Source organism: Clavibacter michiganensis, assembly GCF_002151125.1.
In the GTDB taxonomy this organism is placed as follows: domain Bacteria; phylum Actinomycetota; class Actinomycetes; order Actinomycetales; family Microbacteriaceae; genus Clavibacter; species Clavibacter michiganensis_C.
Genome location: NZ_MDJZ01000002.1, coordinates 1 through 56,706, shown reverse-complemented (window position 1 = coordinate 56,706; position 56,706 = coordinate 1). Strand labels below are relative to the sequence as shown.

Sequence of the window (56,706 nt, the reverse complement as noted above, 5' to 3'; positions counted from 1 at the left end):
GGGCGCGGGCGTCTCCTGGCACTTCGTCGGCCAGCTGCAGGGCAAGAAGGCCCGGCAGGTGAGGCGCTACGCCTCGGTGATCCACTCCGTCGACCGCCCGTCCCTCGTGGACGCGCTGGCCTCCGACGAGCAGGAGACGCGCGTGTTCCTGCAGGTCAACCTCACGGACGACGAGGGGCGCGGCGGCGTCCCGCCCGCGGAGGCCGAGGCCCTCGCGGAGCACGCGGCGGGCGCCGCCGGGATCCGCGTCCTCGGCGTCATGGCGGTCGCGCCCGACGACGGCGAGCCCCGCCGCGCGTTCGCGCGCCTCCGCGGCATCTCCGACGACATCCGCCGCATCATCCCCGAGGCCGGCTCCATCTCCGCCGGCATGTCCGGCGACCTGCGCGAGGCGCTCCTCGAGGGCGCGACACACCTTCGGATCGGGTCGGCAATCACGGGAAAGCGACCCGGCGGCCCTTAATGTCGACAGTGCGGTCCGGTCGGAGGCCGACCCGGAAAGAGGAATGATGGCCAACCCACTTCGCAAGACCATGGTGTACCTGGGACTCGCCGACGAGGAGCTCGACTACCAGCAGGGGCAGCAGCCCGCGCAGCAGCAGCAGTCGCCCGTTCAGGCCGTCCCGACGCCCGCCCCCGCTCCCCAGCAGCAGGCGAAGCGCGCACCCGTGACCCCCCTGCACAAGCCCTCGACCACCACAAGGAATGCGGCGCCGGCTGAAATGAACGAGATCCTCACCGTCCACCCCAAGGCCTACAAGGACGCCCAGGTCATCGCCGAGAACTTCCGCGAGGGCGTGCCGGTCATCATCAACCTCTCGCAGATGACGGACGACGACGCGCGTCGCCTCATCGACTTCGCCAGCGGCCTGTCCATCGGCCTCTACGGCAAGATCGAGCGCGTCACGGCCAAGGTGTTCCTCCTGTCCCCGTCTCACGTCGCCGTGTCCGGCGAGCAGTCGGCCACCGAGGCCGAGGTCGAGGCCTCCTTCTTCGGACGCTGATCCACCGAGCCCCCGAGATGGCGGGCGTCGACGGGACCTCCCATCGGCGCCCGCCATACTTGTGTCCGTGATCATCGTCAACATCGTCGCCACCGTCCTGTGGTTCGCCCTCCTGGCGTTCATCATCTGCATGTGGGGCCGGTTCGTCCTCGACCTGGTGCAGTCGCTGTCCCGGCAGTGGCGTCCGCGCGGCGCGATGCTCATCGTCGCCGAGGCCTCGTACACGGTCACGGATCCGCCCATCGGGTTCGTCCGCCGCCTCATCCCGCCGCTGCGCCTCGGTCCCGTCGCGCTCGACTTCGGCTGGATGATCACCATGCTCGTCGCGATCATCCTGTTCAACGTCGCCAGCGGCTTCATGCGCTGAGGTCCCGACCCCGCGTCCGCCGATCCGTGCCGCGGTCCCCGGACCGACGCGTTCCGCTGATAGCGTTGGGTCGCACGTTGTCCCGAATCCCCGTCCGCTCGTGCGGACCCCGCTCTACGCACAAAAGAGGTGGCAGGCCATGGCTCTCACTCCTGAAGACGTCGTCAACAAGCGTTTCCAGCCGACCAAGTTCCGCGAGGGATACGACCAGGACGAGGTCGACGACTTCCTCGACGAGGTGGTCGTCGAGCTGCGACGCCTCCACCAGGAGAACGAGGAGCTGCGCCAGCGCCTCGGTTCGGGCGATGCCGCCCCCGCCGCGACCACGGCCATCGACACCCCCGCTCCCGCGCCCGCCGCGGTCGAGCAGCCCGCGGTCGTCGCCGAGCCCGAGCCCACCCCCGAGCCCGAGCCGGCACCGGCCCCCGTCGTCGCCCCGGCGCCCGCCGCCGCCGACGAGGACGACGAGACCTCCAGCACGAGCAGCCTGCTGAAGCTCGCCCGCAAGCTCCACGAGGAGCACGTCCGCGAGGGCGTCGAGAAGCGCGACGCGCTCGTCGCCGAGGCGCACGCCACGGCCGCGCGCATCGCCGCAGAGGCAGAGGCCGAGCAGCGCTCGAAGACCGCCGTCCTGGAGAAGGAGCGCCAGGTCCTCGAGGGGCGCATCGACGAGCTCCGCACGTTCGAGCGCGAGTACCGCACCAAGCTCAAGGGCTACATCGAGGGCCAGCTCCGCGAGCTGGACGCCGCCGGTTCCAGCGAGGCGCCCGCCACCGCCTCGTTCGGCAACTAGCACAGCACCCCGCGCGCCCGACGGCGGCGTGGGACCCCGGCTCGAGCGAGCCACGGGTCCCGCGTCGCCGTCGTCGTTCGCGCAGCCCGCACGGCCGCCGCACGACCCAGCACCGCACCGGAAGAGGTCACCCGATGGAGCACCGCACGATCCCCGTCCCCGACGGGCTCGACGGGCAGCGCGTCGACGCGGGCCTCGCCCGCCTCCTCGGCTTCTCCCGCAGCTTCGCGGCCGAGGTCGCGGAGTCCGGCGGCGTGACGCAGGACGGGCGCGACGCCGGCAAGTCCGACCGGCTCGTCGGGGGATCCATGCTCGCCGTCACCTGGCAGCCCCGACAGGAGCCCTCCGTCGTGCCGCTCGCGGTGCCGGACCTCGGCATCGTCCACGACGACGACGACATCGTCGTGGTCGACAAGCCCGTCGGCGTCGCGGCCCACCCGAGCGTCGGCTGGACCGGACCCACCGTCCTCGGCGCGCTGGCCGCCGCCGGATTCCGCCTCAGCACCTCGGGAGCCGAGGAGCGGAAGGGCATCGTCCACCGGCTGGACGCCGGCACGAGCGGCCTGATGGTGGTGGCCAAGACCGAGCGCGCCTACGCGGAGCTCAAGCGGCAGTTCCACGACCGCGAGGTCGAGAAGGTCTACCACGCCGTCGTCCAGGGGCATCCGGATCCGCTCGCCGGCACCATCGACGCGCCCATCGGCCGCCACCCCCGCAGCGACTGGAAGTTCGCGGTCACCGCCGACGGCAAGCCGTCCGTCACGCACTACGAGACGCTCGAGGCCTTCCGGCGCGCGGCGCTGCTCGAGGTGCACCTGGAGACCGGTCGCACGCACCAGATCCGCGTGCACATGGCCGCACAGCGCCACCCCTGCGTCGGCGACGCGATGTACGGCGCCGATCCCACCATCTCCGCCCAGCTGGAGCTGCATCGGCAGTGGCTGCACGCGATGCGGCTCGAGATCACGCACCCCGCCACGGGCGATCGCACGTCGTTCTCGAGCACCTACCCGGCGGACCTGCAGCACGCGCTCGACGTGCTGCGGGACTGACGCGCGACACGCCCGAGGGGCCTCCCGGAGCCTGCCTATGATGGCCACACCGCCGATCGACCAGTAGAAGAGACCCGTGCCCCGCAACGACTCGTTCGTCCACCTCCACGTCCACAGCGAGTACTCGATGCTCGACGGTGCGGCCCGCGTCGGCCCGCTCGTCCAGGCCGCCGCGGAGCAGAGGATGCCCGCCGTCGCCATCACCGACCACGGCAACGTGTTCGGTGCGTTCGACTTCTGGAAGCAGGCGAAGGCCGCGGGCGTCAAGCCGATCATCGGCACCGAGGCGTACATCACGCCGGGCACGCACCGCGCCGACCGCACCCGCGTCCGCTGGGGCGACGGCGGCCGGGACGACGTCTCCGGGTCCGGCGCCTACACGCACCTCACGATGCTCGCCGAGACGACCGAGGGCATGCACAACCTGTTCCGCCTCTCGTCGCGCGCGTCGCTCGAGGGCTACTACTTCAAGCCCCGCATGGACCGGGAGCTCCTCAGCACCTACGCCAAGGGCCTCATCGCCACCACCGGCTGCCCGTCGGGCGAGGTCCAGACGCGCCTCCGCCTCGGCCAGTACGACGAGGCCGTCAAGGCCGCGAGCGACTACCGCGACATCTTCGGGGCCGGGAACTACTTCTGCGAGATCATGGACCACGGCCTCGGCATCGAGCGCCGGATCATGAGCGACCTCCTCCGCCTCGCGAAGGACCTCGACCTCCCGCTGGTCGCCACGAACGACCTGCACTACACGCACGAGCACGACGCGACGAGCCACGCGGCGCTCCTGTGCGTGCAGTCCGGCACCACGCTCGACGACCCGAACCGCTTCAAGTTCGACGCCGACGAGTTCTACCTGAAGACCGCGCAGCAGATGCGCCACCTCTTCCGCGACCACGAGGAGGCGTGCGACAACACGCTCCTCATCGCCGAGCGGTGCGACGTCCAGTTCAACGAGTCCGCCAACTACATGCCGCGCTACCCGGTGCCCGAGGGCGAGAGCGAGCAGACCTGGTTCGTCAAGGAGGTCGAGCGCGGCCTCGTCCGGCGCTACCCGCGCGGCTTCTCCGACGACGTGCGCAAGCGCGCCGACTACGAGGTCGGCGTCATCGCGCAGATGGGCTTCCCGGGGTACTTCCTCGTCGTCGCCGACTTCATCAACTGGTCCAAGGAGAACGGGATCCGCGTGGGTCCCGGCCGCGGATCCGGCGCCGGGTCGATGGTCGCGTACGCGATGGGCATCACCGACCTCGATCCGCTGGAGCACGGCCTCCTGTTCGAGCGGTTCCTCAACCCCGACCGCGTCTCCATGCCCGACTTCGACGTCGACTTCGACGACCGTCGCCGCGGCGAGGTCATCCGGTACGTGACCGACAAGTACGGCGACGAGCGCGTCGCGCAGATCGTCACGTACGGCACCATCAAGGCCAAGCAGGCGCTCAAGGACTCCAGCCGCGTGCTGGGCTACCCGTTCTCCATGGGCGACAAGCTCACCAAGGCCATGCCGCCCGCGATCATGGGCAAGGACATCCCGCTGTCCGGGATCCTCGACACCGACCACCCGCGCTACCGCGAGGCGGGGGACTTCCGCGAGGTGCTCGCGATGGACCCCGAGGCGCAGAAGGTGTTCGAGACGGCGCAGGGCATCGAGAACCTCAAGCGCCAGTGGGGCGTGCACGCGGCCGGCGTCATCATGTCGAGCGAGCCGCTCATCGACATCATCCCGATCATGAAGCGGGAGCAGGACGGCCAGATCGTCACGCAGTTCGACTACCCGGCGTGCGAGTCGCTCGGCCTGATCAAGATGGACTTCCTGGGTCTGCGGAACCTCACGATCATCGACGACGCGCTGAACAACATCGAGTCGAACCGCGGCGAGAAGCTGGTGCTCGAGGACCTGGGGCTCGACGACCAGGGCGCGTACGACCTGCTGGCCCGCGGCGACACGCTCGGCGTCTTCCAGCTCGACGGCGGTCCCATGCGCTCGCTCCTGCGCATGATGAAGCCGGACAACTTCGAGGACATCTCGGCCGTCATCGCGCTCTACCGGCCCGGCCCCATGGGCGCGAACTCGCACACGAACTACGCGCTGCGCAAGAACGGGCTGCAGGAGATCACCCCCATCCACCCGGAGCTCGAGGAGCCGCTGCGCGAGGTGCTCGGCACCACGCACGGCCTCATCGTGTACCAGGAGCAGGTGATGTCGGTCGCGCAGAAGCTCGCCGGCTTCACCCTGGCGCAGGCCGACCTCCTCCGCCGCGCGATGGGCAAGAAGAAGAAGTCGGAGCTGGACAAGCAGTTCGAGGGCTTCTCGCAGGGCATGAAGGACAACGGCTACTCGATGGCCGCGGTCAAGGCGCTCTGGGACATCCTGCTGCCGTTCTCCGACTACGCGTTCAACAAGGCGCACTCCGCGGCGTACGGCGTCGTGTCGTACTGGACCGCGTACCTCAAGGCGCACTACCCGGCCGAGTACATGGCCGCGCTCCTCACGAGCGTCGGCGACTCCAAGGACAAGATGGCGCTCTACCTCAACGAGTGCCGCCGCATGGGCATCAAGGTGCTCCCGCCGGACGTCAACGAGTCCATCGGGTTCTTCGCGGCGGCCGGCGCCGACATCCGCTTCGGCCTGGGTGCGGTGCGGAACGTCGGCGCGAACGTGGTCGAGGCGCTCCGCGGCGCGCGCACCGAGCAGGGCGCGTTCGAGTCGTTCGACGACTTCCTCAAGAAGGTGCCGCTGCCGGTGGCGAACAAGCGCACGGTCGAGTCGCTCATCAAGGCCGGGGCGTTCGACTCGCTGGGCGACACCCGGCGTGCGCTCCTCGAGGTGCACGAGGGCATGATCGACGCCTCCGTCAGCGACAAGCGCGCGGCCATGAACGGGCAGGTCGGCTTCGACTTCGACAGCCTCTGGGACGAGCCGCAGCACGCGCGCAAGGTGCCCGAGCGGCCCGAGTGGGCGAAGCGCGACAAGCTCGCGTTCGAGCGGGAGATGCTGGGCCTCTACGTGTCCGACCATCCGCTCGCCGGGCTCGAGATCCCGCTGGCGAAGCTCGCCTCGACGGGCATCGCCGAGCTGCTGGCGACGGACGCCTCGATGGACGGGGAGACGGTCACCCTGGCCGGCCTCCTCACCAGCGTGCAGCACCGCACGGCGCGGAACTCGGGCAACCAGTACGGCATGGTGCAGCTCGAGGACTTCGGCGGCGAGATCACCTGCATGTTCATGGGCAAGGCGTACCAGGAGTTCGCGCCGGCCCTGCAGGGCGACACCGTCGTGGTGATCCGCGGCCGGGTGTCCACGCGCGACGACGGCATGAACATCCACGCGTTCTCGATGTTCCAGCCCGACCTCGGGCAGAGCCTCGGCTCGGGCCCGCTGCTCATCAGCCTCGCCGAGAACCGCGCCACGACCGAGACGGTCATGGGGCTCAACGACGTGCTGATCCGCCACTCGGGCGACACCGAGGTGCGGCTGCAGCTCATCAAGGGCGACAGCGGCCGCGTGTTCGAGATCCCGTACCCGGTGACGGTGAGCGCGGATCTCTACGGCGAGCTCAAGTCCCTGCTCGGCCCGAACTGCCTGGGCTGATCCGGGTGGCCGGCTCCCGGTCGGCCCGGCGTCAGGCCTCGGGCCCCGGCCGGAGGTAGCGGCGCGCGTGGTAGACGAGGGGCTCGTCGTCGAGGCCGGGGCCGCCGTCCTCTATCCGCACCACCACCACGATCGCGTCGTGGACGGGGACCCGCTCGACGATCCGGGCCACCAGGAGCGCCGTCCCGCCCGCGAGCACGGGCAGGCCGTGCGGCCCGGGGGACCAGTGGTCGCCCGCGAATCGCTCGGACGCCGGCCCGCTCAGCCGCTCGGCCAGGTGCCGGTCGCGGGCGCCGAGCACGTGGACGGCCACGTGGTCGGCCGCCGCGATGGCCTCGGCGCTGGAGGCGGTGCGGGCCAGGCTGAAGCTGGCGAGCGGCGGATCCGCCGACACCGAGGCGAGCGACGTGGCCGTGAACCCGACGGGCGAGCCCTGGGCGTCCCGGGTCGTGACGACCGCGACGCCCGCGGCGTGGCGACGGAACGCGGCGCGGAAGGCGGCCTGGCCGGGGGCATCGGCGAGCGTGGTGGCGGGGTGCGCGTCCATGCCTCGAGACGCTAGCGGCCGGATCGCGCGGGCGCCCGCTCGGTAGACTTCCGGAGTCATGATGCGCATCCAGGACCTCCGCGGCACCACGCCCAGCACCGCCGACCTGCTCGACCTCCTCCCGCGTCCGGTCACCGACGTCGCCGTCGCGCTGGACGTCGCGCGCGAGCTCGTCGAGGACGTGCGCACCCGCGGGAGCGCCGCCCTGCTCGACCAGGCGGAGCGGCTCGACAGGGTGCGCCCGGAGTCGCTGCGCGTCCCGGCGGACGCGATCGCCGCGGCCGTGGACGGGCTCGACCCGGCCGTCCGCGCCGCGCTCGAGGAGGCCATCCGCCGCGTCCGCCTGGGCTCGGCCGCGCAGGTCCCGCCGGAGACCACCACCACCGTGGTGCCGGGCGGCACCATCGTCCAGCGCTGGCAGCCGGTCCGCCGCGTCGGCCTCTACGTCCCCGGCGGCAAGGCGGTCTACCCGTCGAGCGTCGTGATGAACGTCGTGGCTGCGCAGGTCGCGGGCGTGTCGAGCATCGCGCTCGCCTCGCCCGCGCAGGCCGCGCACGGCGGATCCGTGCACCCCGTCATCCTCGGCGCCGCCGGCCTCCTCGGCGTCGACGAGGTCTACGCCATGGGCGGCGCGGGAGCGATCGGCGCCTTCGCGCACGGCGTCCCCGACCTCGGCCTCGAGCCCGTCGACGTCGTCACCGGGCCCGGCAACATCTACGTCGCCGCCGCCAAGCGCGTGGTCCGCGGCGTCACCGGCATCGACTCCGAGGCCGGCACGACCGAGATCCTCGTCATCGCGGACGCCCACGCCGACGCCCGACTCGTCGCCGCCGACCTCGTCAGCCAGGCGGAGCACGACGAGATGGCCGCGTCGGTCCTCGTCACCGACTCGCCCGACCTCGCCCGCGCGGTCGACGCCGAGGTCGAGGCGCTGGCCGCGACGACCGGCCACGCGGTCCGCGTCGGCCAGGCGCTCACCGGCCCCCAGTCGGCGATCCTCGTGGTCGACGACCTCGCGACCGCCTGCCGCTACAGCGACGCCTACGGCCCGGAGCACCTCTCCGTGCAGACCGCCGACCCGGATGCCCTCCTCGCGCACCTGCACAGCGCCGGCGCGATCTTCCTGGGGCCGCACTCGCCGGTCAGCCTCGGCGACTACCTCGCCGGATCCAACCATGTGCTCCCCACGGGCGGCCAGGCGCGCTTCGGCTCGGGCCTCGGCGCCTACACGTTCCTCCGCCCGCAGCAGGTCGTGCGCTACGACGCGGCCGCGCTGCGCGAGGCCGAGCCGATGATCGTCGCGCTCAGCCGGGCCGAGGACCTGCCCGCGCACGGCGACGCGGTGACGGCCCGCCTCACCAGCTGACGTATCCTGGGCACACGATGTTCTGCCCCTTCTGCCGCCACCCCGACTCCCGCGTCGTCGACTCCCGCACGAGCGACGACGGCCTGTCGATCCGCCGGCGCCGGCAGTGCCCCGAGTGCGGCCGCCGCTTCAGCACCACGGAGACCGCGAGCCTCAGCGTGATCAAGCGCAACGGCGTCGTCGAGCCGTTCAGCCGCGAGAAGATCGTCACGGGCGTCCGCAAGGCCTGCCAGGGCCGTCCGGTCACGGACACGGATCTCGCCGTCCTCGCGCAGCGCGTGGAGGAGGCGATCCGGGCCACGGGCGCGTCGCAGATCGAGGCGAACGACATCGGCCTGTCGATCCTGCCGCCGCTCCGCGAGCTGGACGAGGTCGCGTACCTCCGCTTCGCCAGCGTCTACCAGGGCTTCGACTCGCTCGACGACTTCGAGTCGGCCATCGCGCAGCTGCGCGTGGCGCACGCCGCGGCCTCCGACGCCGACGCGCTCTGACCCCCCGCGCGACGCACGCGCGGGCCGCCGACGGGTGCCCGTCCAGGCGCTAGCCTGGTGCCGATGTATCCCCTCCTCTTCCGCACGGTCCTGTCGCGCATGGACCCGGAGGACGCCCACCACCTCGCGTCCACGGCCATCTCCCTCCTCCCGCCGTCCGGCCTCGGCTGGATCGCCCGGCGGCTGACCGCACCGGATCCGTCGCTCGCGGTCGACGCCCTCGGCCTCCGCTTCCCGTCGCCCTTCGGCGTCGCGGCGGGCTTCGACAAGGACGCCGAGGCCGCGCTCGGCCTCGGCCAGCTCGGCTTCGGCCACGTGGAGGTCGGCACCGTCACCGCCGAGGCGCAGCCCGGCAACCCGCGTCCGCGTCTCTTCCGCCTCATCGAGGACCGCGCCGTCATCAACCGGATGGGCTTCAACAACGGGGGAGCGGCCGCCCTCGCCGACCGGCTCCGCCGCCTGCGGATCCGGAGCGACCGGCCTGTCATCGGCGTCAACATGGGCAAGACCCGGGCGGTCGCCGTCGAGGACGCGGTGGCCGACTACGTGCGGACGACGCGCCTCGTCGCCCCCGTCGCCGACTACCTGGCGGTCAACGTCAGCTCGCCGAACACCCCGGGGCTCCGCGGCCTGCAGGAGATCGAGCTCCTGCGGCCGCTGCTGACGAGCATCCGCGACGCAGCCGCCGGCGTTCCCGTCCTCGTGAAGATCGCGCCCGACCTGCAGGACGCCGAGGTCGAGCGGATCGCCGGGCTCGCGACCGAGCTGGGCCTCGCCGGGGTCATCGCCACGAACACCACGCTCTCCCGGGAGGGGCTCCGCACCGGGGCGAGCGTCGTCGACGCGGCCGGCGCGGGCGGGCTCTCCGGTGCGCCGCTGGCGGCGCGGTCGCTCGAGGTCCTCGGGATCCTGCGTCGGGCGCTGCCGGAGGACGCCTGCGTCATCTCGGTCGGCGGCGTCGACACGGCCGCGGACGTCCAGGCGCGCCTCGACGCCGGCGCCACCCTCGTGCAGGGCTACACGGCGTTCCTCTACCGCGGTCCGCTCTGGGCCCGCTCGATCAACGCCGGCCTCGCCCGCATCCGACGGGGCTGACCCTCGGAGCTGCGGCCGCCGCCGAGCCCACGGCCGGTCAGGCGCTGAAGGTGACCTTCTCGCGCCGCTTCACCTGCGGCTTGGGCAGGCGCATGGGGCGCATCTGGATGGTGCGCATGCCGGTGTACCAGCGGATCCCGCGCTCGACGCGGTCGGCGCCGACGCGCGCGACGATGGCGGCACGGACACGGCGACCGGTGAAGTACGCGTCGATGATCGCCGCGATGACGAACACGTAGATCGACAGCAGCGGGATGGCCGACAGGTTCGGCAGCACGAAGGTGAGGACCACGACGACGCCCATCACGGGCAGGAGCAGCTCGCCGACGCTCCAGCGGGCGTCCACGACGTCGCGGGCGAAGCGCTTCTGCGGGCCCTTGTCCCGGACGGGCAGGTAGCGCTCGTCGCCCGCGGCCATGCCGGCGTTGGCCCGAGCGCGCGCCTCACGCGCCTTCTCCTTGGCCTGCTGCGCCGCGAGCTTGCGGTCCTGGGGCACGAGCGGGCGGAGGTTCGCGGCCTCCCGCTCCCGACGGGTCGGGGTGGGGCCCTTCTTCCCGTCGGCCGTGCGGCCGTCGACGGGCGCCGTGGCGCTCGTCTCGGAGGGGGTCTCTGCGGGGGTGTGCTGCTTCGCCACGTCTCTCGTCCTTGCCTGGAGTGAATCTAAGATTACCTGCATGACGCCTCCCGACACCTCCGCAGACGCCGAGACCGCACCGGACCGGGAGGCCGTCGACCGGCTCGCCGCGGCCGTCGCCGGAGGGCTGCCCACCACGATCGCCGACCTCTCGGCGCTGGTCCGCATCCCCTCCGTGTCCTGGCCGGCCTTCGACCCGACGCACGTGGCCGCCAGCGCCGACGCCGTCGCGGGCCTCCTCGCCGGGCTCGGCGTGTTCGACGACGTCTCCGTCCACCGCGCCACCACGCCGTCGGGCGACGACGGGCAGCCCGCGGTCCTCGCGACGCGCGCCCCCCGGAACGGCAAGCCGACCGTCCTCCTGTACGCCCACCACGACGTGCAGCCCCCCGGAGCCGACGAGCACTGGGAGACCCCGCCCTTCGAGCCGACGCTCCGCGGCGACCGCCTGCACGGGCGCGGCGCCTCCGACGACAAGGCCGGCATCATGACCCACGTCGCGGCGATCCGCGCGCTCGTCGAGGCGGAGGGCGAGGACCTCGACCTCGGCCTCGCGGTCTTCATCGAGGGGGAGGAGGAGGCCGGATCCCGTTCCTTCTCCGACTTCCTCGCGACGCACCACGACGCCCTCGCGGCCGACGTCATCGTCGTCGCCGACAGCGACAACTGGGACGTCGACACCCCCTCCATCACCGTCGCCCTCCGCGGCAACGTCACGTTCCGCCTCTCGGTGCGCACGCTCGACCACGCGTCGCACTCCGGCATGTTCGGCGGCGCCGTCCCCGACGCCATGATGGCGGCCGTCCGCCTGCTCGACTCCTTCTGGGACGAGCAGGGGTCCGTCGCGGTCGCCGGACTCGCCTCCACCGAGATGGAGACGCCGGCCTACGACGACGCCCGGCTCGCCGAGGAGGCGGCGCTCCTGCCCGGCGTCTCGCCCGTGGGCACGGGGCCCATCCTCACCCGCCTGTGGGCCCAGCCGTCCATCACGGTCACGGGGATCGACGCGCCCTCCGTCGCCAACGCGAGCAACACCCTGCTGCCCGAGGTCTCCGTCCGCATCAGCGCGCGCATCGCCCCCGGCCAGACCGCGGCCGACGCGTACCGCGCCCTCGAGGCGCACGTGCAGGGGCACCGCCCCTACGGCGCGCACGTCGAGATCAGCGACGTCGACCAGGGCGATCCCTTCCTCGTCGACACGACGGGGTGGGCCATGGCCGAGGCGACGGCCGCGATGACGGCCGGCTGGGGTCGCGCGCCCGTGCAGGCCGGGATCGGCGGATCCATTCCCTTCATCGCCGACCTCGTCGAGGCCTTCCCGTCCGCGCAGATCCTGGTCACCGGGGTCGAGGACCCCGACACCCGCGCCCACAGCCCGAACGAGTCGCAGCACCTGGGCGTCCTCGAGCGCGCGATCCTCAGCGAGGCCGTCCTCCTGTCGCGGATCGCCCGCCGCGCCTGACCGTCGCCCGTCCGTCGCCGGGCCGCCGGGATCGGACGGCGCGGGCGGGAACACGCGGGTGACTCCCGCGGTTGCACGACGTAGACTCCACCGGAGTCGCCCGACCGCAGATCCCACCACCCGAGGAGTGCTCATGACCGACACCACGCTGACCGAGACCGCCCAGGCGGCCCACCGCGTCGGACTCACGGACACCGCGGCGAGCAAGGTCAAGAGCCTGCTCCAGCAGGAGGGCCGCGAGGACCTCCGCCTCCGCGTCGCCGTCCAGCCCGGGGGCTGCTCCGGTCTCATCTACCAGCTCTACTTCGACGAGCGCGAGCTCGACGGCGACGCCACGGTCGACTTCGACGGCGTCGAGGTCATCGTCGACAAGATGAGCGTCCCCTACCTCGACGGCGCGACCATCGACTTCGAGGACACCATCCAGAAGCAGGGCTTCACCATCGACAACCCGAACGCGGGCGGCTCGTGCGCGTGCGGTGACTCGTTCCACTGACACACGGAACGGTAAGCGGATCTGAGCCCGGAAACCCGGGCCGGTGACAGGGAGTCGTCCTTCGGGCGGCTCCCTGTCGCGTAGTGTGGAACCCGTCACATCCGGTTCTTCGAAGGGTCTGCACGTGCGCTTCACTCGCCGTCAACGTTGGCTGACGATCCCCGTCGCCATAGGCATCTCGGTACTCCTCGCGGGGTGCACGCAGCAGCAGCTCCAGGGCTTCCTCCCCACCGAGCCCGGCACGACGAACCACGTCGACTCGGTCATCGGCCTCTGGGTCACCGCCTGGATCGTCCTCCTCGCGGTGGGCGTCCTCACGTGGGGCCTCACCATCTGGGCCGCGGTCGTCTACCGCCGCCGCAAGGGCCAGACCGGCCTCCCGGTGCAGATGCGCTACAACATGCCGATCGAGATCTTCTACACGATCGTGCCGCTGATCCTCGTGCTCGGGTTCTTCGCGTTCACCGCCAAGGACCAGGCCGCCATCGAGGCGCGCTTCGACCAGCCCGAGGTCAAGGTCCAGGTCTTCGGCAAGCAGTGGGCATGGGACTTCAACTACCTCGGCGGCGAGACCGAGGCCGGCCAGGCCATCGAGGGCGGCGCCTACGAGCAGGGAGTCCAGGCGGTCGACGACCCGGACGGACCCCAGGGCTCCATCGACGAGGACAAGCTCCCCACGCTCTACCTGCCGGTCAACACCAAGGTCGAGCTCGAGCTCAACACCCGTGACACGCTGCACTCCTTCTGGGTCGTGGACTTCCTCTACAAGAAGGACCTCATCTCCGGCAAGACGAACTACATGACGTTCATCCCGGAGAAGGAGGGGACGTTCCTGGGGAAGTGCGCCGAGCTCTGCGGCGAGTACCACTCCCTGATGCTCTTCCAGGTGAAGGTCGTCTCCATCGACGAGTACAACGCCTACATCGAGAGCCAGAAGGCGGCCGGGTTCGCGGGAGACCTCGGCACCGACTACGACCGCCTGCAGAACCTCCCCGGCACCGACGTGCCGGCCACCACCGAGTCGTCCGAAGAGTAGGGCAGCAGAAACGTGACATCGACCCTCAACCGTCCCACCGCGATCCCCGCGGGTCAGGCGAAGGTCCTCGACGGCTCCGGCAAGGCCGAGCGTCGTGGCAACGTCGTGGTCAACTGGATCACCTCCACCGACCACAAGACGATCGGGTACCTGTACCTGATCACCTCGTTCCTCTACTTCTGCCTCGGCGGCGTGATGGCCCTCGTCATCCGCGCCCAGCTCTTCGAGCCGGGTCTGCACGTGGTGGAGACGAAGGAGCAGTACAACCAGCTCTTCACGATGCACGGCACGATCATGCTGCTCATGTTCGCGACGCCGCTCTTCGCCGGCTTCGCCAACGTGCTCATGCCGCTGCAGATCGGCGCACCCGACGTCGCGTTCCCGCGGCTCAACGCCTTCGCGTACTGGCTGTTCAACTTCGGCTCGCTCATCGCGGTCGCCGGCTTCCTCACCCCCGCGGGTGCGGCCTCGTTCGGATGGTTCGCGTACGCGCCGCTGTCGAGCACGACGTTCTCGCCGGGGTTGGGAGGGAATCTCTGGGTGATGGGCCTCGCGCTCAGCGGATTCGGCACCATCCTCGGCGCGGTCAACTTCGTGACGACCATCATCACGATGCGCGCCCCCGGCATGACCATGTTCCGCATGCCGATCTTCACGTGGAACATCCTCGTGACGTCGATCCTCGTGCTGATGGCGTTCCCGGTCCTCGCGGCCGCGCTCTTCGGCCTCGGAGCCGACCGCATCTTCGACGCGCACATCTACGACCCGGCCAACGGCGGCGCCATCCTGTGGCAGCACCTGTTCTGGTTCTTCGGACACCCCGAGGTGTACATCATCGCGCTGCCGTTCTTCGGCATCGTCTCGGAGGTCTTCCCGGTCTTCAGCCGCAAGCCGATCTTCGGGTACAAGACGCTCGTGTACGCGACCATCTCCATCGCGGCCCTCTCAGTCACGGTATGGGCGCACCACATGTACGTCACGGGCTCCGTCCTGCTGCCGTTCTTCTCGCTCATGACCATGCTCATCGCGGTCCCCACCGGCGTGAAGATCTTCAACTGGATCGGCACGATGTGGCGCGGCTCGGTCACCTTCGAGACCCCCATGCTCTGGGCCATCGGCTTCCTCATCACGTTCACCTTCGGTGGCCTGACCGGCGTCATCCTCGCGTCGCCCCCGCTCGACTTCCACGTGTCCGACACGTACTTCGTCGTCGCGCACTTCCACTACGTGGTGTTCGGCACCGTGGTCTTCGCGATGTTCTCCGGCTTCTACTTCTGGTGGCCCAAGTGGACCGGCACGATGCTCAACGAGCGTCTCGGCAAGGTGCACTTCTGGCTCCTGTTCGTCGGCTTCCACACCACGTTCCTCATCCAGCACTGGCTGGGCGTCATGGGCATGCCGCGTCGGTACGCGACCTACCAGCCCGAGGACGACTTCACCTGGATGAACCAGCTGTCCACGATCGGCGCCGGCATCCTCGCGCTGTCGATGATCCCGTTCTTCCTGAACGTCTGGATCACCGCTCGTACGGCGCCGCGCGTGACCGTGAACGACCCGTGGGGCTACGGCCGCTCGCTCGAGTGGGCGACCTCCTGCCCGCCGCCGCGGCACAACTTCACGTCCATCCCGCGGATCCGGTCGGAGGCCCCGGCCTTCGACCTCAACCACCCCGAGGCGGGCATCCCCGTGGGAATCGGTCCGGCGAAGGACGCTCCCGATGCCGCGACCTACGACATCTCCAGCGACAAGGTGAAGTGACGTGCGCGCCAATAGGAACCTCTTCTACGTCCTCGCGGTCTTCTTCGTCATCGCGGCGGCCGCCTACACGATCTGGCACCTCATCGACCAGAACACGGTCGAGTGGGTCGGTACTCTGGCCATCGCCCTCTCGGGCGCCCTGGCCGCCTTCATCGGCTTCTTCGTCGCGCGTCTCTACGCTGCGCAGAACGGCGAGCTCCCCGAGGACCGGAGCGACGCCAACGTCGACGACGGGGACCCGGAGCTCGGCTTCTTCAGCCCGTGGAGCTGGTGGCCCGTGATCCTCGCGGCAGGCGCCGCATCGGTGTTCCTCGGCCTCGCCGTGGGCATCTGGATCGCGATCATCGGCGGCGGGCTCGCGATCATCGCGCTCGTGGGGTGGACCTACGAGTACTACCGCGGCTACTTCGCGCGCTGATCCGATGGTCGACATCCGGCACGCCCAGGCATCGGACGGGGACGCGGTCTTCGCCCTCTGCCAGCAGCTCGACATGATCAACGCCCCCGCCACCCGAGACGACTTCGACGTCACGTTCTCCCACATCCTGCGTGCGAACAAGGACGTGGGACGCGACGTGCTGCTGGTCGCGGAGGACGCGGGCACGGTCGTGGGGTACGCCTACCTCGTCGTGAGCCGCCTCCTCTACGCCGGCGGTCTCAGCGCCCACCTCGAGGAGCTCGTGGTCGACGGGGAGGCACGCAGCGGCGGGACGGGTTCCGCCCTCGTGCGGGCCGTGGAGCGCCTCTGCGGCGACCGCGGCGTCGGGCAGATCACCATGAGCACGCGCCGTGCGGGCGAGTTCTACAAGCGCCTCGGTTACGAGCGCACCGCCGAGTTCTACAAGAAGCTCCTACGTTGAGCCTCTGACCACGCGACACGACTACGCCCGGATCCGCCTTGCGGACCCGGGCGTCTCGCGTTCGGCGGCCGGTACTCGTGCCTTTGCGACGAGGAGCGGGACCAGGACGAGGACCGTGTCCGAGGCCGTGAACGGCCGTCGCTGCGCAGGCGCGGCCCGCGTCTGCGCAGCGCGTCCTCCCGTGTCAGGACGCGCGGCCTAGGACGAGTCGCGGGCCTCACGGCGACGGAGCACGTGCACCATGACGTCGAGCGTGACGACCTGACATACCTCCCGCGCCGGGATGGACGCAAGGCCGGCATCGGCGGCGGAGGGCGGCTGCTGTCCGGTGGCCCGCTCCGGGGCGTGGTGGGCCGACGGCCCCATCCCGAGGAGGAGATCCACCTCCGCGCCGGTCAGCTCCAGAGGGGCGTTCACCCGCGTCTCCGACTCCACCTCGAAGAGGCCGTCGGCGGATGCGAGGATCCGCTCGCGCTTGTCGGGCTGGACGCCCACCGCGCGGCCGTCCGCCCGGAGCTCGGCGAGATGGTCAGTGCCCGCCGCGACGATCGCGACACGGCCGTACGGGGCGAGTACGCGGTGGAACTCGGTCATGTTGCGCGGGGCGAAGACGTCGAGGAGGAGATCCGCGGATGCGTCACGCAGGGGGAGGCCTGACCAGGTGTCGGCCACGACCCCGTCGACGTCGTGACGGCCCCGTACTGCCGCGCTGACGGCCGCGGGGGCGAGGTCTGCCGCGAGCCCCACCGCACCGGGCATCCGGTCGAGCAGCTCGTGGAGGTAGAAGCCGGTGCCGCATCCGGCGTCGACGATGCGGGGTCCGACGAGCGTGCCCTCAAGCGCCGGGTCGACGTCGTGCGCGGGCTCCGCGCCCAGGACGGCGGCGGCCAGCGCATCGACGATGGGCGCGTAGTGCCCCAGGGCGAGGAAGCGGGCCCGTGCGTCCAGCATAGGGACGCTGTCGCCGCTGACGCGGGTCGCTGGGGGCAGCAGGGAGACGTACCCCCTCTTGTTCGCGTCCATCGAGTGACCGCGCGCGCAACGCAGCGAGAGCGGGGGAGCGGGGTGCAGATCCTCGGCGCAGGTGGGGCATCGGAGCCAGCCGGCGAGGCGGGCGAGATCCATGGGCACTCCTCTGCGTGCGTCGTCGTCGGTGCGGGGGAGGGTAGACGCAGGAGAGCCGGTCCAGCTTCGCCGGACCGGCTCTCGGGTGCTGCGCCTCAGCGCGAACGGGTGGTGCTAGTGGTGGTCGCCGTGGCTGCGCTCGACGTCCTTCGTGGTGACCGGGGAGATCCGGTCCTCGAAGAACCACTTCGAGAGCGCCGCGCGAGCCCGCTGGTTGACCGTGATGCGTCCACGGCTGTCCGGGCGGATCATGAGCGGCTTGTAGTCGTCGTAGCTGACCAGGCGCCAGCGCTCGTACTCGTCGAGCTGCTCGTGCACCTCGATGAACTCGCCGCCGGGCAGCTTCACGATGCGGCCCGACTCGACGCCGTGGAGGGCGATCTCGCGGTCCTTCTTCATGAGCGCCAGGCAGATGCGCTTCGCGACCTGGTAGGCGATGACCGGTCCGAGGATCAGCAGGGCCTGCAGCGTGTGGATGACGCCCTCCATCGACACCTTGAAGTGGGTGGCGATCAGGTCGGAGCTCGCGGCGGACCAGAGGACCGCGTAGAACGTGACGCCGGCGGCACCGATGGCGGTGCGCGTGGGAGCGTTGCGCGGGCGGTCGAGGATGTGGTGCTCGCGCTTGTCGCCCGTGATCCACGCCTCGATGAAGGGGTAGAACGCGACCAGCGCGATGAACCCGCCCAGGATGACGAGCGGCAGGATGATGTTGAACGAAAATGTGTGGTCGAACAGCACGAACTCGAGTCCCGGCGGCACGAGGCGCAGGGCGCCGTCCGCGAAGCCGATGTACCAGTCGGGCTGGGTACCGGCGGACACCGGCGAGGGGTCGTACGGGCCGTAGTTCCAGATCGGGTTGATCGTGAAGAACGAGGCCATCACGACGATCACGCCGAAGACGACGAAGAAGAACCCGCCCGCCTTGGCCGCGAAGGTCGGCAGGACCGGCACGCCGACGACGTTCTCGTTCGTCCGGCCGGGGCCGGCGAACTGGGTGTGCTTGTGGACGACCACGAACAGCAGGTGCAGCGCGAGGAACGCCACGAGGATCGCCGGCAGCAGCAGGATGTGCAGCGTGTAGAGCCTCGGGATGATCGCGGTGCCCGGGAACTCGCCGCCGAAGAGGAGGAACGAGATCCAGGTGCCGACCACCGGGATGCCCTTGACCATGCCGTCGATGATGCGCAGGCCGTTGCCGGAGAGGAGGTCGTCGGGGAGCGAGTAGCCGGTGAAGCCCTCGGCCATCGCGAGGATGAAGAGCACGAAGCCGATGAACCAGTTGAGCTCGCGCGGCTTGCGGAAGGCACCCGTGAAGTAGATGCGCAGCATGTGCAGGCCGATGGACGCCACGAACAGCAGAGCCGCCCAGTGGTGGATCTGCCGCATGAGCAGTCCGCCGCGGATGTCGAACGAGATGTCGAGGGAGGAGGACATGGCGACCGACATCTCGACGCCCTTGAGGGGCGCGTACGAGCCCTCGTAGTGGGTCTCGGCCATCGACGGGTCGAAGAAGAAGGTCAGCCAGGAACCCGTCAGCAGGATGACGACGAAGCTGTAGAGCGCCACTTCGCCGAGCATGAAGGACCAGTGGTCCGGGAAGATCTTCCGCCCGAACTCCTTGACGGCGACGCTGACGCTGGTGCGCTCGTCGAGGTAGGTCGCGGCGGCGGCGGTGAAGCCGCCCCCGCTCTTGGCGGCGGGCGCGGTGGCGCCCGTCGTGGTCGGATCAGCTGTTGTAGTCACCACGACGCTCCCAGAAACTCGCCCCTACGGGCTCGGTGAAATCACTCTGTGCAATGAGGTAGCCCTCGTCGTTGACGGCGATGGGCAGCTGCGGCAGGGGCCGCTTGGCCGGTCCGAAGATGACCTCGCAGTGGTTGGTCACGTCGAACTGGGACTGGTGGCAGGGGCAGAGCAGGTGGTGGGTCTGCTGCTCGTAGAGGGCCACCGGGCACCCCACGTGCGTGCAGACCTTCGAGTAGGCGACGATCCCGTCGTACGACCAGCCCTTGCGTTCCGGCGTCTCGATGAGGTCCTCGGGACGCAGGCGCATGAGGAGCACCGCGGCCTTGGCCTTCTCCTCGAGCTTGCCCTCCTCGAGCTCCATGAGGGAGGCGGGGATGACGTGGAACGCGGAGCCGATCGTGACGTCGGACGCCTTGATGGGTGTGCCGGAGGGATCGCGGGTGAGCACCTCGCCCTCCTTCCACAGCGTGTGGCTGAGGGCGGAGGCGGGCTCCTCGGCGCTTCCCGGGTACAGGTCGCGGAACAGGATCACGGCCGGGAGGGGGAAGGCGACGAGGGCGCCGATGAGGCTGTTGCGGATGAGTGACCGACGACCGAAGCCGGACTCCTCGTTGGCCTGCGCGAAGACCTCGACGGCGCGGGCCTTCGTGGCGGGCGAGCCGCCCTGCGGGTGCCGCTCGTCGATCAGCTCGTGGTCGCTCATGAGCGCCTTCGACCAGTGGATCGCGCCGATGCCGAGGCTCAGCAGCGCGAGGGCGATGCCGACGCCGAGGAACAGGTTGTTGAGCCGGACGCTGCCCGGGTCGTCCGCGTAGATCGGGAAGCCGAAGTACGCGCCGATGGCGAAGACGCTGCCCACGATCGACAGGTAGAACCACGTGTAGACGACGCGCTCGGCGGTCTGCGCCTTCTTGGGGTCCTTGTCGGTGACGCGGAGTCGGTGCTCCGGGAAGCCGGGGTTCTGGAAGGCGTCGCGGGTGGCGACGGCGGTGCCGCCGGGGAGCACGACGTCGCGGCCTGCGGCCTCGAGCTCGCCGGCGTCGTAGCCCGCGGGGACGACGCCCGACTCGTCCTTATCGTCGTGTGCCATGTGCGTGCCTCTCTTGGATTCTGATGCGGGTCATCGATGCGGGCGTCAGTTGGACCGGGCCGTGAGCCACACGGTCAGGGCGACGATGCCGCCGAGGCCGAAGATCCACATGAAGAGCCCCTCGGAGACCGGGCCGAGCCCGCCGAGGTTCGCGCCGCCGACGGTGCTGTTCTCCTCGATGTACTGCAGCGACGTGATGATGTCGCGCTTGTCCTCGGGGGAGATGTTGGTGTCGTTGAAGACCGGCATGTTCTGCGGGCCGGTGACCATGGCCTCGTAGATGTGGACCGGGTCCACGCCCTCGAGGCTGGGGGCGAACTTGCCCTCGGTGAGGGCGCCTCCGGCCGCGGCGACGTTGTGGCACATGGCGCAGTTGATGCGGAAGAGCTCGGCGCCGTTGGCCGCGTCGCCCTCTCCGTCGAGGTACTGGGCGTCCGGGATGGCGGGGCCGGGGGCTAGCGAGGCGACGTACGCCGCGAGCTCCTTGACCTGCGTGTCGGTGAACTGCGTGGGCTTCTCCTCCGCCTGCACCGTGGTGGCCTGCAGCGGCATGCGGCCGGTGCCGACCTGGAAGTCGACCGACGCCGCGCCGACGCCGATGAGGCTCGGGGCGACGCCCGTGCCGGTGGCGTCCATGCCGTGGCAGGTCGCGCAGTTCGAGCCGAAGAGCTTCTGGCCCTCGTCGATGGTCTGTGCGGACTTGAGGTCGACCTCGGCCGACGCGGTGCCCGACTGGATCAGCGCGTAGGCGCCGCCCGTGAAGAGCAGGCCGATCGCGAGGAGGGCGACGGTGGTCAGGGGGCTGCGGCGACCGGTGCGACGGGCGCGTGCTGTCTTGGTGCTCATGCTGTGGTTGTTGCTCCCGCTCGGTGCTATTTGAGGACGTAGATGACCAGGAAGAGCCCGATCCACACCACGTCGACGAAGTGCCAGTAGTAGGACACGACGATGGCGCTCGTCGCCTCCCGGTGCCCCATCGACCGGACCGCGAAGATGCGGCCGATGACGAGGAGGAAGGCGATGAGGCCGCCGGTGACGTGCAGGCCGTGGAACCCGGTGGTCATGTAGAACGCCGAGCCGTAGGCGTTGCTGCCGAGCGTGATGCCCTCGGTGACGAGGGTGGCGTACTCGAGGATCTGACCGCAGATGAAGATCGCGCCGAGGGCGTAGGTGAGGAAGAACCACTCGACCGTGCCCCACTGGCTGGGCTTCCATCCCGTGGAGCGCGCCTGCAGGCGCTCGGCCGCGAAGACGCCGAACTGGCACGTGAAGGAGCTCGCCACGAGGATGAGCGTGTTCACGAGCGCGAAGGGCACGTTGAGGCGTCCCGCCTCGAACTCCCACTGGGCGCCGGACGTCGAGCGGAGGGTGAAGTAGATCGCGAAGAGACCCGCGAAGAACATCACCTCGCTGCCGAGCCACACGATGGTGCCGACGGCGACCGTGTTCGGCCGGTTCACCACCGGCGCGGTCGATACTGGGGAGATTGAGGTGGTCGTCACAGGTTCCATTATGACCTAGGCCGACGACGCCCACGCCCACCCGGGCCGCCCGTGAGATCCGATCCAGGCGCTCGTTAGGCTGATCGCCATGCCCTCCGTCCCCACCTGGCCCGCGCTCATCACGACGTTGATCGAGGGACGCCATCTCTCCGTGGCGGAGGCGACCTGGGCGATGCGCCAGGTCATGCGCGGGGAGGCCACATCGGCGCAGCTGGGCGGCCTGCTGGTCGCCCTCCGGGCGGCGGGCGAGACCGTGGACGAGATCGTCGGCTTCCGCGACGCCGTGCTCGAGGACGCCGTGCCGCTCGACGCGGATCCCCGTGCCCTCGACATCGTGGGGACGGGAGGGGACCCTTACGGCGCGGTCCTCAACATCTCGTCGGCGGCCTCGGTCATCGCCGCCTCCGCGGGCGTCCCCGTCATCAAGCACGGCAACCGCGGCGCGAGCTCCGCCTCGGGCGCCTCCGACGCCCTGACGGCCCTCGGGATCGACCTGAGCATCCCGCCCGAGCGGGTCGCCGCCGTGCTCCGCGAGACCGGCATCACGTACGCGCACGCCGCCCTCTTCCACCCGGGCTTCCGCCACGCCGCGGCCACCCGCCACGAGCTCGGCATCTCGACGCTGTTCAACGTGCTCGGGCCGCTCTGCAACCCGGCGCGCCCCGAGGCGTCGGCGGTGGGGGTCGCCGACCTCTCGCGCGTGCCGCTCATGGTGGGCGTCTTCCGCACCCGCGGGGCGACCGCGCTCGTGTACCGCGGCGACGACGGGATCGACAAGCTCACGACCACAGGGCACAGCCACATCTGGGAGGTCAGCCGGGGCGCGGTCACCGAGCACGACCTCGACCCGCTGGAGCTCGGGATCCCGCGGGCGCCCATCGAGGCGCTCCTCGGCGAGGGGCCGGAGCAGAACGCCGAGGTCATCCGCCGCGTGCTCGCCGGCGAGCCCGGCCCGCAGCGCGACGTGATCCTGCTGAACGCGGCGGCGGGCCTCGAGGCCTTCGACCTGATGGGGGACCCGGCCCGTGTGCAGCAGCCCATGACCCGGAGGCTCCGCGACAAGCTTGCCGTCGCCGCCGATGCCGTCGACTCCGGCCGCGCCGCCGCCAAGCTCGCGGAGTGGGCGGCCGCGACGCGCGTCTGATCCGCATCGCCGCCGTCGATGTCGTGCGCGCGGCGGATGATGGACGCATGTGCGGGAGATTCGTGGTGGCGCGGGCGACGGGCGATCTCGTCGGGGACTGGGCGGTCGACGACGTCGAGGGGGACGGCCCGCCGCCCTCGTGGAACGTCGCGCCGACGACCACGGTCCGCATGGTGGCGGACCGTCGTCCGCACGGGGACGCGGAGGGGGAGGTCCGTCGGGTGCTGACCGGCGCGCGGTGGGGGATCGTCCCGCCGTGGGCGAAGGCGGTGCAGGGTGCCCCGCTCATCAACGCGCGCATCGAGACCGTGACCGAGAAGCCCACGTTCCGGAAGGCCGTCCTCACGCGGCGGGCAGTCGTGCCGGCGGACGGGTACTACGAGTGGCAGGCGACCGCGTCCGGGAAGCAGCCGGTGTACCTGCACGGCGAGGACGAGCGGCCGCTGGCGTTCGCCGCCGTGTACGAGCACTGGCGGGATCCCGCCGTCGCCGAGGGGCAGCCGGGCGCCTGGCTGCGCAGCCTCGCCATCATCACATCGGCGGCGAGCGACGCGCTCGGGCGCATCCACGACCGCACGCCGCTCATCGTGCCCCGGGACCGGCTGGACGAGTGGCTGGACGCGGGGACCAGCGCGGTCGACGACGTGCGCCACCTGCTCGGCTCGCTGCCAGAGCCCCATCTCGTGCCGCGGCTTGTCTCGACGCGCGTCAACAGCGTGCGGAACGACGGGCCGGACCTCGTCGAGCCGCTGTCCGACGCGCCGGCCGACGACGCGCCTGCGGACGACGGGCAGCCGACGCTGATCTGACCCGCCGTCGCGCGGCGGCTCCGGCGCGGCCGTCCGGTGACGCCGCACGCCCCGTCACCTGGGGCGACGGGGCGTGCGGATCGTGCGGATGCGGTCTACTGCACGTCGTCGTCGACCCAGTCGAAGGTCTTCGTGACGGCCTTCTTCCAGAGGCGCAGCTGGCGCTCGCGCTCGGCGTCGTCCATGTCCGGCGTCCAGCGGCTGTCCTCCTGCCAGTTCTGACGGAGGTCGTCGAGGTCCTTCCAGAACCCGACGGCGAGGCCGGCGGCGTACGCGGCGCCGAGCGCGGTGGTCTCCGCCACGACGGGGCGGACGACGGGGACGCCGAGGATGTCGGCCTGGAACTGCATGAGCAGGTTGTTCGCGATCATGCCGCCGTCGACCTTGAGCTCCGTGAGGTCGACGCCGGAGTCGGCGTTGACCGCGTCGAGCACCTCGCGCGTCTGGAAGGCCGTCGCCTCGAGCGCCGCGCGCGCGATGTGGCCCTTGTTGACGAAGCGCGTGAGGCCGACGAGCGCGCCGCGGGCGTCCGAGCGCCAGTACGGCGCGAAGAGGCCGGAGAACGCGGGGACGAAGTACACGCCGCCGTTGTCCTCCACCGTCGCCGCGAGCGTCTCGATCTCCGCGGCGCTCGACACGAGGCCGAGGTTGTCGCGCATCCACTGGACGAGCGAGCCCGTGACCGCGATGGATCCCTCGAGCGCGTAGTGCGGCTCCGCGTCGCCCAGCTTGTAGCCGAGCGTCGTGAGGAGGCCGTTCTGCGAGTGGATGATGTCGGTGCCGGTGTTGAAGATCAGGAAGTTGCCGGTGCCGTACGTGTTCTTCGACTCGCCCTGGTCGAACGCCGCCTGGCCGAAGGTGGCCGCCTGCTGGTCGCCGAGGATGCCCGCGATGGGCACCTCGCGGAGGAGGCTGGACGACTCGACGACGCCGTAGACCTCGGAGGAGCTCTTGATCTCGGGGAGCATCGAGCGCGGCACGTCGAACGCCTTCAGGATCTCGTCGTCCCACTGGAGGGTCTCGAGGTCCATGAAGAGGGTGCGGGAGGCGTTGGTCACGTCGGTGACGTGCACGCCGCCGTCGGTGCCGCCGGTGAGGTTCCAGAGGACCCACGTGTCGGTCGTGCCGAACATGAGGTCGCCGGCCTCGGCCTTCTCGCGGGCGCCGTCGACGTTCTCGAGGATCCAGACGATCTTCGTGCCGGAGAAGTAGGTGGCGAGCGGGAGCCCGACGGTGGGCTTGAACCGCTCGACGCCGCCGTCGGCCGCGAGGCGGTCGACGATCTTCTGGGTGCGGGTGTCCTGCCAGACGATGGCGTTGTAGACGGGCTTGCCGGTGGTGCGGTCCCACACGACGGCGGTCTCGCGCTGGTTGGTGATGCCCACGGCCTCGACGTCGTGGCGCGTGATGTCCGCCTTGGACAGCGCCTGGCCGATGACCTCGCGGGTGTTGCGCCAGATCTCCATGGGGTCGTGCTCGACCCAGCCGGCGCGGGGGAAGATCTGCTCGTGCTCCAGCTGGCCGGTGGACACGATGGATCCGCTGTGGTCGAAGACGATGGCCCGGGTGCTGGTGGTGCCCTGGTCGATGGCGACGATGTACTTCTCGCTCATGTGGTCTCTCCTATGAGGTTCGGGGTTCTAGAGGATGGGGAGCAGCGCGTAGGACGCGAGGCCGGCGAGCACGCCGCCGATGGCGGGACCGACGACGGGGACCCAGGCGTAGGACCAGTCGCTGGCGCCCTTGCCCTTGATGGGGAGGATCGCGTGCGCGATGCGGGGCCCGAGGTCGCGGGCCGGGTTGATGGCGTAGCCGGTCGGCCCGCCGAGGGACGCGCCGATGCCGACCACGAGGAGGGCGACGGGGATCGCGCCGAGCGCCGAGAGGCCCGCGGGGGTGGCCGCGTCGGCGTCGGGGTTGTTGGCGAGGCTGAAGCCGAGGATCACGATGACGAGCACGAACGTGCCGATGATCTCCGTGACGAGGTTCCAGCCGTAGTTGCGGATGGAGGGGCCGGTCGAGAACACGCCGAGCTTGGTGGCCGCGTCGGGCTCCTCGTCGAAGTGCTGCTTGTAGGCGAGCCAGCAGAAGACCGCGCCGATGATCGCGCCGACCATCTGGGCGAGGATGTAGACGGGGACGCTCGCGACGTCCTCGATCTTGCCGGCCGACAGGAGGCCCAGCGTCACGGCCGGGTTGAGGTGCGCGCCGGACGCGTACGAGACGGTGACACCGGCGAAGACCGCGAGGCCCCAGCCGAAGTTGACCATGAGGGTGCCGCCGGCGAGCCCCTTCGACTTGACGAGCGCGACGTTCGCCACGACTCCGCATCCGAGGAGGACGAGGAGGGCGGTGCCCACCGTCTCCGAGAGGAATATGACTCCAAGATCCACTGCGTGGTGCTCCGATCGTTCGTCGAGGCGCGGGTACGACCTCTGCCGCATCATCGCGGTGGATCCAATCTAGTGCCGACGTGACCGGGTCCCGGCCGGTGACGAGCGGTCGACCGGACGGATCCGGTCCGCCGGACGGGCCCGCCGGGACCGCCCGATCGCCTCGCACCGGGCGTATGTTGGCCTCACACCCGAGTCGCCGCCGACCGAGTCCCGTCGCTCGATCCGGCTCGGTGCGCGGCCGTCGTCCGGTCGCCCGAGACCCGCGAGGAGCCGGCCGTGAAGAAGCTGATCAACGACCCGAGGGCGGTGGCCGAGGAGGCCGTCGCCGGCTTCGCGGCCGCCCATCCCGACATCGTGGAGCTGAGCGCCGACCCGCTGTTCGTCCGGCGCGCCGAGCCCACCCGTCCCGGGCGCGTCGCGCTCGTCAGCGGCGGCGGCAGCGGCCACGAGCCGCTGCACGCCGGCTTCGTGGGCCACGGGATGCTCGACGCCGCCGTCCCGGGACCCGTGTTCACGAGCCCCACGCCGGATCCCGTCGTCGCCGCCACCCTCGCGGTCGACGGAGGTGCGGGCGTGCTGCACATCGTGAAGAACTACACGGGCGACGTCCTCAACTTCGAGACGGCGGCCGAGCTCGCGGAGGCGGAGGGCGTGCGCGTGCGGACGGTGGTGGTCGACGACGACGTCGCCGTGACCGACTCGCTGTACACCGCCGGCCGCCGCGGCGTCGCGGGGACGGTGCTCGTGGAGCGCATCGCCGGCGCCGCCGCCGAGCGCGGGGACGACCTCGACGCCGTCGCGGCCATCGCCGAGAGGGTGATCGGGCAGGTGCGCAGCATGGGCGTCGCCATCCGCGCGTGCACGGTCCCGCACGCCGGCGAGCCGAGCTTCGCGCTGGAGGACGACGAGATGGAGATCGGCATCGGGATCCACGGCGAGCCCGGCCGCGTGAAGCTGCCGCTCGAGCCCGTGGACGCCGTCGTCGAGCGCCTCCTCGACCCGGTGCTCGAGGACCTGGCCGCGCCGGCCGGCAGCCGCGTGCTGCTGCTCGTGAACGGGATGGGCGCGACGCCGCTCTCCGAGCTGTACATCGCCTACCGTCGTGCGGCCGCCGTGCTCGAGGAGGCGGGCCTGACCGTCGCCCGCAGCCTCGTGGGAGACTTCGTCACGGCCCTCGACATGGAGGGACTGTCCCTCACGGTGCTGCTGCTCGACGACGAGCTCGTCGACCTGTGGGACTCGCCCGTGCAGACCGCCGCGCTGCGGTGGGGGAGGTAGCTCATGGCACTCGGGACCGACTGGGTCGTCACCTGGATCACGGAGACGGCGCGCGTCATCGCCGACCAGCGGGGTGAGCTCATCACCCTCGACCGCGAGATCGGCGACGGCGACCACGGCGAGAACCTCGACCGCGGATTCAGCGCCGTCGTCGCGAAGCTCCCCGCGCCCGACGTCGACGGCACGCCGGCCGATGCGCTGAGGACCGTGGCCACCACGCTCATCTCGACGGTCGGCGGCGCCTCCGGCCCGCTGCTCGGGACGGCGTACCTCAAGGCCGCCGCGGCCGTCGCGGGTCGCGCCGACCTCGACGCGTCCGCGATCGCCGACCTCCTCGAGGCGGCGGTGGGCGGCATCGTCCTCCGCGGCAAGGCCGAGCGCGGCGACAAGACCATGGTGGACGCGTGGGGCCCCGCCGCCGAGGCCGCTCGCGCTGCCGCGGACGCGGGATCCAGCCCGGCCGACGCCCTCCAGGCCGCCGCCGACGCCGCTGCACGCGGCGCCGAGGCGACGGAGCCGCTCGTCGCCCGCAAGGGCAGGGCCTCGTACCTGGGCGAGCGCGCCGTCGGCCACCGCGACCCGGGTGCGCAGTCGTCCGCGCTCATCCTGCGCGCGGCGGCGACGACCGCCCGCGACGCCGACGGGGGCGCCTCGTGAGCGTCGGCCTCGTCCTCGTCTCGCACAGCGCGCTGATCGCGCACGGGCTCGTCGACCTCGCGCGGCAGATGGCGCCGACCGTCGCGCTCGTGCCCGCGGGCGGATCCGGCGACGGCACGCGCGACGATGCGGGCATCGGCACGAGCTTCGACGTGGTCCAGGCCGCTCTCGCCGAGGCGGAGGGCGGCGACGGCGTCGTGGTCCTCGCCGACCTCGGATCCGCGTACCTCACGGCCGAGACGGCCGTCGACCTCCTCGACGAGGACGCCGCCGCGCGCGTCGTCGTCGTGCGCGCACCGCTGGTGGAGGGCGCGGTGGCGGCCGCGGTCGCCGCCGAGACGGGCGGGTCCCTCGAGGAGGTGGCCGCCGCGGCGTCCTCGGCCGCCGGCGCGGACGCGTCGGAGGACGCCGACGCCGGCCTCGCCCCTGAACCGCGCGCCGACGGCACCGAGCCCGCACCCTCCGGAGGCGGGGGCACCGTGCGCGGAGAGGCCACCCTGGTCAACCGCGACGGCCTGCACGCCCGCCCCGCGGCCGACTTCGTGACGCGCGCGTCCGCCTACTCCGCGGCGATCACCGTCAACGGCCAGAACGCCGCGTCGCTCCTCGGCGTCATGGCCCTCGGGCTCACCCGCGGCGCCCACGTCGTCATCGAGGCGACGGGCGAGGACGCGGAGGAGGCGGTGACCGCGCTGGTCGAGCTCGTCGAGTCGGGGTTCGGCGAGGCCTGACCGCGGGCCCGGTCGCGCGCCGGTCAGAGGGCGTCGAGGTAGACCCAGGATCCGGCCTGCCGCACGAAGCGGCTCGCCTCGCGCTGGCTGCCGCGCTGCCCGTCGTGCCGGAAGGACGCCTCGAAGTCGACGACGCCCGTCGCGTCGCCGGGGCCGCCGAGCGCGGTCCGGTGGATCGCGAGCCGGAACCAGCGGACGGACGCGTCGAGCTCGATCTCCTCCGGGATCGTCGACGGGTGCCAGCTGCGCGCGAGGTACGCCGCGTCACCCCGGGCGTAGGCGGCGAAGCGGGAGCGCATCAGCCGCTCGGCGGTCGGGGCCGACGCGTCGCCCCGATGCAGCGGACCGCAGCACGCGCCGTACGGATCGCCGCTCGTGCACGGGCACCACGCGTCGTCGTCCGGCGTGGACCAGGGGGCGTCGGGGGAGAGGCGCGTCATGCTCCGAGCCTCGCACGCCGGAGCCCGCCGGGAGCAGGATGGGAGGGCGGCCGCCGACGCGGACCGCCCGCACCACGACCCGAGGAAAGCACCATGACCCCTGCGACCGACCTGCTCGTGGACGCCTACGGGCGCATCGCCGAAATCGTCCGCGACGCCGTCGAGGGCCTCGACCCCGAGGACCTCGCCGTCCGCCCGGATCCCGAGGCCAACTCGATCGGCTGGCTCGTCTGGCACCTCGCCCGCGTCCAGGACGCGCAGGTCGCCGACGTCGCCGGCCGCGACCAGACCTGGAGGAGCGGCGGATGGGCCGACCACTTCGCCCTCCCGTTCGCCGAGTCGGCGACGGGCTACTCGCAGTCGTCCGAGGACGTCGCGGCGCTCGAGGGCGTCACCGCGGAGCTGCTCCTCGGGTACCTCGACGCCGTGCAGTCCGCGACGCTCGCGTACCTCGCGGGGCTCGACGACGCCGAGCTGGACCGCGTCGTGGACGAGGACTGGACCCCTCCGGTCACGCTCGGCGCACGCCTCGTCAGCGTCCTCTCCGACGACCTGCAGCACGCCGGCCAGGCGGCCTACCTCGCGGGCCTCGTCGCGCGTCGCCGCTGAGACCCGGGCCGGCCGTCGCGCTCAGGCGGGCAGCTCGGACTCGATGAGCGACACGATCTCGGGCGCATCCGGCTCGACCGTGGGCCGGAAGCGGTGCACGGCGCCGGACGGCGTGACGACGAACTTCTCGAAGTTCCACTTCACGCGGCCGGCCCTGCCGTCCGCGTCGGGCGTCTTCGTGAGCTCCGCGTAGACCGGATGCGCCGACCGGCCGTTGACCTTGACCTTCTCCATCATCGGGAAGGTGACGCCCCAGGTGGTGGAGCAGTACTCGTCGATGGCCTCGGCGGAACCGAGCTCCTGCAGGAACTGGTTGCTCGGGAAGCCGATGACCGTGAACCCGCGCTCCCCGTAGGCGCGCTGCAGCTGCTCGAGCTTCTCGTACTGGGGAGCGAGGCCGCAGCGCGAGGCGACGTTGACGACGAGCACGACCTTGTCGGCGTACGCGCCGAACGTGGTGGCCTCGCCCTGGAGGGTGGTGAGCGGGATCTCGTCGAGCCGGGGATGCGTCATGGCCCTGAACGTAGCCCCGTCCCCTGACAGCGGCTCCCCGGACGGCGGGAGGCCGGCCGCCACATGGCGACCGGCCTCCCGGGCGCGGATCGGATCCGCGGTGCGTCGCGCTAGTTCGCGAACTCCGCGACGGTCGCGTCCGCGGACACCTTCGTCGTGCCCACATCGACGCCGTGGTAGGTGAGCAGCGTGTCGACGGTGTCCTGGATCTCCGCGTCGCGCTCGTCGCCGCTCCAGCCGAGCGCCTCCTGCAGCACGTCCGCGATCTCCGCGAGCATCTCGTGGGTCACGCCGCCGACGAACGCGAGGTTCGTGCGACGGAGGACGACGTCGGCGAGGTGCACCGCGTCCTCGTGCGTGGCGAAGTACGCGATCTCGGCCCGCGTGAGCTGCGGGTCGGTCGCGAGCGGCGTCGACGGCTGTCCGGAGAGGACGTCGATCACGTTCGTGGCGCGCGTGCCGTAGCGGTTGAGCAGGCGGTCGACCTGCTCGGTGCCGATGCCCTCGGCGCGAGCGGCCTGCGTGGCGATCCACCGGGCGCGGGCCGTGCTGGAGGACGGGAAGTCCTTGCCGCCGCCGATGGGCATGCCGGTCGTGTCGACCGAGCGCTCGACGCCGAGGCGCGTGGTGGCCTCGGTCGAGAGGTGCGCGGACAGGGCGCGGAACGTCGTCCACTTGCCGCCGACGAGGCTCAGCACCTTGGCGTCCGGCAGGCCGTCGATCTCGGTCTCCACGATGCGGTAGTCGCGGGAGACGAAGCCGGGTGCGGTGTCCTCGTGCCGCGGCAGGGGGCGGATCCCCGAGTAGCGGTACACGATGTGGTCGCGGTTCAGCTCGATCTGCGGGAACACGTGCTTGACGAGGTCGAAGAAGTAGTCGACCTCCTCCTCGGTGCAGACGGCCGGCTCGCTCGGGTCGGCGTCGATGTCCGTGGTGCCGATGAGGACGCGGCCCTTGAGCGGGTAGATGAGGACGATGCGGCCGTCGTTGTTCTCGAAGAAGATCTCGCGGCCCTTGGTGGCCTCGAGCAGCTCCTTGTTGTCGACGACGATGTGCGAGCCCTTGGTGCCGCCCATGAACCTCGTGTCGCCGCCCATGGCCTCGTTGGTGAGGTCGGTCCAGGGGCCGGACGCGTTGACCACGACGTCGGCCGTCACGACGAACTCGGTGCCCGAGACGACGTCGCGCAGCTTCACGCCGCCGTCGGCGACGCCCACGGCCTCCAGGTAGTTGGCGCTGCGGGCGTGGTCACCCGCGGCCAGGCCGTCCTTCAGCACGTCGAGCGCGAGGCGCTCCGGCTCGTGCACGGAGGCGTCGTAGTAGGTGCCGGTGAACTTCACGTCCTTGTTCAGCGCGGGCATGTCCTCGCGGGCCGCCTTGCCGATGCGGAAGCGGTGCCGCGGCACGGATCCGCCGTCGCGCGAGAAGGAGTCGTAGAGCGTCATGCCGACGCTGATGAGGAGGGCGCCGCGCTCCTTCGTGGAGCGCTGCTTGTGGGTGATCATGCGCAGGGGCGCGTTGAGGATGCCGGAGAAGGTGGAGAAGATCGGCATCGTCGTCTGCAGCGGCTTGACGTAGTGCGGCGCGATGCGGATCAGGCCGTTGCGCTCCTCGACGGACTCGCGGACGAGGCGGAACTCGCCGTTCTCGAGGTAGCGGATGCCGCCGTGGATCATGTGGGAGCTCGCCGCCGAGGCGCCCGAGCCGTAGTCGGCGCGCTCGACGAGCACGACGTCGACGCCCTGGAGCGCGAGGTCGCGGAACGTCGCGATGCCGTTGATGCCGCCGCCGATGACGAGCACCTGGGCGCTCGGGCGGTCGTGGATGCGGGCGACGTTGTCCCGCAGGTCGGTCTTCTTCGACTGGGTCACGAGGAGCTTCTCTCTGTTGATGCGTGCGTGGTGCGCGTGCTCTGCGCCAATCATCCGCCCGCGAACGGATCATGCGAAGCCCGTGCACGGATGTGCAAGCATGACCGGATGGTCGACGGCATCGCGCACGAGCGCACCCAGGACGCGCTGCGCGCGGCGCACCTCTACTACATGCAGGACCTGACGATGGAGGCCATCGCGCGGGAGCTCGGCACGAGCCGCTCGTCGGTGTCCCGGCTCCTCTCGTTCGCCCGGGAGACGGGGCTGGTGGACATCCAGATCCGCTCGCCGCTCGACCTCGCCACGGTGCTGGGGGAGCAGCTGCACGAGCGCTACGGCGTGGTGGCGCACGTGGTGCCCGTGCCCGACCAGACGAGCGACGTCGACCGGGTGGACCGCGTCGCGCTCTCGGCTGCACGGATGCTCACCCAGTACGTCGACTCGAACATGGTCGTCGGCGTCGCGTGGGGCTCGACCGTGAGCGCCGTCAGCCGGTACCTCGTGCCGAAGCCGACGCACAACACCCTCGTGGTCCAGCTCAACGGAGCGGGCAACGTGCGCACCACGGGGATCATGTACGCGAGCGAGATCCTCCGCCGCTTCGGCCAGGCCTACGGCGCGACCGTGCAGCAGTTCCCCGTGCCGGCCTTCTTCGACGACCCGGCCACGAAGCTCGCGCTGTGGCGGGAGCGGAGCACGAAGCGCGTGCTCGAGCTCCAGGAGCGGATGGACATGGTGCTGTTCGGCGTCGGATCCCCCGTGGCGCTTGTCCCGAGCCACGTCTACTCGGGCGGGTACCTCGAGCGGTCCGACCAGCGGGCGCTCGACGCGGACGGCGTCGTGGGCGACGTCTCGACCGTCTTCTTCCGGGAGGACGGCTCCTCGGCGGACATCGCCATCAACGCGCGAGCGAGCGGACCGGACCTGGCGACGATCCGGAGGGCGCCGCGACGCGTCTGCGTGGTCGCCGGCGCGTCCAAGGTGCGGAGCGTGCGCGGCGCGCTGGCCGCGGGGCTCGTGACGGACATCGTCCTCGACGAGGGGACGGCCCGCGCGCTTCTGCAGTGACGGTCGCAGGAGCGGGTGAGGGAGATGACGGTGGGCGATACCGGACTCGAACCGATGACCTCTTCCGTGTGAAGGAAGCGCGCTACCAACTGCGCCAATCGCCCGTGCTCGCACCGCGGACGGTGCGGGTCCATGATGCCATACCGCGGAGCCGGTCGCGGTCACCGGGGGCCGGGCGGGCGCTCCGGGGCGGGCTCCGGCGCGACACGCCCGGGTCGCCGCGATGCCCGCGTCGGGCGGATCCGCGTGAATACGGGGCGAACGGCGCGTGGACCAGGCGCAGAGGCCCGTCCGGCGGGCGTCGTTTTGCACCGGCGCCGGGAGATCGGCTAGAGTCATCGAGCACGCAGGGTCGCCGGGAAGCCGGGGACGAGCGAGTGAAATGCGGATGTGGCGCAGTGGTAGCGCATCACCTTGCCAAGGTGAGGGTCGCGAGTTCGAATCTCGTCATCCGCTCGACAGGGGCCCCGAGAGGGGTCCCCTTTCACAAGGTGGGAACCACCGGTGGTGGGGTGGCCGAGAGGCGAGGCAGCGGCCTGCAAAGCCGTCCACGCGGGTTCAAATCCCGTCCCCACCTCGAGCAAGTGCATGAGCGATTGGCGCAGCGGTAGCGCGCTTCCCTGACACGGAAGAGGTCGCTGGTTCGATCCCAGTATCGCTCACCACCAGAAGGCCCCGGGAGACCGGGGCCTTCTCCTTTTCCCGGGTGACCTTCCCCGAGGCCGCCTCCGTCACGCGATGCGGTCCCTCGCGTCGGCCGGTCGCCTCCCCGCCGCCTCCCCGCGAGGAGCGGCTCCCGGGCGCCGGTAGTCTGGATCGGTTCCCTCCCCGTCCCGCAAGGAGCCCGCAGTGGTAGACGCCGCCCAGCCCGAGATCCACGACGAGGCCGCGCCCGCGGAGCCGACCGCGCAGGCGGTCGAGGCGACGGAGGCGGGCACCGGGTTCACGCTCTTCTCCGACCGCGCCGTCGTCGCCATGCGCATCGACGGCGAGCTGAAGGACCTCGCGGCCGAGGTCGCCCCCGGCGACGTCGTCGAGCCCGTCCGCATCGACTCGCCCGACGGCCTCGCGATCCTGCGTCACTCCGCTGCCCACGTCATGGCCCAGGCCGTGCAGCAGATCAACCCGGAGGCGAAGCTCGGCATCGGGCCGCCCGTCACGGACGGCTTCTACTTCGACTTCGACGTGGCGGAGCCCTTCACGCCCGAGGACCTGAAGGCGATCTCCAAGAACATGGAGCGCATCATCCGCCAGGGTCAGCGCTTCACACGACGCGTCGTCTCCGAGGAGGAGGCCCGCGAGCTGATGGCCGCCGAGCCCTACAAGCTCGAGCTCATCGGCCTCAAGGGCGGATCCAGCGAGGAGCTCGGCGAGGACGGCGAGTCCGTCGAGGTCGGTGGCGCGGAGCTGACGGTCTACGAGAACGTCGACGGCAAGACCGGCGAGGTCTTCTGGCGCGACCTCTGCCGCGGGCCGCACCTCCCGAGCACGCGCATGGTCGGCAACGGCTGGGCGCTGTCGCGCGTCGCGGCCGCCTACTGGCGCGGATCCGAGAAGAACCCGCAGCTGCAGCGCATCTACGGCACGGCGTGGCCCACGAAGGACGAGCTGCGCGCGTACCAGGGTCGCATCGAGGAGGCGCTCAAGCGCGACCACCGTCGCCTCGGTGCCGAGCTCGACCTCTTCTCCTTCCCGGACGAGATCGGATCCGGCCTCGCGGTCTTCCACCCCAAGGGCGGCATCATCCGCCGCGAGATGGAGGACTACTCGCGCCGCCGGCACGAGACGGCCGGCTACGAGTTCGTCTACTCGCCGCACATCACGAAGTCGAACCTGTTCGAGACGAGCGGCCACCTCGACTTCTACAAGGACGGCATGTTCCCCGCCATGCACCTCGACGAGGCGCGGAACGACGAGGGCGAGATCACGCGCCAGGGCGCGGACTACTACCTGAAGCCCATGAACTGCCCCATGCACGTGCTCATCTACCGCTCGCGCCAGCGCTCGTACCGCGAGCTGCCGCTGCGCCTGTTCGAGTTCGGCACCGTCTACCGCAACGAGAAGTCGGGCGTGATCCACGGCCTCACCCGCGTCCGCGGCATGACGCAGGACGACGCACACATCTTCACGACCCGCGAGCGCATGGCCGACGAGCTCAAGGGCACGCTCGAGTTCGTGCTCTCGCTGCTGCGCGACTACGGCCTCGACGACTTCTACCTCGAGCTCTCCACGAAGGACCCGGAGAAGTTCGTCGGGTCCGACGAGGTCTGGGAGGAGGCCACGGAGACGCTCCGCCAGGTCGCTGTCGACACGGGCCTGGAGCTCGTGCCGGATCCCGCGGGCGCCGCGTTCTACGGCCCCAAGATCTCGGTGCAGGCGCGCGACGCCATCGGGCGCACGTGGCAGATGTCCACCATCCAGCTCGACTTCAACCTGCCCGATCGCTTCGGCCTCGAGTACACGGCCAACGACGGCACGCGCAAGCAGCCGGTCATGATCCACCGCGCGCTGTTCGGGTCCATCGAGCGCTTCTTCGGCGTGCTGACGGAGCACTACGCGGGCGCGTTCCCGGTGTGGCTGTCGCCCGTGCAGGTCGTCGGGATCCCCGTCGCCGAGGACTACGAGGAGTACCTCGGCGGCGTGCTCGACGCGCTCCGCGCCGAGGGCGTCCGCGTCCAGCTCGACACCTCGGACGACCGCATGCCCAAGAAGATCCGCACGCACACGAAGGCGCGCGTCCCGTACCAGCTCATCGCGGGCGAGGACGACCGGGCCGCGGGATCCGTGAGCTTCCGCTTCCGCGACGGCACCCAGGTCAACGGCGTGCCCGTCGCCGAGGCCGTCGAGCGGATCACGGGCGCCATCGCGCGCCGCGAGCAGGTGGTGACCGCGTGGCCCGTCTGACGATGTCGGACCACGAGCCCGGGGGAGAGGACGAGCGGGCCGAGGTGCGCGTCGACCACGCGGGCCACCTCGCGGGCGTGCCCGACGAGTTCCAGCGGCTGTGGACCCCGCACCGCATGGTCTACATCGAGAAGGGCCAGCAGCCCGACCGCGACGAGTGCCCGTTCTGCATCGCGCCGTCCATGTCGGACGAGGACGCGCTCATCGTGGCGCGCGGCGAGCGGGCTTACGTCCTGCTCAATCTCTTCCCCTACAACAGCGGCCATCTGCTCGTCTGCCCGTACCGTCACATCGCGACGTACGACCTGGCGACCCCCGAGGAGGTCGCCGAGATCGGATCCCTCACGCAGACCGCCATGCGGGTCGTGCGCGAGGTGTCGCGGAACGACGGCTACAACATCGGCATGAACCAGGGCCAGGTGGCCGGTGCCGGCATCGCCGAGCACCTGCACCAGCACATCGTGCCGAGGTGGGGGCAGGACGCGAACTTCCTGCCGATCATCGCGAAGACCAAGGCGCTGCCGCAGCTGCTGGGCGACGTGCGCGCATCCATCGCCGCAGCCTGGCCCGCCCCCGCGGGCGAATAGGATAGGGACCACAATGACTGACACCAACACCCCCGGACAGGTCGGCTCGAGCCGCGTCAAGCGCGGACTCGCGGAGATGCTCAAGGGCGGCGTCATCATGGACGTCGTCAACGCCGAGCAGGCGCGCATCGCGGAGGACGCGGGAGCGGTCGCCGTCATGGCGCTCGAGCGCGTCCCCGCCGACATCCGCTCGCAGGGCGGCGTCGCGCGCATGAGCGACCCCGACCTCATCGACCAGATCAAGGCCGAGGTCTCCATCCCCGTCATGGCGAAGGCCCGCATCGGCCACTTCGTCGAGGCGCAGGTCCTGCAGTCCCTCGAGGTCGACTACATCGACGAGTCCGAGGTGCTGAGCCCCGCCGACTACGTGAACCACATCGACAAGTGGGGCTTCACCGTCCCCTTCGTCTGCGGGGCCACCACGCTCGGCGAGGCGCTCCGCCGCATCACCGAGGGCGCGGCGATGATCCGTTCCAAGGGCGAGGCCGGCACGGGCGACGTCTCCGAGGCCACCAAGCACATCCGCACCATCAAGTCCGAGATCCGCGCGCTCAGCGCACTCACGCACGACGAGATCTACGTCGCCGCGAAGGAGCTGCAGGCGCCGTACGACCTCGTGCTCGAGGTCGCGACCACGGGCCAGCTGCCCGTCGTCCTCTTCACCGCCGGGGGCGTCGCCACCCCGGCGGACGCCGCGATGATGATGCAGCTCGGCGCCGACGGCGTGTTCGTCGGATCCGGCATCTTCAAGTCGGGCAACCCGGTGGCGCGCGCCAAGGCCGTCGTCACGGCGACCGCGCTGTTCAACGACCCGGATGCCATCGCCGAGGCGTCGCGTGGACTGGGCGAGGCCATGGTCGGCATCAACGTCGCCGACGTCCCCGCCCCGCACCGCCTCGCCGAGCGTGGCTGGTAGCAGCTCGGCTCCGCGCGGCGACGGTCCCCTCGTCGGCGTCCTCGCCCTGCAGGGGGACGTCCGCGAGCACGTCAGCGTCCTCGAGGGCTTCGGTGCGCGCACCCGGCTCGTCCGGCAGCCGAAGGACCTGCCGGGGCTCAACGGCCTCGTGATCCCGGGCGGCGAGTCCACCGTGATGGACAAGCTCTCGCGCCAGTTCGGCGTGGCCGCGCCCCTGCGTGCCGCCATCGACGACGGGCTGCCGGTCTACGGGACGTGCGCCGGGCTGATCATGCTGGCGGACGAGATCGTCGACGCGATCCACGACCAGAGGAGCATCGGCGGGCTCGACGTGTCCGTGCGCCGCAACGCGTTCGGATCGCAGTCGGCCTCGTTCGAGGTGGACCTCGACGTGCCCGCGCTGGGCGACGCGCCCGTTCACGCCGTCTTCATCCGCGCGCCCGTGGTCGCCTCGCTCGGCCCGGCCGCGTCGGCGCTCGCCTCGCTCGACGACGGCCGCGTCGTCGCCGTCCGGCAGGGCGCGCTGCTCGGCACCTCGTTCCACCCGGAGGTCACGGGCGACCTCCGGTTCCACCGCCTCTTCCTCGACATGGTCGAGGACGCGGGCCGCACCCTCTGACCTTTCCGGTCGTCGGCGGCGTGCCCCGATGGTCCATCATTGACAGCGAGCAGACGCCGCGTAAGGAGAACCACCCGTGTCCGGACATTCCAAGTGGGCGACCACGAAGCACAAGAAGGCGATCATCGACTCGCGGCGCGCCAAGTCGTTCGCGAAGCTGATCAAGAACATCGAGGTCGCGGCCAAGATCGGCGGCGCCGACATGTCCGGCAACCCGACCCTCGTCGACGCGGTGCAGAAGGCGAAGAAGACCAGCGTCCCGAACGACAACATCGACCGCGCGGTGAAGCGCGGCGCCGGCCTGCTCGGCGAGGTCGTCGACTACCAGACGATCATGTACGAGGGCTACGCCGCCAACGGCGTCGCGATGCTCGTCGAGTGCCTCACGGACAACAAGAACCGCGCGGCCGCCGAGGTCCGCACGGCGATGGGCCGCAACGGCGGCACGATGGCCGACCCGGGCAGCGTCGCCTACAACTTCCACCGCAAGGGCGTCATCGCGGTGCCGCACGCCGACGCGCCGACCGAGGACGACGTCCTCGCGGCGGTCCTCGACGCGGGCGCCGAGGACGTCACCGACCACGGCGAGGTGTTCGAGATCCGCTGCGAGCCGTCCGACATGGTCGCCGTGCGCCAGGCGCTGCAGGACGCGGGACTCGACTACGACTCCGCCGACGTGGAGTTCGTGCCGCAGGTCAAGGTCGAGGTCGACCTCGAGACCGCGCGCAAGGTGAACAAGCTCGTCGACGCCATGGAGGACCTGGACGACGTGCAGAACATCTACGTCAACAGCGACGTGCCGGCCGACGTGCAGGCGGCGCTGGACGACGAAGACGAGGAGTAGGCCCCCATCGCCGGGGCGCGGGGGAGCGGCGCGGCGGGCAGCGGCCCGTCCGTGCGGATCCTCGGGATCGACCCCGGCCTGACGCGCTGCGGCGTCGGGGTCGTGGACGTCTACGCCGACCGCTCGGCGCGGCTCGTGGACGTGCAGGTCGTCCGCACGAGCCCGACCGCCGAGCTGCACCACCGGCTGCTCGCGGTCGGCGACGGCATCGAGGAGCTGGTGGATCGGCACCGACCGTCCGTGGTCGCCATCGAGCGCGTGTTCGCGCAGGACAACCTGTCCACGGTCATGGGCGTGGCGCAGATCACGGGCGTCGCGCTCGTGGGCGCGGCCCGTCGCGGCCTCGACGTCGCGCTGCACACGCCGAGCGAGGTCAAGGCCGCCGTCACCGGATACGGCCAGGCCGACAAGAAGCAGGTGGCGACGATGGTCGCGCGCATCCTCGGACTCGACGAGCTGCCGACGCCCGCCGACGCCTCCGACGCGCTCGCCCTCGCGATCTGCGCCGGGTGGCGTGCCGGGATGTCCCGCGCCGGCATCGCGGGGACCCCGGCGCCCGCTGCGCGCACTGCCGGCGCCGACCCCGCGGCGGGCACGGGGCCGACCGCGGCGCAGGCCGCGTGGCTCGCTGCCGAGCGTGCGCAGCGGGGTCGGCGCTAGCTCGTAGGGTTGGGGCGTGATCTCCTCCCTCCGCGGCACCGTGCTGTCCGTCTCCGGTCAGACCCTCCTGCTGGAGGTGCACGGGGTGGGCTACGGCGTCTCCGTGACGCCGCGGCACGCGCTCGACCTGCGGCACGGATCCGAGGCCACCGTGCTCACCTCGCTGGTCGTCCGCGAGGACTCGCTCACGCTCTTCGGCTTCCCCGGCCCCGACGAGCTGCGGGCGTTCGAGCTCCTCTGCGGCGTCACGGGCGTCGGCCCGAAGTCGGCCCTCGCTGTGCTGGAGCACCTGGATCCGGAGGCCATGGCCCAGGCCGTCGCCGCAGAGGACGACGCCGCCTTCCGCCGCGTGTCCGGGATCGGCCCGAAGACGGCCAAGCTCATCGTCCTGCAGCTCGCGGGCAAGCTCGTCGTCACGCAGCCGCGCAGCCGCTCCACGGCGTCCGCGGCCTCGACGGTCACGGCCGACGTCGTCACGGCGCTCATCGGCCTCGGCTGGTCGGAGCGCGTCGCCCGCACCGCGGTCGACGACGCCGCCGTCGCCGCGGCCGAGCAGGGTCTGCCCGCCGACATGCCGCGCCTGCTCCGCGTCGCGCTCGGGATGCTCGGTCCGCAGCAGCCCGCCGGCGCCTCCCCGGCCGGCCAGGCGGCCGACCGGTGACCGGCCTCGAGCACGGCGACGCGTCCAGCCCCGTCCCCGAGTCGGACGCGGAGCTCGCGTTCGAGGGCGCGCTCCGTCCGCGCTCGCTCTCCGAGTTCGTCGGCCAGGTCAAGGTGCGCGGTCAGCTGGAGCTGCTGCTCACCGCCGCCGCCATGCAGAACCGCTCGCCCGACCACATCCTGCTCGCGGGCCCGCCCGGGCTCGGCAAGACGACGCTCGCGATGATCGTCGCCGAGGAGAGCCGCCGCCCGCTGCGCCTCACGAGCGGCCCGGCCATCCAGCACGCGGGCGACCTGGCGGCCGTGCTGTCGGCGCTGGTGCCGGGCGAGATCCTGTTCGTCGACGAGATCCACCGCATGGCCCGGTCCGCCGAGGAGATGCTGTACCTCGCGATGGAGGACTTCCGCATCGACATCATGGTGGGCAAGGGCGCGGGGGCCACCTCCATCCCGCTGGAGCTGTCGCCCTTCACCCTGGTGGGCGCGACGACGCGCTCGGGGATGCTGCCGAGCCCGCTGCGCGACCGCTTCGGGTTCACCGCGCACCTCGAGTTCTACGAGACGCACGAGCTGGAGCAGGTCATCGAGCGGGCCGCCCGCATGCTGCACCTGGAGATCGAGCACGAGGCCGTGGCGGAGATCGCCGGCCGGTGCCGGGGGACGCCGCGCATCGCCAACCGCCTGCTGCGCCGGGTGCGCGACTACGCGCTCGTGCACGGGACCGAGGCCGGCCTCGAGTCGGTGCGCGCCGCGCTCGAGCTCTACGACGTGGATCCGCTCGGCCTCGACCGCCTCGACCGCGCCGTGATGCGCGGCATCCTCACGCGCTTCGGCGGCGGACCCGTCGGTCTCAACACCCTCGCCGTGTCGGTGGGGGAGGAGGCGGAGACGATCGAGTCGGTCGTCGAGCCGTTCCTCGTCCGCATCGGGCTCGTGACGCGCACGCCGCGCGGCCGGGTCGCCACGCCCGCGGCGTGGGAGCACTTCGGCCTCGCGGCGCCCGCCGTGCCTGGTGCCCCCGCCCGGGCGTCGGGTCCTGCGGGAGCCGCCGGGGCCCTCTTCGGCGATGAACTATGATTCAAGCTGGCCTCCCGCGGAACGTCGCCGGTTCGTCGTGTCCGTCACCTCCCAGCACCTGAAAGGCCCGTCCCGCATGGACCCGTTCACCCTGATCATGTTCGCCGTCCTGGCGCTGCTCATCTTCTTCATGTTCCGCAACAGCCGGAAGCGGCAGAAGGACCTCGCCGAGCTGCAGACCCAGATGGTCCCCGGTGCCGAGGTCATGACCGCGTCCGGCATCTACGGCACGCTCGTCTCCTTCGACGAGGAGAACAACCTCGCCTACCTCGAGGTGTCGCCCGGCACGGTGCTGAAGCTCCACCGCCAGACGATCGCCCGCGTGGTCGAGCCGACGGTCGCCGACGACGCCTCCGTCCTCGTGGACGACGCTCCGGCGGCCGACGTGGTCGACGAGACCGGCACGAGCGACGCCACGCGCCGCCTCGACGACGGCGACGCCCCCACCGCACGCTCCTGATCCTCCGGCGGGCGGCCACCGGTCGCCCGCCCCGCCCGGACGGCTCCCCGTCCGGACCCGCTCCCCCCTCCGATCCGGAGCGCCGCGCGGATCCCGCCGGCCCTTCCGCGAAGAAAGTCGAGTGTCCAGGTGGCCAAGTCGCCCACACCGGTACGCAAGGCCAGGCGCAAGCTCATCTGGCTGCTGGTCATCATCGGCCTCCTCGCCGGCGGCAACGCCGCGAGCGTCGCGTTCAGCAACGGGTCCTGGGCGCCGAAGCTCGCGCTCGACCTCGAGGGCGGCACGCAGATCATCCTCGCGCCCCAGCTCGACGGCGCGTCCTCCGGCCCCACGAGCGAGCAGCTCGCGCAGGCGGTGTCGATCATCCGCCAGCGCGTCGACGCGAGCGGCGTCTCCGAGGCGGAGATCACCACGCAGGGCGGCAGCAACATCGTCGTGAGCCTGCCGGGCGAGCCGGACGCGGCGACCATGCAGCGCCTCCAGTCCTCCGCGAAGCTCGAGCTGCGCCCCGTGCTCATCGGCGCGGCCGGCACCTCCTCGGTCGCCCCGACGCCCACGCCCACGGACGGTTCGGCGCCGGCCGACGGCACGGCGCCGACCGACGGGTCCACCCCGGCGGCGGAGACCCCCGCGGCGGAGGCCGCGCCGGATCCCTCGACCCTCTCCGACGAGCCGACCGCGGAGCCCACGGGCCCGAGCGACGTCTCCTGGGTGACCCCGCGCCTCCAGGCCGAGTTCGCCGCGTACGACTGCGCGACCGCCCCCGAGAGCGACGGCCAGTCGGCCCCCGCCGATCGCGCCATCATCGCCTGCTCCGACGACGGCGCCGCGAAGTACGTCCTCGGCCCGGTCGAGGTCGACGGCAGCACGATCTCCGACGCCACGAGCGGCCTGCAGCAGTCCAGCCAGGGCGTCAGCACCGGCACGTGGTCGGTCAACCTCGTCTTCGACGGCGACGGCACCCAGCAGTTCGGCGACATGTCGACCCGCCTCATCACGCTCGAGTCGCCGCGCAACCAGTTCGCGTTCGTGCTCGACAACGAGGTCATCTCCGCACCGGTCACGCAGGGCGTCGTCACGAACGGCAAGCCCTCCATCACCGGCAACTTCACGCAGGAGAGCGCCAAGGCGCTGGCCGACCAGCTCAAGTTCGGCGCCCTGCCGCTCAGCTTCACCCTCCAGAGCTCGGACGTCATCTCCGCGACGCTCGGATCCTCGCAGCTGACCAGCGGCCTGATCGCGGGCCTCATCGGGCTCGTGCTCGTGGTGCTCTACTCGCTCGTGCAGTACCGGGCGCTCGGCATGGTCACCGTCGCGTCGCTCATGATCGCCGCGGTGATCACCTACCTCCTCATCACGCTGCTCAGCTGGCGGGAGGGGTACCGGCTGTCGCTCGCCGGGGTCGCGGGACTCATCGTGGCCATCGGCATCACGGCGGACTCGTTCATCGTCTACTTCGAACGCATCAAGGACGAGCTCCGCGACGGACGCGGCCTCGTCTCCTCGGTGGAGCAGGGCTGGAAGCGGGCGCTGCGCACGATCATCGCGTCCGACACGGTCAACTTCCTCGCGGCCGCGGTGCTGTTCATCCTGGCCGTCGGCAACGTCAAGGGCTTCGCGCTCACGCTGGGGCTCACGACGATCATCGACCTCATCGTCGTGTCCCTGTTCACGCACCCGATCCTGCAGCTGCTCGCCAACCGCCGCTTCTTCGCGGAGGGCCACCGCATGAGCGGGCTCGACCCGCGGGCGCTCGGCGCGGTGTACCGGGGCCGCGCGACGTTCCGCGAACCCGCCGCCTCGACGGGGCGCAGCGCCGCGGCGGCCAAGGAGGCGGCGCGTCGGCAGACCATCGCCGAGCGCAAGGCCGCCCAGGGTCAGGCGACCGGATCCACGAAGACCGCGACGATGGACGCACCGCGGGCAGACGACACGAGCAGGGACGACTGATGGCTGGCTTCACCGGGTTCGGCAACGACCTGTACACGGGCAAGCGCTCGTTCGACATCGTCGGGCGCCGCCGCCTCTGGTACTCCATCGCGGCCGTCTGCATCCTCATCTCGATCCTCGGTCCGCTGCTCCGCGGCGGCTTCACCTTCGGCATCGAGTTCACGGGCGGATCCGAGTACACGGTGAGCGGGGTGCAGTCGCAGTCGCAGGACATCGCGAGCGACGCCGTCGCGACCGTGACCCCGGTGCCGGCGCGCGTCTCGTCCGTCGGGTCGGACGCCGTGCGCGTCCAGACCGACCAGCTGCAGCCCGACGACAGCACCGCGGTACGCCAGGCGCTGGCGACCGCCTACGGCGTCGAGACGTCGAGCGTCACCGAGTCCTTCATCGGCCCGTCGTGGGGCCAGGACATCACCCGCCAGGCGCTCTGGGGCCTCGTGGTCTTCCTCGCGCTGGCCGCGGTGGTCATGTCGCTCTACTTCCGCACCTGGAAGATGTCGGTCGCGGCGATCGTCGCCCTCCTGCACGACCTCGTCCTGACCGCCGGGATCTACGGCATCACGGGCTTCGAGGTCACGCCGGCTGCCGTCATCGGCTTCCTCACGATCCTCGGGTACTCCCTCTACGACACCGTGGTGGTGTTCGACAAGATCCGCGAGAACACCGCGGAGGACGGGCAGGAGTCCCGGCGCACCTTCGCCCAGTCCGTCAACCTCGCGGTCAACCAGACCCTGGTGCGCTCGATCAACACGTCGATCGTCGCCATCCTCCCGGTCGGGTCGATCCTGTTCATCGGGGCCGTCGTGCTCGGAGCGGGGACGCTGCGCGACATCGCGCTGTCGCTGTTCATCGGCATCATCGTCGGCACCTACTCGACGATCTTCATCGCGGCCCCGCTCTACGCCCACCTCCGCGAGGGCGAGCCGAAGGTGAAGCGCGGCGACGCCCTGGCGGCGTCCGCCGCGAGCCGGGCCCAGGCCGAGCGCGCCGCCGTGACGGTGGAGTCGTGACCAGCGCGCAGGGTGCCGGCGTGCCCGAGGACCTCGACGCCGCCACGGCCAAGGCCCGCACGGCGACGGGGGAGTCCTGGCTCCTCGACGTGCGCGAGCCCGAGGAGTGGGAGGCGGGCCACTCGGCCGTCGCCCACCACATCCCGATGGGCGAGCTCGAGGCCCGCGCCGGGGAGATCCCGACGGACCAGCACATCGCGGTCGTCTGCCGGTCCGGCCACCGGTCGGCCATCGCCACGCAGGCGCTCCTGCGCGGCGGGTTCGCGGCCTCCAACATCACGGGCGGCATGCACGCGTGGTCCGAGATGGGCGGCGACGTGGTCACCGACGACGGGCAGCCCGGCCGCATCGCCTGAGCCGTCGGAGCGTCGTCGCCTGTCCTCGGCAGCGGGCCGTCGCGGCCTCGTCGCCCGCGTCGCGCGCGCACCGGCGTCCCGGCGGGACCACGGCGGCCGTGCGCCGGGCCCGCGTCGCCGTGGTGCGGCCGGTCCCGCCGCGGCCGCCGTGGTCGGGAGCTCCCGGGCGCGGTGATAATTTGGTCTCCAGCACACGCCTGGGAGGCTGAACGATGACGGAGACGACCTCGAGCACGGCTTCCCTCCGGCGACTGGTGCCCCGCCTCTTCTCCCGCGCGCAGCCCGCCGGTGCCGTCGAGCAGCTCATCCGCACCGCGCGCCTGCACCACCCCAAGGCCGACATGAGCCTCATCGAGCGGGCGTACGCCGTGGCCGAGCGGGCGCACGAGGGCCAGAAGCGCAAGAGCGGCGAGCCGTACATCACCCACCCGGTCGCGGTGGCGCAGATCCTCGCGGACCTCGGCATCGGCCCGAAGACCCTCGCGGCGGCGCTTCTCCACGACACCGTCGAGGACACCGAGTACACGCTGGACATGCTCCGCCACGACTTTGGCGACGAGATCGCGATGCTCGTCGACGGGGTCACGAAGCTCGACAAGCTGAAGTACGGCGACAGCGCCCAGGCCGAGACCGTGCGGAAGATGGTCGTCGCGATGTCCAAGGACATCCGCGTGCTCGTCGTGAAGCTCGCCGACAGGCTGCACAACGCGCGCACGTGGGGCTTCGTCGAGTCGGCCTCCGCCGAGCGGAAGGCCAAGGAGACGCTCGAGATCTACGCGCCGCTCGCGCACCGCCTCGGCATCTCGACCATCAAGTGGGAGCTCGAGGACCTCTCGTTCGCGGTCCTCTACCCGAAGATCTACGTCGAGATCGAGAACCTGGTGAAGCAGCGCACGCCGCAGCGGGAGGAGTTCGTGCAGCAGGTCATCGACAGCGTCAACGACGACCTGCGCGCCGCGAAGATCCGCGGCAAGGTCGCGGGCCGGCCCAAGCAGTACTACTCGATCTACCAGAAGATGGTCGTGCGCGGACGCGAGTTCGACGAGATCTACGACCTCGTCGGGATCCGCGTGCTGGTCGACTCGCTGCGCGACTGCTACGCCGTGCTCGGGGCCATCCACGCCAGGTGGACGCCGGTGCCCGGGCGCTTCAAGGACTACATCGCGACGCCGAAGTTCAACCTCTACCAGTCGCTGCACACCACGGTCATCGGGCCGAAGGGCCGTCCGGTGGAGATCCAGATCCGGACGCACGAGATGCACCAGCGCGCCGAGTTCGGCGTGGCCGCGCACTGGAAGTACAAGGAGCGCATGAACGGCGGGCGCACGACGGAGGTGTCGCCGCAGGGGGACACCGACCTCGCCTGGCTCGCGCACATCTCCGACTGGCAGTCCGAGACGGCGGATCCGGGGGAGTTCCTCGACTCGCTGCGCTTCGAGATCGGCGCGAAGGAGGTCTACGTCTTCACGCCGCACGGGAAGGTCATCGGCCTGCCCGCCGGCGGCACGCCCGTGGACTTCGCGTACGCCGTGCACACGGACGTGGGTCACCGCACCATGGGGGCGAAGGTGAACGGGCGGCTCGTGCCGCTCGAGAACCCGCTCACCACGGGCGACGTGGTCGAGGTGTTCACGTCGAAGAACCCCGACAGCGGCCCGAGCAAGGACTGGCTGGCGTTCGTGAAGAGCGCCCGCGCCCGGAACAAGATCAAGCAGTGGTTCACGAAGGAGCGGCGCGAGGAGGCGATCGAGCAGGGCAAGGACGCGATCGCCCGCGCCATGCGCAAGCAGAACCTGCCGCTGCAGAAGCTCATGAACCAGGACGCGTTCTCGGACGTGGCGCAGAGCATGAAGTACGACGACGTAGCCGCCCTCTACGCGGCCGTCGGCGAGGGCCACGTCTCGACCCAGTCGGTGATCGAGAAGGTGCTGTCCTCCATCCAGGGCGACAGCGGCGGGGAGGCCGAGGAGGTCTTCGCCGTCACGCAGCGCTCCCGGGTGTCGCGGAACAGCGACTCCGGCGTGCTCGTGCGGGGGGCGCCCGACATCCTGGTGAAGCTCGCCAAGTGCTGCACTCCCGTGCCCGGCGACGAGATCATCGGGTTCGTGACCCGCGGCGCGGGGGTCTCCGTGCACCAGGCCGGCTGCCACAACGTCGACTCGCTGCGTGCGGAGCCCGACCGCATGATCGAGGTGGAGTGGGCGCCATCGTCCAAGAGCCTGTTCCTCGTGCACATCCAGGTCGAGGCGCTCGATCGGTCCGGACTCCTCAGCGACGTCACGCGCGTGCTGTCGGAGCACCACGTCAACATCCTCTCGGCGTCCGTCTCCACCTCGTCCAACCGGCTGGCGATCAGCCGCTTCGTCTTCGAGATGGGGGACGTGACGCACCTGGACCGCGTGCTCAACGCGGTGCGCCGCATCGACGCCGTGTACGACGTGTACCGCGTCAACGGCGGCTGACGGCATCCGCCGCCCGCCCGCCGTCCGCGTGATCCACCGGTGCGAGGCGGCGGGACAGCGCATCGAGCCGCGTGAGCGCGCGGCGCTTGTCGGGCAGCGCGCCCGAGCCGGCGAGATGCTCCCGGGCCGCGGGCGTGGTGACACCGGGCAGCGCCAGCAGGCCGAGGCACGCGGCTTCGTGGCCCGGGCCGAAGTCGGCGACCGTGCGCACGATGTCGCACAGCGTCCGCAGCGGCGTCGTGACGCGGAGGCCCGCGAGCACCACCGTGTCGCGCTCGTCGAGGACGACCTCCCGGATGCGGACGTTGCGGAGGGCCGGCGGATGGCAGCGGGCGACGCTGTCGACGCAGTACTCGTGCGTGCGCGGCGGCGTGCGCACGGCACCGTGCACCCACGCCGCGGTCGACCGCTCGGCGATGAGGCGCGAGGGCACCTGCGCGGCGAGCGCCGCGGCGCGCAGCCAGGGCGATGCGAGCTCGTCGACGGGGGAGTAGCAGGCATCGACCTCGTACACCTCGCCGTCGAGGCGGGCGGAGCACAGCTCGGCGAGCGGGAGGTCGAGGACGGACAGGACGGGGGCGAGGCGCGGGGACATGGGCGCACCATGCCACCGCGCGCCGCCGGACGAACGACGGCCCGGGATCCTGTGGAGGATCCCGGGCCGTCGTCGGCCTGCGGAGGGCCGGTCTACGAGCCGAGCGCGTCCAGCCAGACGCGGCGGGCCGCGAGGGCCTCCTCGGCGTCCGTGATGCGCCGCGCGTCGCCGTCGGCCTTGGCCGCGTCGAGCTCGCGCTGCAGCTTGTCGATCGCGGCGCCGAGCTGCGACGCGAGCCCCTCGGAGCGCGCCTTCGTCTCGGGGTTGTTCTTGCGCCAGAACTCCTCGTCCAGCGTGCGCACGTGGGTCTCGACCTTCCGGAGCCGGTCCTCGACGGTCTTGACGCTGTCGCGCGGCACGCGGCCGATCGCGTCCCAGCGCAGCTGGATCGCGGTGAGCTTGTCTCGCGCAGCCGTGCGCTCCGTGATCTGGAGGATCGGCTCGGCCTCGTCGAGGAGGGCGAGCTTGGCCTGCAGGTTGGCCTGCTGCTCCTCGTCGTCCGCGGCGTCGACCTCGGCCTTCGCGCCGTAGAGCACATCGCCCGCGGCCTTGAACTGCGCCCACAGCGCATCGTCGTAGCGCTTGCCCGCGCGCCCCGCGAGCTTCCACTCGTCGAGGAGGCGGCGGTAGGCGGGGATGCCGCCGACGCCCTGGGGCTCGAGCGCGCGTGCCTGCTCGACGATGGCCTGCTTCTTCGAGCGGGCGTCCTTGTGGGCGTTGTCGAGCTCGGCGAAGAACGCCTTCCGCTCGGTGTCGATGGTCGAGCGCGCCGTGCGGAACCGCTTCCAGAGCTCGTTGGCGTCGTTCTTCGGCAGGCGCGGACCCGTCTGCTGGTGCTGCTGCCAGCGGCCGAAGAGGGCGTCGACCTCGGCGGTGAGCTGCTTCCACTGGACCTTCGAGAAGTCCTGGCTCGCGAGCCGCTCCGTCTCCTCGACGATGGCGGTGCGCTCGGCGATGGCGCCCTGCACGACCTGCCGCTGCTCCTCGCCCTGCTTCTCGGTGAGCTCGCCGACGGTGGCGGCGAGGACCTCGAGCCGGCTCCTCAGGGCGCCGAGGTCGCCGACGGCGTTCGCGCCCTCCACGGCCCCGATGAGGTGCGCGACCGCCTTCGACACGTCGGCGGCGGGGGCGCCGCGCTTCGCGCGCTGCTCCAGGAGCGTCACCTGGCCCGCGAGGTCGGTGAACTTGCGCTGGAAGTAGGCCAGCGCCTCCTCGGGGGTCCCGTCGGGGTACTGGCCGACGGCGCGTTCGCCGTCGCCCTCGCGCAGGAAGACGGTGCCCGTCTCGTCGACGCGGCCCCAGGGGGTCTGATCGTTGTCAGCCACGGATGCTCACCTTGTTCGTAGGACCGGCAGGACCGGTGCGGAGACGTGCACGCCAGCCTAGAGCACGCCTCCGGGGCGGGATCGTCGCGCGAAGGGCGTCGGCTGACCCTCCGATCATGCCCGAGGCCGGGGCACGGTCGCTCGGTCCTGACGCGACGAGCTGCGGCCGGTGAGGGTCCCGTAAGGGGACCGGCCGCCCGGATCCCGGCTCAGGGGGACGGGGCGACGTCCGGTGTCGCGGGTGCGGGATCGGTCGGTGTCGCGGGTGCGGTGGGCGACGGCGCGGGGGCCGGCGCACCGGGTCCCGCCTCGTACGCGAGCTGCGCGCCGATCGCGAGGGCGGCGACGAGGATCACGGCGACGACCGCGGCCACGTCGTCGCGGCGACGGCGTCGGACGGCACGGGCGTGGAGCTCCTGGCGGGCCGCGTAGCGGCGGAGCCGGGCCTGCGCCTCGCGGGCTGCGCGGTCGTTCCTGGGTGCCACGGCGTCCTCCGAATGGGTCCCGCCCGAGGCGGCGGTACGGGAACCATAGCCGGTCGCGCCTACCATCGAGATCATGACCGACACGCGACCGGGCCTCCGCTCGGGGGCCACGCCCCTGGCCGTCCGGATGCGTCCCCGCAGCCTCGACGAGGTGACGGGTCAGCGCCATCTCCTGACGCCGGGCTCGCCCCTCGTGAGCCTCGCCTCGGACGTGGCCGGGGAGCAGGGCTCGGTCTCGATCATCCTGTGGGGTCCTCCCGGCACGGGCAAGACGACGCTCGCCCAGGCGATCGCGCACGGCTCCAGCCGTCGCTTCGTCGAGCTCTCGGCGGTGACCGCCGGCGTCCGCGACGTGCGCCAGGTGATGGAGAAGGCGCTGAGCGACCGCGACCTCTTCGGCGTCTCGACCGTGCTCTTCCTCGACGAGATCCACCGCTTCACCAAGGCCCAGCAGGACGCGCTGCTGCCGGGCGTCGAGAACGGCTGGGTGATCCTCATCGCCGCCACCACGGAGAACCCCTCCTTCTCCGTCATCTCCCCGCTCCTGTCGCGCAGCCTCCTGCTCACGCTGGAGCAGCTCGACGACGACGACCTGGGCGTGCTCGTGGACCGGGCCGTCGTCGACGACCGGGGTCTCGGCGGGCGGTTCGCGCTCGAGGACGACGCGCGGGCGATGATCATCCGGCTGGCGTCCGGCGACGCGCGGCGCGCGCTGACGGCGCTCGAGGCGGCGGCGGTCTCGGCCCAGGCGGACGCCTCGGGCAGGGCGCGCGCGGCCGCGGAGGGCGAGGCCGCCGCCGACGAGGCCGAGGACGACGGTGACGAGGACGACGGCGAGGACCGCCCGGACAGCCCCGCCGAGGATCCCGCGCCCATCCCCATCTCCACCGAGCAGGTCGCGCTGGCGGTCGACCGGGCGCTGCTCCGCTACGACCGCAACGGCGACGAGCACTACGACGTCATCAGCGCGTTCATCAAGTCGATCCGCGGATCCGACGTCGACGCGGCCCTGCACTACCTGGCCCGCATGATCGAGGCGGGGGAGGACCCGCGCTTCATCGCCCGGCGGATCATCGTGTCGGCCTCCGAGGACATCGGCCTCGCGGACCCGCAGGCGCTCGTCGTGGCGGTCGCGGCGGCCGACGCCGTCCAGCTCATCGGCATGCCGGAGGGGCGGATCCCGCTGGCGCAGGCGGTCGTGCACCTCGCGACCGCGCCCAAGTCGAACGCGTCCTACCTCGGCATCGACCAGGCCATCGCCGACGTCCGCGGCGGGGCGTTCGGCCGCGTGCCCCTGCACCTCCGCGACGCGCACTACCCGGGCGCCAAGCGGCTCGGCCACGGCAAGGGCTACCGCTACCCGCACGACGCGGACATCGGCGTCGTGACGCAGCAGTACCTGCCGGACGAGCTCGTCGGACGCACCTACTACTCGCCGACGCAGCACGGGCACGAGCGGGACCTCTCGGCTCGGCTCGAGAAGCTGCGGCGCATCGTCCGCGGGGGTTGATCCCGGCGCGGCGCACCCCCGGGATCGCGCCGATCGCGTGCTAAGCTCGCTGTCGCCTAGATGGGGTGTCGCGTGCGGCTGCGTCGACATCCAGATCCAAGGGACACGTCCTGTAGCCGGACGACCCGTGGCGAATCCCTCTACTTCCGCAGGAACCGCATCAGCGGTGTCTTGTCGTCGCGCGCCCATGCGTGTGCGCGGACGCCCTGCATCATCCGTAGTCAGAGACTTTCTCCCTGGAAGGAAAACGTGTCCACCAAGTCACGCACCCGCAGCAAGACCCGCCTCTCCCGCGCGCTGGGCATCCCGCTCACGCCGAAGGCGGCCAAGTACCTCGAGAAGCGCCCCTACGCGCCGGGCGAGCACGGCCGGTCCAAGCGCAAGCAGGACAGCGACTACGCCGTCCGCCTCCGCGAGAAGCAGCGTCTGCGCGCCCAGTACGGCATCCGCGAGGCCCAGCTCAAGATCGCCTTCCAGGAGGCGCGTCGCACGCAGGGCCTGACCGGTGAGAACCTCGTCGAGATCCTCGAGCAGCGCCTCGACGCGCTCGTCGTCCGCTCCGGCCTCGCGCGCACCACGGCGCAGGCCCGCCAGCTCGTCGTGCACCGCCACATCATGGTCGACGGCAAGATCGTCGACCGTCCCTCCTTCCGCGTGAAGGCCGGCCAGATGATCCACGTCAAGCCGCGCTCCGAGGGCACCGAGCCCTTCCAGGTCGCCGCCGCCGGCGGTCACGCCGACGTGCTGCCGAAGCTCCCCTCGTACCTCGAGGTCGAGCTCGACAAGCTGCAGGCCCGTCTCGTGCGCCTGCCGAAGCGCGCCGAGGTCCCCGTGACCTGCGAGGTCCAGCTCGTCGTCGAGTACTACGCGGCCCGCTAGCCCGACCGCACCACATCCGCGAGGCGGGTCGTCCCATCGGGGGCGACCCGCCTCGCGGCGTTTCCGGCCGTCGCATGAGCCGCACGGCCGGGGAGGCCGGGGGCCCGGCCGGTAGGATCGCCCTCGGCCCCGAAGGCCCCGCCCGTCGCGTCACCTCCCGGAAGGGGAGCACCATGAAGAACCTCGTCCTCATCGTCGTGGGGGTCGTCATCGGCTTCGCCGTCGCCCACGTGGTCGACCGCACGCCGGCCGGGCACCGCCTCTTCCAGGGCGTCGACGCCCGCGCGCGCCGCTTCGGCGAGGCGGTCGAGGACGGCTACCGCCGCCGCGAGGCCGAGCTCCGGTCCGCCGTGGGCGAGGCCGAGGACACCATCACCGAGCTGGGAAAGCAGTAGACCGCATGCAGACCGCAGACATCCGCAACGCCTGGCTCACGTACTTCGGCGACCGGGGGCACACGGTCGTGCCGTCGGCGTCGCTCGTGAGCGACGACCCGACGCTGCTGTTCACCGTCGCAGGCATGGTGCCGTTCGTGCCGTACCTCACGGGCGTGGTGCCCGCCCCGTTCCCGCGCGCGACGAGCGTGCAGAAGTGCATCCGCACCCTCGACATCGAGGAGGTCGGCCGGACCCCGCGCCACGGCACCTTCTTCCAGATGAACGGCAACTTCTCCTTCGGCGACTACTTCAAGGAGCAGGCCATCGCGTACGCGTGGGAGCTGCTCACCACGAGCGAGGCCGACGGCGGGCTCGGCTTCTCGCCCGACGACCTCTGGGTCACCGTGTACCACGAGGACGACGAGGCCCGGCAGGCGTGGAAGCGCGTCGCGGGCCTCCCGGACGAGCGGATCCAGGGCCTCGGCCGGGACACGAACTACTGGCACACCGGCCAGCCCGGCCCGGCGGGCCCCTGCTCGGAGATCTTCTTCGACCGCGGCCCCGCGTACGGCGCCGACGGCGGACCCGCCACCGACGACGACCGGTACGTGGAGATCTGGAACCTCGTCTTCATGCAGTACCTGCGGGGCGCCGGCACGAGCAAGAGCGACTTCGAGATCCTCGGCGACCTCCCGAAGAAGAACATCGACACCGGCATGGGCCTCGAGCGCGTCGCGTTCCTCAAGCAGGGCGTCGAGAACATGTACGAGATCGACCAGGTGCGCCCCGTGCTCGACCGCGCGGCCGAGCTCGCCGGCCGCCGCTACGGCGCCGACCACGAGGACGACGTGCGCATGCGCATCGTCGCCGACCACGTGCGCTCGTCGCTCATGCTCATGTCCGACGGCGTGCGGCCGTCGAACGAGGGGCGCGGCTACATCCTGCGCCGCCTCATGCGCCGCACGGTGCGCGCGATGCGCCTGATGGGCGTGGACGCGGCGACCTTCGGCGAGCTGTTCCCCGCGTCGCGCGACGCGATGAAGGCCGCCTACCCCGAGGTCTCCGACGACTTCGACCGCATCTCCCGCCTCGCCTACGCGGAGGAGGAGACCTTCCTGCGCACGCTGTCGGGCGGCACGACCATCCTCGACGTGGCCGTCGGCGAGACGAAGGCCCAGGGCGGCGAGCGGATCGCGGGCGACACCGCGTTCCTCCTGCACGACACGTTCGGCTTCCCCATCGACCTCACGCTGGAGATGGCGGAGGAGAACGGCCTCACGGTCGACCGCGAGGCCTTCGACCGGCTCATGCTGGAGCAGCGCACGCGCGCCAAGGCCGACGCGAAGAGCAAGAAGACGGCGCTGGCCGACCTCACGGTCTACAGCGCGTTCCGGGCGGCCGGCGAGACGCGCTTCACGGGATACGACGAGCTGGAGACCGGCACCACGATCCTCGGCCTGATCGTCGGCGGCCAGAGCGTCGACCACGCGGTCGCGGGCGACATCGCCGAGGTCATCCTCCCGGAGACGAGCCTGTACGCCGAGTCCGGCGGCCAGGAGGCCGACGCCGGCAGCATCGTCGGTCAGGGCTTCGACCTCGAGGTGCTCGACGTGCAGAAGCCCGTGAAGGGCCTCATCAGCCACCGCGTGCAGGTGCGCTCGGGCGAGGTGGGCGTCGGCGACGCCGCCACCACGGTCGTCGACGCCGACTGGCGCCGCGGGGCGACGCAGGCGCACTCCGGCACGCACCTCGTGCACGCCGCCCTCCGTCAGGTGCTCGGCCAGGACGCCCACCAGTCCGGCTCCTACAACCGCGCCGGCTACATGCGCCTCGACTTCGCCTGGAACCAGGCGCTGAGCCCCGAGACGCGCAGCGAGATCGAGGACATCGCCAACGGCGCCGTGCGGGACGACCTGCAGGTCGTGACGCGCGTGATGCCCATCGACGAGGCCAAGCAGCTCGGCGCCATGGCGCTGTTCGGCGAGAAGTACGGGGACACCGTGCGCGTCGTCGACATCGGCGGCCCGTGGTCGCGCGAGCTGTGCGCGGGCACGCACGTGTCGTCCAGCGCCCAGATCGGGCTCATCAACGTGGTGGGGGAGTCGTCCGTCGGATCCACCAACCGCCGCATCGAGTCCCTCGTCGGCCGCGAGGCGTTCCAGGACCTCGCCGTCGAGCGCGCCATCGTGTCGCAGCTCACGTCGAGCCTCAAGACGCCGCGCGAGCAGCTGCCCGACCGCATCGCCGACCTCATGCAGAACCTCAAGGCCGCGGAGCGGCGCATCGCCGACTTCGAGGCGCAGGCGCTGCAGCAGCGCGTGCCCGCGCTGCTCGCGCAGGGGTCGCGCGTCGGATCCGTGACGCTCATCCAGGAGTCGCTCGGCGCCGTGCGCTCGGCCGACGAGGTGCGCCAGCTCGTGACGCTCGTGCGCGAGCGCGCCGGATCCGAGCCCGTGGTCGTCGCGCTGGCGGGCGACGCGGGCGGGAAGCCCACCGTCATCGTGGCCACCAACCAGGCGGCACGCGACGCCGGCGCCAAGGCCGGGCAGCTCGCCCGCGCGGCCGCGGCGGTGCTCGGCGGCGGCGGCGGCGGCAAGGACGACCTCGCGCAGGGCGGCGGGTCCGACGTGTCGGCCATCGCCGACGCGCTGGCCGCGGTCCGCCAGGCGCTCGCGTCCTGATGCGGGTCGGCGCCCGGATCGCGGTCGATGTGGGGAAGGCCCGCATCGGCCTCGCGCGGTCGGATCCGCACGGGCTGATCGCGACGCCCGTCGAGACCGTCCCGCGCGACGCCGGCGGCTCCGCGGACGTGCGGCGGATCCTCGAGGTGGCCGCCGAGGTCGACTGCACGGAGCTCGTCGTGGGCCTCCCGCTCGCGCTCTCCGGGCGCGCCACGGCGTCGACGGATGACGCGGAGACGTTCGCCCGACGCCTCGCCGACGCGACGGAGATCCCCGTGCGGCTGGTGGACGAACGCCTCTCGACGGTGTCCGCGCAGGGGGCGCTGCGCGCCTCGGGCAGAGGCTCCCGTAAGCAGAAGCCCGTGATCGACCAGGTAGCAGCCGTTATAATCCTTCAACATGCGCTCGAGACCGAGCGCTCCGCCGGCTCCCCACCCGGTGCTCTCGTCCCGAGGAACCGAGTCGATCCTGACCGACACGCCTGAGACCGATCCCGCCCGACGCGCCACGACGGCCGCGGGCGCGGGCGGCGACCCCTTCGAGAGCCTGTTCGGCGATGCCGCCGCGGCTCCCGAGGACGCCGCCGCTCGCCCCTCCGCTCCCGGCTCGCCCGACGAGGCCCCGCGCGGCGACGCCCCGGGCATCGGCACCGGCGCGCCCATGACCCGCCGTGAGCTGCGCGCCCTCCGCGAGGCGGCCGAGGCGCAGTCCGGCAGCGCCTCGACGGCGTCCGACGAGGCTCCCGCCGCCGCCGCACCCGCGGCCGCAGCGGCCGCCACCTCGGCGTCCTCCGCCGCGGGCGACGCGTCCTCCGCCT

The 56,706-nt window shown here is 71.5% G+C and carries 55 protein-coding genes, 4 tRNA genes and 1 pseudogene (1 of these 60 only partly in view); 44 read left to right on the top strand and 16 right to left on the bottom strand.

The window, feature by feature from the left end; translation table 11 throughout:
- The 6 genes from BFL37_RS00750 to dnaE form a co-directional block, all read left to right on the top strand.
- Positions 1-463 carry the 3' portion of a YggS family pyridoxal phosphate-dependent enzyme gene (locus BFL37_RS00750; RefSeq protein ID WP_086513273.1) on the top strand. 269 nt of this gene lie to the left of the window's left edge, so 463 of the gene's 732 nt are visible here — the last part of the coding sequence; its start codon lies off the left edge, out of view; its stop codon occupies positions 461-463.
- A 46-nt stretch (positions 464-509) separates the two neighbouring features.
- Positions 510-1,004, top strand: a complete 495-nt coding sequence (locus BFL37_RS00745; protein WP_012038541.1) for a cell division protein SepF — start codon at positions 510-512, stop codon at positions 1,002-1,004.
- A 67-nt stretch (positions 1,005-1,071) separates the two neighbouring features.
- A complete protein-coding gene (locus BFL37_RS00740) occupies positions 1,072-1,371 on the top strand; it encodes a YggT family protein (protein WP_086513278.1) in 300 nt (99 codons plus the stop codon).
- Positions 1,372-1,510: 139 nt separating this feature from the next.
- Positions 1,511-2,164 carry a DivIVA domain-containing protein gene (locus BFL37_RS00735; RefSeq protein WP_086513272.1) on the top strand — a complete coding sequence of 218 codons (654 nt, stop codon included), beginning with the start codon at positions 1,511-1,513 and terminating at the stop codon, positions 2,162-2,164.
- Positions 2,165-2,298: 134 nt separating this feature from the next.
- Positions 2,299-3,216 (top strand): RluA family pseudouridine synthase, encoded by a 918-nt coding sequence (locus BFL37_RS00730; protein WP_086513271.1) that lies wholly within the window; start codon positions 2,299-2,301, stop codon positions 3,214-3,216.
- 127 nt (positions 3,217-3,343) lie between these two features.
- On the top strand, positions 3,344-6,805 hold the full coding sequence (gene dnaE, locus BFL37_RS00725; protein ID WP_431305843.1) for a DNA polymerase III subunit alpha: 3,462 nt from the start codon (positions 3,344-3,346) through the stop codon (positions 6,803-6,805).
- 31 nt (positions 6,806-6,836) lie between these two features.
- Here the strand turns inward: dnaE and BFL37_RS00720 are convergent, their stop codons facing one another.
- Positions 6,837-7,352: a flavin reductase family protein gene (locus BFL37_RS00720; RefSeq protein ID WP_086513269.1), complete on the bottom strand. Its 516-nt coding sequence runs from the start codon at positions 7,350-7,352 to the stop codon at positions 6,837-6,839.
- A gap of 61 nt (positions 7,353-7,413) precedes the next feature.
- Between BFL37_RS00720 and hisD the strand changes: the two genes are divergently transcribed.
- From hisD to BFL37_RS00705, 3 genes are all read left to right on the top strand, one after another.
- Positions 7,414-8,718: a histidinol dehydrogenase gene (gene hisD / locus BFL37_RS00715; protein ID WP_172403703.1), complete on the top strand. Its 1,305-nt coding sequence runs from the start codon at positions 7,414-7,416 to the stop codon at positions 8,716-8,718.
- 17 nt (positions 8,719-8,735) lie between these two features.
- The gene (gene nrdR / locus BFL37_RS00710) at positions 8,736-9,209 is read left to right on the top strand and encodes a transcriptional regulator NrdR (RefSeq protein WP_086513267.1); all 474 of its coding nucleotides are present in this window, start codon (positions 8,736-8,738) and stop codon (positions 9,207-9,209) included.
- A gap of 63 nt (positions 9,210-9,272) precedes the next feature.
- Complete coding sequence (locus BFL37_RS00705; RefSeq protein WP_086513266.1) at positions 9,273-10,304, top strand: quinone-dependent dihydroorotate dehydrogenase; 1,032 nt, start codon at positions 9,273-9,275, stop codon at positions 10,302-10,304.
- Positions 10,305-10,341: 37 nt separating this feature from the next.
- Here the strand turns inward: BFL37_RS00705 and BFL37_RS00700 are convergent, their stop codons facing one another.
- Entirely contained in the window at positions 10,342-10,938 is a 597-nt protein-coding gene (locus BFL37_RS00700; RefSeq protein ID WP_086513265.1) for a DUF3043 domain-containing protein, read from the bottom strand.
- Positions 10,939-10,978: 40 nt separating this feature from the next.
- Here BFL37_RS00700 and BFL37_RS00695 point away from each other — a divergent pair, with 40 nt between their 5' ends.
- The 6 genes from BFL37_RS00695 (at position 10,979) to BFL37_RS00670 (ending at position 16,550) form a co-directional block, all read left to right on the top strand.
- The gene (locus BFL37_RS00695) at positions 10,979-12,400 is read left to right on the top strand and encodes a dipeptidase (RefSeq protein ID WP_086513264.1); all 1,422 of its coding nucleotides are present in this window, start codon (positions 10,979-10,981) and stop codon (positions 12,398-12,400) included.
- 133 nt (positions 12,401-12,533) lie between these two features.
- Entirely contained in the window at positions 12,534-12,896 is a 363-nt protein-coding gene (gene erpA, locus BFL37_RS00690) for an iron-sulfur cluster insertion protein ErpA (RefSeq protein WP_012038530.1), read from the top strand.
- Between the two features lie 124 nt (positions 12,897-13,020).
- On the top strand, positions 13,021-13,932 hold the full coding sequence (gene ctaC / locus BFL37_RS00685; RefSeq protein WP_086513263.1) for an aa3-type cytochrome oxidase subunit II: 912 nt from the start codon (positions 13,021-13,023) through the stop codon (positions 13,930-13,932).
- 12 nt (positions 13,933-13,944) lie between these two features.
- Positions 13,945-15,690 (top strand): aa3-type cytochrome oxidase subunit I, encoded by a 1,746-nt coding sequence (ctaD, locus tag BFL37_RS00680; RefSeq protein WP_172403702.1) that lies wholly within the window; start codon positions 13,945-13,947, stop codon positions 15,688-15,690.
- 1 nt (position 15,691) lies between these two features.
- Complete coding sequence (locus BFL37_RS00675; protein ID WP_012038527.1) at positions 15,692-16,108, top strand: cytochrome c oxidase subunit 4; 417 nt, start codon at positions 15,692-15,694, stop codon at positions 16,106-16,108.
- A 4-nt stretch (positions 16,109-16,112) separates the two neighbouring features.
- Positions 16,113-16,550 carry a GNAT family N-acetyltransferase gene (locus BFL37_RS00670; protein ID WP_086513262.1) on the top strand — a complete coding sequence of 146 codons (438 nt, stop codon included), beginning with the start codon at positions 16,113-16,115 and terminating at the stop codon, positions 16,548-16,550.
- Positions 16,551-16,748: 198 nt separating this feature from the next.
- On the opposite strand, the gene BFL37_RS00665 is transcribed toward BFL37_RS00670, so the two are convergent.
- The 5 genes from BFL37_RS00665 to ctaE form a co-directional block, all read right to left on the bottom strand.
- A complete protein-coding gene (locus BFL37_RS00665; protein WP_086513261.1) occupies positions 16,749-17,675 on the bottom strand; it encodes a putative RNA methyltransferase in 927 nt (308 codons plus the stop codon).
- A 114-nt stretch (positions 17,676-17,789) separates the two neighbouring features.
- Entirely contained in the window at positions 17,790-19,424 is a 1,635-nt protein-coding gene (gene qcrB, locus BFL37_RS00660) for a cytochrome bc1 complex cytochrome b subunit (RefSeq protein WP_431305842.1), read from the bottom strand.
- Positions 19,405-20,514 (bottom strand): cytochrome bc1 complex Rieske iron-sulfur subunit, encoded by a 1,110-nt coding sequence (qcrA, locus tag BFL37_RS00655; RefSeq protein WP_086513260.1) that lies wholly within the window; start codon positions 20,512-20,514, stop codon positions 19,405-19,407. Before qcrA ends, qcrB begins: the two co-directional genes overlap by 20 nt.
- A 45-nt stretch (positions 20,515-20,559) precedes the next feature.
- Positions 20,560-21,360 carry a cytochrome bc1 complex diheme cytochrome c subunit gene (qcrC, locus tag BFL37_RS00650; protein WP_086513259.1) on the bottom strand — a complete coding sequence of 267 codons (801 nt, stop codon included), beginning with the start codon at positions 21,358-21,360 and terminating at the stop codon, positions 20,560-20,562.
- A gap of 26 nt (positions 21,361-21,386) precedes the next feature.
- A complete protein-coding gene (gene ctaE, locus BFL37_RS00645) occupies positions 21,387-22,025 on the bottom strand; it encodes an aa3-type cytochrome oxidase subunit III (protein WP_086513258.1) in 639 nt (212 codons plus the stop codon).
- Between the two features lie 79 nt (positions 22,026-22,104).
- Here ctaE and trpD point away from each other — a divergent pair, with 79 nt between their 5' ends.
- Both trpD and BFL37_RS00635 read left to right on the top strand, forming a co-directional pair.
- Positions 22,105-23,160: an anthranilate phosphoribosyltransferase gene (gene trpD / locus BFL37_RS00640; RefSeq protein ID WP_086513257.1), complete on the top strand. Its 1,056-nt coding sequence runs from the start codon at positions 22,105-22,107 to the stop codon at positions 23,158-23,160.
- 47 nt (positions 23,161-23,207) lie between these two features.
- Positions 23,208-23,969, top strand: coding sequence for an SOS response-associated peptidase (locus BFL37_RS00635; protein WP_086513276.1), 762 nt, complete (start codon positions 23,208-23,210; stop codon positions 23,967-23,969).
- 95 nt (positions 23,970-24,064) lie between these two features.
- Here the strand turns inward: BFL37_RS00635 and glpK are convergent, their stop codons facing one another.
- Positions 24,065-25,582 carry a glycerol kinase GlpK gene (gene glpK / locus BFL37_RS00630; protein WP_086513256.1) on the bottom strand — a complete coding sequence of 506 codons (1,518 nt, stop codon included), beginning with the start codon at positions 25,580-25,582 and terminating at the stop codon, positions 24,065-24,067.
- A gap of 27 nt (positions 25,583-25,609) precedes the next feature.
- Entirely contained in the window at positions 25,610-26,416 is an 807-nt protein-coding gene (locus BFL37_RS00625) for an MIP/aquaporin family protein (protein ID WP_172403701.1), read from the bottom strand.
- A 225-nt stretch (positions 26,417-26,641) separates the two neighbouring features.
- On the opposite strand from BFL37_RS00625, the gene dhaK reads away from it, so the two are divergent.
- From dhaK to dhaM, 3 genes are read left to right on the top strand one after another with little or no spacing between them, the layout of a single operon-like run.
- Positions 26,642-27,643 carry a dihydroxyacetone kinase subunit DhaK gene (gene dhaK / locus BFL37_RS00620; RefSeq protein WP_086513255.1) on the top strand — a complete coding sequence of 334 codons (1,002 nt, stop codon included), beginning with the start codon at positions 26,642-26,644 and terminating at the stop codon, positions 27,641-27,643.
- 3 nt (positions 27,644-27,646) lie between these two features.
- A complete protein-coding gene (gene dhaL, locus BFL37_RS00615) occupies positions 27,647-28,300 on the top strand; it encodes a dihydroxyacetone kinase subunit DhaL (protein ID WP_086513254.1) in 654 nt (217 codons plus the stop codon).
- Positions 28,297-29,031 (top strand): dihydroxyacetone kinase phosphoryl donor subunit DhaM, encoded by a 735-nt coding sequence (gene dhaM, locus BFL37_RS00610; protein ID WP_086513253.1) that lies wholly within the window; start codon positions 28,297-28,299, stop codon positions 29,029-29,031. The genes dhaL and dhaM overlap by 4 nt, the downstream gene beginning before the upstream one ends.
- 23 nt (positions 29,032-29,054) lie before the next feature.
- Here the strand turns inward: dhaM and BFL37_RS00605 are convergent, their stop codons facing one another.
- A complete protein-coding gene (locus tag BFL37_RS00605; protein ID WP_086513252.1) occupies positions 29,055-29,471 on the bottom strand; it encodes a YchJ family protein in 417 nt (138 codons plus the stop codon).
- Between the two features lie 93 nt (positions 29,472-29,564).
- On the opposite strand from BFL37_RS00605, the gene BFL37_RS00600 reads away from it, so the two are divergent.
- Positions 29,565-30,080: a mycothiol transferase gene (locus tag BFL37_RS00600; protein ID WP_086513251.1), complete on the top strand. Its 516-nt coding sequence runs from the start codon at positions 29,565-29,567 to the stop codon at positions 30,078-30,080.
- 21 nt (positions 30,081-30,101) lie between these two features.
- Here the strand turns inward: BFL37_RS00600 and BFL37_RS00595 are convergent, their stop codons facing one another.
- Both BFL37_RS00595 and BFL37_RS00590 read right to left on the bottom strand, forming a co-directional pair.
- Positions 30,102-30,593, bottom strand: a complete 492-nt coding sequence (locus tag BFL37_RS00595) for a glutathione peroxidase (RefSeq protein ID WP_086513250.1) — start codon at positions 30,591-30,593, stop codon at positions 30,102-30,104.
- A gap of 110 nt (positions 30,594-30,703) precedes the next feature.
- Complete coding sequence (locus tag BFL37_RS00590; protein ID WP_086513249.1) at positions 30,704-32,464, bottom strand: glycerol-3-phosphate dehydrogenase/oxidase; 1,761 nt, start codon at positions 32,462-32,464, stop codon at positions 30,704-30,706.
- A 108-nt stretch (positions 32,465-32,572) separates the two neighbouring features.
- On the opposite strand from BFL37_RS00590, the gene BFL37_RS00585 reads away from it, so the two are divergent.
- Positions 32,573-33,532, top strand: a complete 960-nt coding sequence (locus BFL37_RS00585; protein WP_086513248.1) for a sugar-binding transcriptional regulator — start codon at positions 32,573-32,575, stop codon at positions 33,530-33,532.
- A 31-nt stretch (positions 33,533-33,563) separates the two neighbouring features.
- On the opposite strand, the gene BFL37_RS00580 is transcribed toward BFL37_RS00585, so the two are convergent.
- Positions 33,564-33,636 (bottom strand) — tRNA-Val (locus BFL37_RS00580).
- A 280-nt stretch (positions 33,637-33,916) separates the two neighbouring features.
- On the opposite strand from BFL37_RS00580, the gene BFL37_RS00575 reads away from it, so the two are divergent.
- The 16 genes from BFL37_RS00575 to BFL37_RS00500 all read left to right on the top strand — a co-directional run bounded on the left by BFL37_RS00575 (position 33,917) and on the right by BFL37_RS00500 (position 48,037).
- Positions 33,917-33,988: transfer RNA gene (locus tag BFL37_RS00575), tRNA-Gly, on the top strand.
- 50 nt (positions 33,989-34,038) lie between these two features.
- Positions 34,039-34,109 (top strand) — tRNA-Cys (locus BFL37_RS00570).
- Positions 34,110-34,122: 13 nt separating this feature from the next.
- Positions 34,123-34,197, top strand: a tRNA-Val gene (locus tag BFL37_RS00565).
- A 184-nt stretch (positions 34,198-34,381) separates the two neighbouring features.
- Positions 34,382-36,436, top strand: a complete 2,055-nt coding sequence (thrS, locus tag BFL37_RS00560) for a threonine--tRNA ligase (protein WP_086513247.1) — start codon at positions 34,382-34,384, stop codon at positions 36,434-36,436.
- A gap of 2 nt (positions 36,437-36,438) precedes the next feature.
- On the top strand, positions 36,439-37,023 hold the full coding sequence (locus BFL37_RS00555; protein WP_086513246.1) for an HIT family protein: 585 nt from the start codon (positions 36,439-36,441) through the stop codon (positions 37,021-37,023).
- A 13-nt stretch (positions 37,024-37,036) separates the two neighbouring features.
- Complete coding sequence (gene pdxS, locus BFL37_RS00550; protein ID WP_086513245.1) at positions 37,037-37,939, top strand: pyridoxal 5'-phosphate synthase lyase subunit PdxS; 903 nt, start codon at positions 37,037-37,039, stop codon at positions 37,937-37,939.
- On the top strand, positions 37,929-38,558 hold the full coding sequence (gene pdxT, locus BFL37_RS00545; protein WP_086513244.1) for a pyridoxal 5'-phosphate synthase glutaminase subunit PdxT: 630 nt from the start codon (positions 37,929-37,931) through the stop codon (positions 38,556-38,558). Before pdxS ends, pdxT begins: the two co-directional genes overlap by 11 nt.
- A 76-nt stretch (positions 38,559-38,634) precedes the next feature.
- Complete coding sequence (locus BFL37_RS00540) at positions 38,635-39,402, top strand: YebC/PmpR family DNA-binding transcriptional regulator (protein ID WP_086513243.1); 768 nt, start codon at positions 38,635-38,637, stop codon at positions 39,400-39,402.
- Between the two features lie 51 nt (positions 39,403-39,453).
- Positions 39,454-40,062 (top strand): crossover junction endodeoxyribonuclease RuvC, encoded by a 609-nt coding sequence (gene ruvC, locus BFL37_RS00535; protein ID WP_086513242.1) that lies wholly within the window; start codon positions 39,454-39,456, stop codon positions 40,060-40,062.
- A 16-nt stretch (positions 40,063-40,078) separates the two neighbouring features.
- The gene (ruvA, locus tag BFL37_RS00530; RefSeq protein WP_086513241.1) at positions 40,079-40,723 is read left to right on the top strand and encodes a Holliday junction branch migration protein RuvA; all 645 of its coding nucleotides are present in this window, start codon (positions 40,079-40,081) and stop codon (positions 40,721-40,723) included.
- Positions 40,720-41,799, top strand: a complete 1,080-nt coding sequence (ruvB, locus tag BFL37_RS00525) for a Holliday junction branch migration DNA helicase RuvB (RefSeq protein ID WP_086513240.1) — start codon at positions 40,720-40,722, stop codon at positions 41,797-41,799. Before ruvA ends, ruvB begins: the two co-directional genes overlap by 4 nt.
- 76 nt (positions 41,800-41,875) lie before the next feature.
- On the top strand, positions 41,876-42,259 hold the full coding sequence (yajC, locus tag BFL37_RS00520) for a preprotein translocase subunit YajC (protein ID WP_241533761.1): 384 nt from the start codon (positions 41,876-41,878) through the stop codon (positions 42,257-42,259).
- A gap of 129 nt (positions 42,260-42,388) precedes the next feature.
- Positions 42,389-44,209, top strand: coding sequence for a protein translocase subunit SecD (gene secD, locus BFL37_RS00515; RefSeq protein ID WP_086513238.1), 1,821 nt, complete (start codon positions 42,389-42,391; stop codon positions 44,207-44,209).
- Positions 44,209-45,219: a protein translocase subunit SecF gene (gene secF / locus BFL37_RS00510; protein WP_086513237.1), complete on the top strand. Its 1,011-nt coding sequence runs from the start codon at positions 44,209-44,211 to the stop codon at positions 45,217-45,219. The genes secD and secF overlap by 1 nt, the downstream gene beginning before the upstream one ends.
- Positions 45,216-45,575 (top strand): rhodanese-like domain-containing protein, encoded by a 360-nt coding sequence (locus BFL37_RS00505; protein WP_086513236.1) that lies wholly within the window; start codon positions 45,216-45,218, stop codon positions 45,573-45,575. Before secF ends, BFL37_RS00505 begins: the two co-directional genes overlap by 4 nt.
- A gap of 212 nt (positions 45,576-45,787) precedes the next feature.
- The gene (locus BFL37_RS00500) at positions 45,788-48,037 is read left to right on the top strand and encodes a RelA/SpoT family protein (protein ID WP_086513235.1); all 2,250 of its coding nucleotides are present in this window, start codon (positions 45,788-45,790) and stop codon (positions 48,035-48,037) included.
- Here BFL37_RS00500 and BFL37_RS00495 read toward each other — a convergent pair.
- From BFL37_RS00495 to BFL37_RS14540, 3 genes are all read right to left on the bottom strand, one after another.
- Complete coding sequence (locus tag BFL37_RS00495; protein ID WP_086513234.1) at positions 48,024-48,632, bottom strand: type IV toxin-antitoxin system AbiEi family antitoxin; 609 nt, start codon at positions 48,630-48,632, stop codon at positions 48,024-48,026. The two genes, BFL37_RS00500 and BFL37_RS00495, sit on opposite strands and share 14 nt — an antisense overlap.
- Before the next feature lie 92 nt (positions 48,633-48,724).
- Positions 48,725-49,957 carry a DUF349 domain-containing protein gene (locus tag BFL37_RS00490; protein WP_086513233.1) on the bottom strand — a complete coding sequence of 411 codons (1,233 nt, stop codon included), beginning with the start codon at positions 49,955-49,957 and terminating at the stop codon, positions 48,725-48,727.
- Between the two features lie 209 nt (positions 49,958-50,166).
- The gene (locus BFL37_RS14540; RefSeq protein ID WP_086513232.1) at positions 50,167-50,442 is read right to left on the bottom strand and encodes a hypothetical protein; all 276 of its coding nucleotides are present in this window, start codon (positions 50,440-50,442) and stop codon (positions 50,167-50,169) included.
- A 73-nt stretch (positions 50,443-50,515) separates the two neighbouring features.
- Here BFL37_RS14540 and BFL37_RS00480 point away from each other — a divergent pair, with 73 nt between their 5' ends.
- The 6 genes and pseudogenes from BFL37_RS00480 to BFL37_RS00455 form a co-directional block, all read left to right on the top strand.
- Positions 50,516-51,952, top strand: a complete 1,437-nt coding sequence (locus BFL37_RS00480; protein ID WP_086513231.1) for a replication-associated recombination protein A — start codon at positions 50,516-50,518, stop codon at positions 51,950-51,952.
- 249 nt (positions 51,953-52,201) lie between these two features.
- A complete protein-coding gene (rpsD, locus tag BFL37_RS00475; RefSeq protein WP_012038492.1) occupies positions 52,202-52,831 on the top strand; it encodes a 30S ribosomal protein S4 in 630 nt (209 codons plus the stop codon).
- Positions 52,832-53,004: 173 nt separating this feature from the next.
- Entirely contained in the window at positions 53,005-53,226 is a 222-nt protein-coding gene (locus BFL37_RS00470; RefSeq protein WP_086513230.1) for a hypothetical protein, read from the top strand.
- Positions 53,227-53,231: 5 nt separating this feature from the next.
- On the top strand, positions 53,232-55,889 hold the full coding sequence (alaS, locus tag BFL37_RS00465) for an alanine--tRNA ligase (protein WP_086513229.1): 2,658 nt from the start codon (positions 53,232-53,234) through the stop codon (positions 55,887-55,889).
- Positions 55,889-56,374, top strand: a complete 486-nt coding sequence (gene ruvX / locus BFL37_RS00460) for a Holliday junction resolvase RuvX (protein WP_086513228.1) — start codon at positions 55,889-55,891, stop codon at positions 56,372-56,374. Before alaS ends, ruvX begins: the two co-directional genes overlap by 1 nt.
- Positions 56,328-56,706 (top strand): annotated as a pseudogene (locus BFL37_RS00455) (hypothetical protein); the annotation flags it as partial. The gene ruvX and the pseudogene BFL37_RS00455, both read left to right, overlap by 47 nt.

Coding starts and splice junctions, on each gene's coding strand:
- BFL37_RS00745 (WP_012038541.1), top strand. CDS start 510: ATGGCCAACCCACTTCGCAAGACCATGGTGTACCTGGGACTCGCCGAC.
- BFL37_RS00735 (WP_086513272.1), top strand. CDS start 1,511: ATGGCTCTCACTCCTGAAGACGTCGTCAACAAGCGTTTCCAGCCGACC.
- BFL37_RS00730 (WP_086513271.1), top strand. CDS start 2,299: ATGGAGCACCGCACGATCCCCGTCCCCGACGGGCTCGACGGGCAGCGC.
- dnaE (WP_431305843.1), top strand. CDS start 3,344: ATGCTCGACGGTGCGGCCCGCGTCGGCCCGCTCGTCCAGGCCGCCGCG.
- BFL37_RS00720 (WP_086513269.1), bottom strand. CDS start 7,352: ATGGACGCGCACCCCGCCACCACGCTCGCCGATGCCCCCGGCCAGGCC.
- hisD (WP_172403703.1), top strand. CDS start 7,414: ATGCGCATCCAGGACCTCCGCGGCACCACGCCCAGCACCGCCGACCTG.
- nrdR (WP_086513267.1), top strand. CDS start 8,736: ATGTTCTGCCCCTTCTGCCGCCACCCCGACTCCCGCGTCGTCGACTCC.
- BFL37_RS00705 (WP_086513266.1), top strand. CDS start 9,273: ATGTATCCCCTCCTCTTCCGCACGGTCCTGTCGCGCATGGACCCGGAG.
- BFL37_RS00695 (WP_086513264.1), top strand. CDS start 10,979: ATGACGCCTCCCGACACCTCCGCAGACGCCGAGACCGCACCGGACCGG.
- erpA (WP_012038530.1), top strand. CDS start 12,534: ATGACCGACACCACGCTGACCGAGACCGCCCAGGCGGCCCACCGCGTC.
- BFL37_RS00670 (WP_086513262.1), top strand. CDS start 16,113: ATGGTCGACATCCGGCACGCCCAGGCATCGGACGGGGACGCGGTCTTC.
- BFL37_RS00665 (WP_086513261.1), bottom strand. CDS start 17,675: ATGGATCTCGCCCGCCTCGCCGGCTGGCTCCGATGCCCCACCTGCGCC.
- qcrA (WP_086513260.1), bottom strand. CDS start 20,514: ATGGCACACGACGATAAGGACGAGTCGGGCGTCGTCCCCGCGGGCTAC.
- qcrC (WP_086513259.1), bottom strand. CDS start 21,360: ATGAGCACCAAGACAGCACGCGCCCGTCGCACCGGTCGCCGCAGCCCC.
- ctaE (WP_086513258.1), bottom strand. CDS start 22,025: ATGGAACCTGTGACGACCACCTCAATCTCCCCAGTATCGACCGCGCCG.
- trpD (WP_086513257.1), top strand. CDS start 22,105: ATGCCCTCCGTCCCCACCTGGCCCGCGCTCATCACGACGTTGATCGAG.
- BFL37_RS00635 (WP_086513276.1), top strand. CDS start 23,208: ATGTGCGGGAGATTCGTGGTGGCGCGGGCGACGGGCGATCTCGTCGGG.
- glpK (WP_086513256.1), bottom strand. CDS start 25,582: ATGAGCGAGAAGTACATCGTCGCCATCGACCAGGGCACCACCAGCACC.
- BFL37_RS00625 (WP_172403701.1), bottom strand. CDS start 26,416: ATGATGCGGCAGAGGTCGTACCCGCGCCTCGACGAACGATCGGAGCAC.
- dhaL (WP_086513254.1), top strand. CDS start 27,647: ATGGCACTCGGGACCGACTGGGTCGTCACCTGGATCACGGAGACGGCG.
- BFL37_RS00605 (WP_086513252.1), bottom strand. CDS start 29,471: ATGACGCGCCTCTCCCCCGACGCCCCCTGGTCCACGCCGGACGACGAC.
- BFL37_RS00600 (WP_086513251.1), top strand. CDS start 29,565: ATGACCCCTGCGACCGACCTGCTCGTGGACGCCTACGGGCGCATCGCC.
- BFL37_RS00595 (WP_086513250.1), bottom strand. CDS start 30,593: ATGACGCATCCCCGGCTCGACGAGATCCCGCTCACCACCCTCCAGGGC.
- BFL37_RS00585 (WP_086513248.1), top strand. CDS start 32,573: ATGGTCGACGGCATCGCGCACGAGCGCACCCAGGACGCGCTGCGCGCG.
- BFL37_RS00555 (WP_086513246.1), top strand. CDS start 36,439: ATGTCGGACCACGAGCCCGGGGGAGAGGACGAGCGGGCCGAGGTGCGC.
- pdxS (WP_086513245.1), top strand. CDS start 37,037: ATGACTGACACCAACACCCCCGGACAGGTCGGCTCGAGCCGCGTCAAG.
- yajC (WP_241533761.1), top strand. CDS start 41,876: ATGGACCCGTTCACCCTGATCATGTTCGCCGTCCTGGCGCTGCTCATC.
- secF (WP_086513237.1), top strand. CDS start 44,209: ATGGCTGGCTTCACCGGGTTCGGCAACGACCTGTACACGGGCAAGCGC.
- BFL37_RS00500 (WP_086513235.1), top strand. CDS start 45,788: ATGACGGAGACGACCTCGAGCACGGCTTCCCTCCGGCGACTGGTGCCC.
- BFL37_RS00495 (WP_086513234.1), bottom strand. CDS start 48,632: ATGTCCCCGCGCCTCGCCCCCGTCCTGTCCGTCCTCGACCTCCCGCTC.
- BFL37_RS00480 (WP_086513231.1), top strand. CDS start 50,516: ATGACCGACACGCGACCGGGCCTCCGCTCGGGGGCCACGCCCCTGGCC.
- BFL37_RS00470 (WP_086513230.1), top strand. CDS start 53,005: ATGAAGAACCTCGTCCTCATCGTCGTGGGGGTCGTCATCGGCTTCGCC.
- alaS (WP_086513229.1), top strand. CDS start 53,232: ATGCAGACCGCAGACATCCGCAACGCCTGGCTCACGTACTTCGGCGAC.
- ruvX (WP_086513228.1), top strand. CDS start 55,889: ATGCGGGTCGGCGCCCGGATCGCGGTCGATGTGGGGAAGGCCCGCATC.